We start from the raw sequence: 45,178 nt of genomic DNA on the forward strand, positions 1-45,178 counted from the left end.
GCACGGCTGGCCTTCTGGTCCTCGCCGTCCGGGGCGGACACGTCCGGCGGCGTCTCGCCCGGCGGTGTGCTCCAGGCGGCGGGCCTGCTGTTCTTCGCCTTCGCCGGGTACGCGCGCATCGCCACCCTCGGCGAGGAGGTGCGCGATCCGGCCCGCACCATCCCCCGGGCGATCCCCCTGGCGCTGGGCATCACCCTGGTCGTCTACGCCGCCGTCGCGGTCGCGCTGCTCGGTGTGCTGGGCGGCGACGCGCTGGGCCGGGCGACCGCGCCGCTGGCCGACGCGGTGCGCGCGGCGGGCGTACCGGAGCTGGTCCCGGTCGTCACCGCCGGGGCGGCGGTGGCGGCGCTGGGCTCGCTGCTGGCCCTGATCCTCGGCGTTTCGCGCACCACCCTGGCGATGGCCCGCGACCGGCACCTGCCGTCCGCGCTGGCCGCCGTGCATCCGCGCTCCGGCGTGCCGCACCGCGCCGAGCTCGCCGTCGGCGCGGTGGTGGCGGTGGTGGCCGCCACGGCGGATCTGCGCGGCGCGATCGGCTTCTCCTCCTTCGGCGTCCTGGCCTACTACGCGGTCGCCAACGCCTCCGCCTGGACCCTCGGCCCCGGCGAGGGGCGCCCGCCGCGGATCGTGCCGGCGGTGGGGCTGACCGGGTGCGTGGTGCTGGCCTTCGCCCTGCCGCTCGCCTCGGTGCTCCTGGGCGCGGCGGTGCTGGCGGCCGGTGCCGCCTCGTACGGGGTGCGCCGCGCGGTCGCCGCCCGCCGGGCGTAGGTGCCCGGGCCCTGGTGCTCGGTGCCCCGGCGTCCGGCGTCGTCCGGCCGGACCTGATCGACTCGCCGGGACGCCGGGCATCGGGAAGATTGGAGGGGTGCACGGCGACGGGCGGCAGGACACGGGCGGGGGCAGGACCCGTGCCCGTGTCATCCCCGTCGTCGGCCGCCCGCCCTGGTTGCTGCCCCTGCTGCTGGTCCTGATGGGGCTGGCGGTCAATCTGCTGACCCCTCCCGAGGTGTTCCTGAGCGCGCCGTTCATCGCGGCGTGCCTGGTCGCCGCGGCCCTGTGGACGTTCGGCGGCACGGCGGCCATGGTGGCCGCCTCGACGGCCGTGGTCCTCGCCCTGCTGGTGCGGGCCGGACTGCCCCCGGCGGAGAGCACGGCGCGGCTGGTCACCAACACCACCGTCGGAGTGCTGGCCCTCGTCCTCAGCCGCGTGCTGCACCACAGCGACATCAGCGTGGCATCGGCCCACCGGGTCGCCGAGGCCGTCCAGCTCGCGGTGCTGCCCGTGCCGCCCGGCCGGGTCGGCGACCTCGGGATCGCCGTCCGCTACGAGGCCGCGCAGGCGCACGCCCGCATCGGCGGCGACCTGTACGGCGTGGAGCGGACGCCGTACGGGCTGCGGCTGCTGGTGGGCGACGTGCGCGGCAAGGGGACGGGCGCCGTCGGCACGGCCACCGTCGTGCTCGGCGCCTTCCGGGAGGCGGCCGAGACCGAGGAGGACCTGGCGGCGGTCGCCGACCGCATCGAGCACGCCCTGATCCGGGAGGCCGGGCAGCGCGAGACGGGGGCGGGCCGGTCGGAGGAGTTCGTCACGGCCGTGCTCGCCGAGATCCCGGCCGGGGAAGCGGGGAGCCTGCGGATCGTCAACCGGGGCCATCCGCCGCCGGTGCTGCTGACCGGGGAGGGGGAGGTGCGGCTGCTGGAGCCGGACACGGAGGCGTACGCGCTGCCGCTGGGGCTGGGGGACCTGGCGGGGGCTTCCGGGAGCGGGCGGACCGGACCGGTGCCCTTCCCGCCCGGCTCCCTGCTGCTGCTCCACACCGACGGCCTGACGGAGGCGCGGAACGCGGCGGACGCCTTCTACGACCCGGTGGAGGGGCTGCGCGGCCGGCACTTCCCCGGGCCGGCCCCCCTGCTCGACCACCTCCTCGCGGACGTCGACGCGCACACCCGCGGGCACCGGTCCGACGACATGGCGCTGCTGGCGGTCATGCGCGACCCCGGGCCCCCGGAGCCTCCGGCCGGCGGTGACCGTCCGTAGCCGCCATGCGCCCCTCCGCATAACATCTGAGGCAACGTCAGATGGTGTGGCGTGCGTCTCATGCGCCGATCCGGCGGTCGACTCGCCCGAATTGGCCCGTCAATGCCCCGATAGTCCTCCGTCAAGAAAGCCCCATATCCAAAGAGGGGACTTGGAATCCGGAGCGCACCTCTATTAACGTTCGATAACGCAGCGCGGTCGTCACTGTCGCCGAAGAGGGCGGCACCGTGCGCCGTCGCCGAATCCCGTACGCGCGGCCCCGCCAACAGCGAGGACGCGCGCAGGGAACCGGGGAACCACCAATTGGGGTGAATCGGGGCCATGCGGCATGCCCGTATGGATCCGTAGGAGACCTTCCTGCTCCGAACCCGTCAGCTAACCCGGTAGGCGAGAAGGAAGGAAAGGAGAGCGCCCCAGTGGCGTCCAGCAGCCCGGCCCCCGAGGTCTCGTACGACCCGCACACCGCCGCTTTCACCCCTTTCGGCCCGGAAAGCGACGGCGACCGGCCGGTGTGGAACCCGACCGAGGAATCCGTCCGTCCGGTCCGCGGCCGGCACCGCGTCGCCAAGCAGCGCAACGGCATGGCCCGCAGCGGAGCGGTCCTCGGCGTCGGCGTGATCGCCGCCGTCGGCGCGGGCGGCATAGCCACCGCCAAGGACAAGTCCCCGGTCGCCATCTCCCTGCCGGACGTGGACCTCGGCGCCGTGGCCGAGGGCCTCCCCGTCGTCGGCGGCATGGTCTCCGGCGGCGACGACAACGGCCCCGCCCCGCAGGGGGAGGCCACCAGCCCCTTCGGCGGCACCGTCACCCAGGCCGGCCTGGACACCTCCGACGCCACCACGACCGTCGTGACGGCGGACGCCGGCGAGGCGCTGCGGGCGCGCATCCTCCAGCAGGCCGACCAGCAGCAGACCGGCGCCGCCCAGGCCGCGCTCGAGAAGGCCGCCGCCCAGGCGGCGGACGAGGCGGCCGACGAGGCCGCGGAACAGGCCGCCGCGGAGGAGGCCGAGCGCAAGCGCAAGGCCGCCGAGGAGGCGGCGCGCAAGGCCGAGGCCGAGCGCCTGGCCAAGCTCGCGGCCAGCTACACCCTCCCCCTCGCCTCGTACCAGCTCACCTCCACCTACGGCCAGTCCGGCTCGATGTGGGCCAACAACCACACCGGCCTGGACTTCGCGGCCCCCACCGGCACCCCGGTCAAGGCGGTGCACAGCGGCGAGATCGTCGAGGCGGGCTGGGCGGGCTCCTACGGCTACCGCATCATCCTCAAGCTCGACGACGGCACGGAGATCTGGTACTGCCACCTGTCCTCCATGACCGTCACCACCGGCAAGGTGACCACCGGCGACGTCATCGGCCGCGTCGGCTCCACCGGCAACTCCACCGGAGCGCACCTCCACCTGGAGGTCCGTCCCGGCGGCGGCGACCCGATCGACCCGCTGACCTGGCTGCGGAGCAAGGGCCAGTCCATCTGACGGCGGTCCGGCCGACGGCCCGCGGGCCCCGCCCGCGCTCTCGCACGCCGGCTCCCACACCCCGGCGGCCCTGGTGGCTCATCCCCCCCCGACACCAGGGCTGCCGGCCTTCCCCGCCCGCACGCGCCCACCGCGCCTGCGGCGCCCGCCACGCCTGTCACGCCTGCCGTGCCGCCGCAGCCCGCTCCGCCGGCTCCCCGGGGCGCTCGGTGGAGAACAGCAGCCGGTAGCGCGCCACGTCGTTGCTCACCATCCCGGGGAAGTTCCGCACCCGGTCCCACAGCGGGGACGGCGAGCCGATGCCCCTGCCCGGCGCCTCCAGCGCGTCGATGTGCGCCTGCTCGCTCTCCCACTCCGCATAGTTGACCACGCGCGTGCCGTCCGTGCTCAGATGGAAGTGGGCCGAGATGCCGCCGGGCGGCAGGCCCCCGCCGGCGCCGTCGTCCTCGATCGCCGCGGCCACGGTGTCCACCCATGCCCGCTGCCGCGCCTCGTCCGGCCCCTCGAACCCGACCTCCACGACCACCACGCACCCCGGCTCGGGCCGCTTTCCGTCCCGCCCCCGTCCGTCCCGCTCCTGCGGCAGGCTGCGGTAGCGCCGGGTGCGCGTCAGCCGCAGCCGCTCGATCCCCGGCACCGCGTCGTCGATCTCGTCGTTGCGCTCCTGCCGGTGGGTGCGCACGAACTCCTCGTACGCCTCCTCGCCCGTCCACTGGGAGTAGTGCAGCAGCGTCCGGCCGTCGGCCCCCGCGTAGACGCTGTACGACAGCATGCCCGGCGTCGGCCACTCCCGCTTCCCCCAGGTGGCTGCGATGGCGTCCGCGGCGGCCCGCTGCCGCTCGGGCGTGCCGACGTCCCAGACGCTGATGAGGACGGTTCGGGCCTCGGGGCGGGTGGGGTCGGGATATACGGGTGTCATGGACATGGGTGCCTCCTCGTCGGTCACAGGGCGTGCCCTCGTGTCACGTAACCACCCTCACAGTTGAAGTCGCCTTCAAGTCAAGGCGTATGGGGATCGTCCGCGGCGGCCCGGTAGCGGTCGGCGAGGGTGCGCAGCAGGTCGCGCAGCTCGGGCGGGTCGAGCACGGTGAACGGCAGGTCCAGGGTGCCCAGGAACGCGGCGAGGTTGTGGAGGGAGTCGCCCCCGGTCTCCAGCACGCACCCGCCCCCGCCGTCGTCGGTCAGCAGCCCGGCCGTCGGCACGATCCGCTCGCCCGCCTCCGCCGGGGACGCGTGCAGCCGTACGCGGGCCTGGTGCCGCCACGCCGCCGAGCCCGTCCCGCGCAGCACATGCTCGACGGCGCCGCCGCCCGGCGGCTCCCGGGGCGTGAAGCGGGGACCGTTCGGGGTGCGGAGGCGGACGCGGTCGGCGCGGAAACTGCGCCAGTCGCCGCGGCCGTCGTCCCAGGCCAGCAGATACCAGCGGCGCCCGGTGTGGACCAGGCGGTGCGGCTCGACGGTGCGCACGCTCTGCGTTCCGTCGTGGGCGAGGTAGTCGAAGCGCAGCCGCTCCCGGTCGCGTACGGCGGCGGCGATCGCGGTCAGCACCCCGGGGTCCACGGTCGGCCCGTGCCGGCCGCCCACCGAGACCGTGGCGGCGCGCAGCGCGTCGAGCCGGTGGCGCAGCCGGGAGGGCAGGAGCTGCCGCAGCTTGGTGAGGGCGCGCAGCGAGGCCTCCTCGATGCCGGTCACCGAGCCGGCCGCGGCGGCGTGCAGACCGACGGCCACGGCGACGGCCTCCTCGTCGTCCAGCAGCAGCGGCGGCAGCGCCGCACCGGCGCCGAGCCGGTAGCCGCCGGCCGTACCGGTGGTGGAGTGGATCCGGTAGCCGAGGGCGCGCAGCCGGCCGATGTCGTTGCGGACGGTCCGGGGCGTCACCGAGAGCCGTTCGGCCAGCTCGGCGCCGGACCAGTCGGGACGGGACTGGAGCAGCGAGAGCAGGCGGAGCAGCCGTGCGGAGGTCTCCAGCATTCCCTCATTCTGCCGTCCACTTGAGGAAAGAAGTGTTCCTCAAGCCTTCCTAACGTCGTCCCCATGAAGCAGCAGACCACCGAGAACCCCGCAAGCGCCGGGAGCACCGCACCCGCCGGGGCGACCGTGCCCGGCGCCCCCGCCGCCGTCCACCCGTTCCGCATCGAGGTCCCCGACGCCGAGCTGGCGGACCTGAGGGAGCGACTGGCCCGTACGCGCTGGCCCGCCGAGTCGCCCGAGCCCGGCTGGGGCAGGGGAGTGCCCCTGGCGTACCTGAGGGAACTGGCCGAGTACTGGCGCACCGCCTACGACTGGCGCGCACAGGAGGCCCGGCTGAACGCCGTCCCGCAGTTCACCACCACCGTCGACGGGCAGACCCTCCACTTCCTCCACCGGCGCTCGCCCGAACCGGGCGCCCTGCCGCTGCTGCTGTGCCACGGCTGGCCCGGATCGCCGGTGGACTTCCTCCTGGTCGCCGACGCCCTGGCCGACCCCCGTGCCCACGGCGGCGACCCGGCGGACGCCTTCCACGTGATCGCCCCGTCCACCCCCGGCTTCGGCTTCTCCACCCCCGTCGCCGGGCCGGGCTGGGGCGTGATGCGCACGGCCGCCGCCTTCGCCGAGCTGATGCGGCGCCTCGGCCACGACCGCTACGGCGTCCACGGCTTCGATGTCGGCGGCGGCATCGCGGGCACCCTGCGGCGGACGGTTCCCGGGCACGTCGCCGGCCTGCACCTCGCCATGGCGGGCACGGACGACATGGTGCCGGTGCTCTCGGCGGCGGGGACGGTGGGCGTGCGGCCCGGACCCGCCTTCGCGGAGGACGGGATGGGCTCGTACCGGATCCAGTCCACCCGCCCGCAGACCCTGGGCTACGGCCTCACCGACTCGCCGGTCGCCCAACTGGCCTGGATCACGGAGAAGTTCCACGAGTGGACCGACCCGGCCGCCGAACTTCCCGAGGACGCCGTCGACCGCGACCTGCTCCTGACGAAGGTGACGCTGTACTGGCTCGGCCGCCTGGGCGCCTCCACGGCCCACTTCACCTACGAGACGCGCCGCGAGCTGGAGCACCTCGCCCGGAACCGCCCGGCGGGCGGGCCGGGCACCGGTGTCCCCGCCGACGTCCCCGCCGACGTACCCATCGGCGTCGCGGAGTTCGCCTCCTCGGGCACCGGCCTCCGCCCCCTGGCCGACCCCGACGGCGCCGCCGCCCACTGGAGCCGCTTCGCCGGGGGCGGCCACTTCCCCGCCCTGGAGCGGCCCGGCCTCCTCACCGGCGATCTGCGCGCCTTTTTCCGCCCGCTGCGCTGACGTTCGAACGGGTGGCTAGCCTCGACCCCGACGGACGCGGCGGGGATGCGGGGGCGGGATCGGCGATGGGTGCGAGGACGGACGGCACGGCCGAGGCGACGGAGGCGGGCTCCTCCCCGCGTTTCACCAGGGCGGTCTGGTGGTTCGTGTTCCACACGGCGTGCGCCACCGCCGCTGTGGCCCTGGCCTACCTCGCCCCGGCAGCGCCGCTGAACCGGTGGCTGCGGGGCCCGGCGACCCTGACCGCCTGCCTCCTGATCCCGCTGGCGGCCCTGCTGGTGCCCGTGCTCGAACCGCGCTCCGTCCCGTGGAACCGGCGCAAGGCCGCCTGGCAGCTCGCCTTCCCCGTCCTCACCGGCGCCGTGCTGGGCGTCACCGCCGGGCAGGCCGGGCACGACGACGGGCTGCGGGAGCGGGGGCGGTGGACGCAGGCCGTGGTCGTGGAGAAGAGGAACGGGAAGACCGACCGGTGCGTCCTGCGCGACCTCTCCGGCCGGGAGATCTCCCCCTACCTGACACAGGGCGACGGCTGCGAAAGGCATGTGGCGGAGGGCGACGTCCTGCGCGTGCGCCACGACCCCGAGGGCGCGGCCGATCCCACCACGGACGAGGACGCCCCGTCGTACGACGGCGTCCTGGTGGGGGCCGCGCTGGTGCACGTGCTGATGGGCACTTGGGGCAGCGCGCGCATGCCGCGCCTGAACCCGGCGGAACCGGCGAACCCGGGGACCGGCGGCCGGTCCGCCCGCACCGGCCGCCGGCCGTGAACGGCCGACCGTTCACGGCCGGACTCGAACGGTCACCGGATCAGGCCGGCAGCCGCTCCTCGATCGCGGCGACGACCTCCGGCGCCTCCGGCTCGGTGCGCGGGCGGAACCGGGCGGCGGGGGTGCCGTCAGCCGCGATGAGGAACTTCTCGAAGTTCCACTGCACGTCCCCGGCCTGCCCCCCGGCGTCGGCCAGCTTCGTCAGCTCGGCGTAGAGCGGGTGCCTGCCGTCCCCGTTGACGTCGGTCTTCTCCAGCATCGGGAAGGTGACGCCGTAGGTGGCCGAGCAGAACGTCCCGATCTCCTCGGCGGTGCCGGGCTCCTGGCCCATGAACTGGTTGCACGGCACGCCGACCACGGTGAACCCGCGGTCGGCGTACTTCTTCTGCAGCCGCTCCAGGCCCTCGTACTGCGGGGTCAGCCCGCACTTGGACGCGACATTGACGACCAGCAGCACCTTGCCCCGGTGCTCGCCGAGGGTGGTGGGCTCGCCGGCCAGGGTGCGCAGGGGGATGTCGTAGAGGCTCATGCGCCCTGTCTAGCAGAGTTCGCGCCCGCGCCCGCCGTGAGCCTTGACACCCTCCAGGAACGTTTCCCACGCCCCCGCCGGAAACCTCAGCACGGGCCCGTCCGCCCCCTTGCCGTCCCGCACGGCCACGCTCCCCGGCCCGTACGCCGCCTCCAGGCACGTCGAGCACGGTCCACAGGTGCGGAGGCTCGTCGCGGGCGAGAACCGCCCGTCGCCTCACTGGCACCGACCAGTACACGCAGTCTTGCCGTTCTTGGCGGGTCGGCGACCGGCTCATCGCCGACCTTCTCCGCTGGCAGGCGGAGCAGGGGCGGGACCCGGACGACTTCCGCGACCACGCCCGGATGAGCTACGAGGCAGAGGCGGGTGTCGCGCAGTTACCCGAGCCCCGCTCCGGCTGCGGCGACGCCTTGCCCGCCGGCACGATGGCTGTATGCCTGCTCCTTCCTCTCCGAGTGTCTCGGCCCGGATGAGCCGCCAAGCCAACCGCGACACGAGCCCGGAGGTAGCGGTTCGCCGCCTGCTGTACGCCGCCGGATATCGCTACCGGCTGCACCGGAAGGTTCCGGGTATGCCACGCCGGACCATCGACATCGCTTTCCCCGGTACCAAGGTGGCGGTCTTCCTGGACGGCTGTTTCTGGCACGGGTGTCCCGAGCACGCCACCCAACCCAAGGCGAACAAGGAGTGGTGGCGTCAGAAGCTCGATCGGAACATCAGCCGCGACCTGGAGACAACGGAACGGCTCTCGGAAGAAGGGTGGGTGGTGCTGCGTTTCTGGGAGCACGAGTCCCCTGACGCAGTGGCCGGTCGGGTTGCCCAGGTGGTGACGGAGCGCCGAGTACGTTCCCGAACGATGTCCGGTGTCCGCGATCTTTGACCGATCCCACGCGTGTGCTGCTTCTTCCGGCTACGGTCGTTGCCGGCCGGACAGGAGCGCACACGGGGGGACGTTCACTTGACCTCAGCTCGCCTGACGTCGCTGGAGATCTGCGCGGGAGCCGGGGGGCTGACGATGGGGCTCGACGCCGCCGGATTCGATCCGGTCGCCCTGGTCGAGAAGAACCAGTACGCATGCGACACCCTGAGGACCAACCGCCTCGGTTGGCGAGTCCTGGAGATGGACCTGCGGGACTTCGTCGCACAGGAGCATCCGTACACCTACGACGTCGATCTGCTGGCGGCCGGGCTTCCACGGGTCAAGTCCCCGGCTGCGGTCAGACGCGCCGAGGACCTCTACGAGAGGGAGTTGCTGGAGGCGGCCGTATGGCTGGTCGCCGAGGTACGGCCGCGTGCGGTGTTGATCGAGAACGTTCCCGCCCTGGTGAGCGACGATGCGTTCACCGACATTCGCGAGTTCGTCCGGCTCGAACTGGAGCACCTCGGATACGCGCTGCACTGGCGGACGATCAACGCCCGCGACTTCGGGATCGCTCAGGATCGGAAGATGGGCCTGCTGGTCGCGCTCCAGCCCGAGTCGGCAGGGCGCTTCCGGTGGCCGGAGCCACTGCGCACGCCCCCTCCGACAGTAGGGGCCGTGTTGTGGAAGTCCATGGCGGCACGTGGGTGGCCCGGAGCTGCGGCCTGGGCGGCTCGGGCCGATCGTCCCGCCCCCGCGATCGTCGGCGGCTCGGAGCGCCGAGGTGGTGCCGATCTCGGCCCCACCGGCACCAAGAAGGCATGGGCACGCATGGGGGTCAACGGCGGAGGTATCGGGGACGAGGTCCCCGGCGCCGATTACCAGTGGGATCCGAACGGGGACGTGAGGAACCTGCCGAAGCTCACCGTCGAGCAAGTCGCGCTCCTCCAGGGCTTTCCACCTCACTGGAGGCTGCAGGGTGGCAAGACCGCCCGATACAGGCAGCTCGGGCACGCGACGCCACCTCCGGTGGCCCGTGCCCTGGGAGAGCGAATGGCGACGGCCCTGCGGCCGCACGGAGGAGACCTCTCATGAGCCGATGTACGTGTGGGACCGCTGTGGGGGGTGGCCCTGAGCAGCAGCTATTCTGTCCGACCGACATCGGCAACCCTCTGGCGGGTAATGCGGGGCGACTGTGTCCGAAACGCCCCGATCGTCACTCTCGCCGCCTTCGAAAGCCAGGAGATCACGTGCCAGCCCACCGAATCGTGGATCTGTTCGCAGGGCCGGGAGGGCTGGATGTCGCAGCACGCTGGTTGGGGGTGCCGGTGACGGGAGTCGAGCTGGATCCGAACGCTTGCGCCACCAGAGAAGCAGCCGGGCTGGCCACCAAGCAGGGCGATGTGTGCGATTTTGACCCCTCGCACTTTCCTGATGCCACCGTTCTGGCGGGCGGGCCGCCCTGTCAGACCTACACCGTCGCCGGTAACGGAGACGGGCGTCGAGCTTTTCGCCGAATTCCCGGATTCGATAAGATCATGGCCAGTGGCGGCGTTGAGAATCTCACTGCAGAACTTTCCAGGGTGGCGGCAGACCGGCGAACCTTGCTAGTCCTCGAGCCCTTGCGGTGGGCTTTGGCTGCGCTGGAGAGCGGGCAGCCTTATGAGGCGATCGTGTTGGAACAAGTGCAGACCGTCCTGCCTGTCTGGAAGGCAGTGGGAGCCGTCTTGCGCGAAAAGGGCTACTCTGTTGATTGCGGAATTCTGCGTTCTGAACAGTTCGGTGTGCCGCAAACACGACGCCGTGCTGTCCTGATCGCTCGTCTTGATGGTCCAGCGCGCCTGCCGGAGGCGACTCACCGATGGTATCGAAAGGGTGTCGGTAGAGAGGAAGGGGACCGGAGTCTGCGTCCATGGGTGTCCATGGGGGACGTGCTTGAGCGGCCGAAACCGTTCGAGGTCATCTCCAACTATGGCTCCGGTGGAGATCCCAAGGCTCGTGGTCGCCGTACGCACGATCAGCCGGCCTTCACGGTCACCGGAAAAATCAGCCGTAATCGGGTGATTGCGCCCGGATGTCCTGATTCGCGGTTCTCCCACTCCGAGGCGGGGCAACTGCAAAGTTTCCCATCGGGTTACCAATGGCGCGGCAGCGACATCGCCCAACAGATTGGCAACGCAGTCCCGCCTGTACTCGCAGTCCATATTCTTTCTGCTGCTCTTGGGATGAAGAAGGAGGTTTTGGACGGGGCGCTCAAGAAGGCTGCTCTGCAAGGCGCGACAATAATTTGCTCGGAAGGAACCTCTTCGGAGTCTGCGAGTGAAACCCAGGTTCCTGTCAGAGATCCTATGGCGGAAGTGGCCTACTCGGCTGGCTGATTTGCTTCGTGTGTCGGCTGTTTTCTGTGGATGGCTGAGTGCGCGTCGGTAATCTATTCAAATAGATCTTTTTCGCTCCCTCGGGATTCCTTGCCGCGCACCGGAGCACCCATGAAGAGCTTCTCGAACTGCTCGGCCAGTGTGTTCACCGAGTCGCGCGGGATCTCGCCGTCGTCAGGGCCGTCCGGCAGGGAGTCCCGCGAGACCGGCGGAGCCATGTCCCCCTCGCTGATCCAGTGGCGCAGAGCCTCCGTATCCGGACCGTCGTCCGGGGCCAGTACGTCGTACATCAGCGTGCTGCCGGCGGTGTTGATGGCGGTGGCCAGTGCGTTGACCTCGCGGCCTGTAGTGACGGCGCCCTGCTCGATGAGTCGGGTCACCGCTCGGGCGGTGGGCCGATGGTCGATGACGTCGAGTCGCAGCACCGTGTTGAGAACATCCTGGTTGCGACATGCGGTGACGACAGGCCGGTAGTCCTCGCCGTCCCGGAACAGCTCGGCCGCCCACCACAGACGCGCGAACGACTGCTTGTAGTGCGGACCGCAGAAGCGGTCGGCCGTGACCGCCGCTTTTCTGTCGCCTCTGCTCCGCGGAAGGTGACGCCAGACCACGTAATCGGGAGCGACCACCAGTGCGACGAAGTTCCACAGGGCGGTTTCCGCGGCCTCCGCACGTGTCAGCCGGAGTGTGGCGTGCAGTCGCGGAGCGAGCCAGGCGTCGGCATGGGTGCGGTCATCTGCGTGCAGGCGCATCGCATCCTCGAGAAGTTCCCGCAGGGAGCGGGTGCTCCACCGTGAGCCGGGCTTGTCGACGGGCTCGGAAGCACGGGACAGAGCCACCAGAGGTGGGTCCTCCTGGCCGGTGAGCACACCTCGGGTGAGATTCTTGGTCGCCAGGGCATCGCGGAGAAGACCAAGGCGCTCGGGAAGGTCGTCGATGTCACGGGTCATCAGGAAGTCCCCTCGTCGGATCGGTCGAGTACACGAATGGCGGTGCCCAGGTTCCTGGCGACTCTCGCCCTACGGGAAGCCGCGTACTGGATGCGGGACTGAAGCTCGCTCCATCCGACGCTTTCCGCGCGCCGCGAGTGGATCTCCCACAGGGCGTCAGCCGCGGACACATCGGGCAATACATCGGGCAGCATGGTGCGCAGCACCGAGTCCCGCCAACCGGAGGGCCACTGGGGTGTGCCGTCCTCGTCCGTCTCCAGATCGCTCACCGCAGCATGGAACATCGCTGTCCAGGTATCGGTGGCGATCTGCGCGGCGAGCACATCGCGTACGGCCCTCTCCAACGAACTGCCTTTGGAGTCGAGGAGTTCGACGACGCCCTCGAATCCGGTGTTGAGGTGCACGGTGGGCATCTCGCCTGAGGTCTCCACCAGCCAGGGCGCGTCCTTGAACGGGCGGAGCCAGTCCTCCTCGCCATCGCGGAAATCGGTCTCGTTGAACCTGATCTCCCGCTGGCGCACGGGAGTACGAGCAACCAGGTCGACGATCCAGTCGCCCTCGGAACTCCCGATGACACGGCCGGCCACGCCATCCACTGTGGCGACAACGTTCACCGACAACTCCGCCCTGTTGCGGTAGGAGTCGCGGACCAGTGTGATGCTGCCGACCCAACTACCGCCGGACGAACGACGCAGGTGCCTCACGGTACGGGCATTGGTGGCGCCTTCGGTGAGGACGGCGACGCAGGTGGCGTCCTCCCACCGGCTCGAGCCCAGCTCGGTGTCCGGGAGTTCGGCCCGCAGTTCCAGACGGGCCTCGTCCCAGGCTCGTCGCTCGGCCTGATGGACGGCGACTACCCGCTCCTGCTGAGAGATCATCTCCAGCGGCAGTTCCCGCCCGTCCAGCTTGGCAGCTGTGACCTTGAACGTCACCTCGCCGACGAGAGTCGCGTACGGCACCAGGGCCTTCATGCCGTCTCCCCCCTTGCCTTCTGAAGATCGATGATCAGGCGTGCCATGCCGGCGGCCACGGGGTGGCTCCCGATGTCGGTGACGCCGCTGAACGAGGCGGTGCGTACGCCGGGCTCGAAGCGAAGGTGTCCGTTCTCCACGCGGCAGTTCTCTCCGGCGATCAGCTCGGACCACCGCACGGTGGGCTTGCCACCGGAGCGGACGTCGAATTTCGCCACTGGGGTCATCAGCCATGGATCTTCACGCCGGGGCAGTTTCACCTCGACCTGAACCCGCCAGGCACCGGACGCGGTCAGCTCACCGTCGACATTGCGGACCGTCGGATGGCCGTCCGCGCGCCTACTGGGACTACCGCCTCCGTCGAGCCTCAGCAGTTCGCGCAGTACGGCCGGGCCGCCTCGGGACTTCTCCTCCCGTCGGGCCACCAACTGCCTGACAGCAATGTTCATATCGCGACGGAAGTCGAGGATTCGTTGGCGTGCCCCACGCGCGTATCGGGAGGCCAGCTCTTCCGTTTTGGTCCAGTCGTTGTGCTCAGGAGGCTCGGAGGCACGCAGGAAAGCCTCCGCAAGGTCGGCGCCGTCCGTGACGCTGCCCGTGGCACGGCCTGCGAGCAGGACGGCCTGAAAGGGGTTGGTCCCCAGCGGCAGATCCGGAACACGGCGGGCGCTGATGGTCATGCGGCTGCCGCGCATGCACACCAGATGATTGGGCTTGCCGTCCTTGTCGTCGGCGGGGGTCACCAGCAGCACAGCGCGGTGTGTTGTCGCGGCGCCTTTCTCTCCCCGCAGGGGTGGCACGGTGAGTGGCACGTGGGTGAGGGCGACCTGGTCGAGGCCGGCGAGTCGGTCGACAGTCCTGCCGTCCAGGTACGCCTTCAGAGCACGTGAGCGTGCGGGTTCGTAGGTGTGAGGGTCGACCCGTTCTTCCTTGATCAACACCTGTCCGTTGCGAAGGGTGGTGACCGAGGCATCCAGGAGGGCGGCGGAGGAGTCGCCGTGGGTCATGGCCGCCCAGAAGTTCTCGGCCAGTGAGCGGACGAGCTTCTCGTGCATTTCCTGGACGGTCTCCGCGTCGCCGGCCGCGTCGTGCGCACCGACAACGAGGAAGGACGTACCCGGATCGGAACCGGCCCGGGTGAGGTGCAGCCGGTCGACGGTTGCCTCGTCCGCCCACCAGGAGCGGGCCACACCCTCGTACTCGGGTTCGGTGTCCTCCTCGCCCAGCCAGGCCGGACCCGCGAACGGTTCGCCGTTCACCTCGCGCCAGGGCAGGTCCAGCCGGCCGATCACCCGTCGCTCGGTGCGGCCTTCATGGGGCTCGGAGAGAGTGCTGTTGACCAGGACGAGACCGAGTCTGCTCGTCGCCCACAACGTGACCTTGCCCAGGCCGTAGGAACCGCTCGCATGTCTCTTGGTCTTGTGGCTGTCCAGTTGGCGCCGCACCACGGCGGCGAACCTTCCGTCCGCGTACTCGGGCCCTGTGAGGCCGGACGCGTTGTAGTCGTCGACCCGCAACAGAAGAAGGGTGTCCGTCTCGCGAAGCTCCCGCAGTCCCTCCGCGATCGTCCGACCGACCTTCTGCTCCTGGGCGGCTGCCGCCTCGTAGTGAGGCAGCAGTTCTTCCCAGCGCAGGGCCGCCAGGAAGTTCCGCAGGTGCTCTCCACTCAGCTCGTGCAGGACGTACCGGACACGGACGGGGTCGGATTCGAGGTGACGCTCGTCGAGGCTGTTCTGGGTGGCCTCACGGGCGAGCACGGAGACATCGGCGTCGAAGGCGAAGGCTGCGGCGTTCCCGAACTCTCGACCGCCGTCTGCGTGCGCAGGGCGGTGGTACCAGACGACGGGACGTTCGGACGGGGCGTCCGCGGTACGCAGGTGCACGGTCGCCTCGTCCGTGCCGAGGACCTCCGCGATCGCTCGCTTCTTCTCCTCACGTGGTTCGGCTCGACCGGTGATCCAGGCCGACACACCGGCGCGGGTGATGCCGAGTGCCTCGGCCAGCTCGGCCTGAGTCATGCCACGACGCCGTAGCTGGCGCGACAGCCACACGCCGAAGTTCTCGGTCTGCCTGTCCTTCGCTTCCACCGGTCCTCCTTCGCGGGTACCAGCAGCATACAAGGCAAATTTGACGCGTCGACCAAGGAGATAATTTTGTTTGCCAACCCTGTCCTGAGCCTCCTCTATGCGAGGCAGGGGCTGGTGGCTGAAGTAGTGGCAGCGGCGGTGCTGCGCTGGCAGGAGGGCGATGCGGAAGCCTGGGGGAGGTGGGCGGGCAATTCGGGCGAATCGAATCTTTGTGGAAGATGGTCTGCGTTTATGTCCTCTTGCTGCCGTGGCGCACCTTTGGGGCGCTGCGGTTGGATATGTGGTTAGCAGGGTTCATGCAGGCCACCGCAGGCTCTGGAGGATCAAGAGGCTTTTGACGCAAGGGAGTTGAGGAGAAGGCGTGGAGTGGATAGGGTTTCTCTGGCCTCCCGTGGAGGCGGTGGGAGTTTCGGGGAGAAACTTCCCGTGCAAGGGGACAAGTGTGCCTCCAACACCCCTGGGGCGGACACCTGTATTGGCGCGCCAAAACTGTTGCGCTATTCCCTGATGGTCGAGATGGAAGATCGTTGACTTCCGCTTCTGCAGCATCCCGGTATTCCTTGTCAAATGACTTGCCCGGCGTGTGAAGGTCGCGGTAGAACGGTGACGAAAAATCCGAACAGGATCCCCAGGAGATATATGCACAAGGATTACCTCGAAGGCTTCAGGCTCGCGGTTGCGATGTTCGCCTCCAAGGATGTCGCTCCGATTGAGATGATCGCGGCCGCGTGCGGAGTCTCGGAGTCCACGGTCAGGAGTTGGGAGCGGCAGTATCGCCTCGCGCATGAGGGGCGTTCGGTGTCGAGGCATGGTCGGCGTTGTCGGGCAAGGCGGGTGGAGGGAAGGCATCCTGCCCGATACTGCAGGACGTCCCGGTCCCGGAACTGCCGTCACCGGCGCTGCCAGGGCGGCGGGAAGGCGTGACCGGCGGCTAGCTGTTTGAGGGGAGATCCTCGAAGGGGGAGCACTCAAGCGCCGAAGGTGGGCCTGCTCCGGTTCAGGTGGGGCACAGCAGGGCTCGCGAAACTCTTGGTGTCAGGAATCGTCATTCGGGTTCGGGATGTTTTGAGAGCGGGGTTTCACTTCTTCGGCGGGTGGGGCGTCACCTGAGCGCCAGGTGACGCCCCACCCGCCGGGGGCCGGCGGCTGCAAACGGAGCCGCCGGCCCCGAAACCAATCAACTCTCTGCCCCGGCGTCGCGGGTGTGCGGAAGTCAGGAGCACGCGACTTTCCGAGACCTGGAGTTCGGGGCGCGGTTGCTCCGTGGTCAAGGCGTCGACAACATAAAGATCAGATCAATATTTACCTGACATCGGGTCAGGAAGGGCCCATAAGGATAAATTTGGGGGTCCCCCACGCTGCCCTCGCTCGTTCACCATCGCATCAGGAGCCAGCAGCACGATGAGCAGTGCCATGTCCGACGCCACGGACGTCATCGAGACTGTCCTTGCCCAGTCCCGTCGCATTCTCGAGGTGTACCGAGCCGATCCCGGCCACGTGCAGGAGCATGCGAACAACGAACGCCGCATCACTCAGGGTGGGTACGGGGAGCGGCAGATCTATGAGTTGGTGCAGAACGGGGCCGACGAGAACCAGGAGTACGCCGGCGGAGGACGCATCCACGTCCTGCTCACCGATACACACCTGTACTGCGCCAACACCGGGAACCCGGTGTCACCCGGAGGCGCCGACACCATCCTGCGGATGGCTGTGTCCCGGAAGAGGGGCGGACAGATCGGCCGCTTCGGAGTCGGCGTGAAGTCGGTGCTCAGCGTCACCGACACTCCGCGTTTCTACAGCACCTCGGGTTGCTTCGGTTTCGACAAGGCATGGTCCGCCGCACGTATTCGAGAGGTGGTGCCCCAGCTCTCGGAGAGGGACGAGACTCCGGTGCTGCGTATGGCACAGCCTCTCGACCTGGCCGCCGACCGGGCACAGGATCCTGTTCTCGACGAACTGATGGAGTGGGCGTCCACGACGGTCGTGTTGCCGTTGCACCCCGGGGCAGATCGCCGTCTGGGGAATGACCTGCGCAACTTTCCGGCGCACTTCATGCTGTTCTCCTCCCACGTGGCCTCGGTCGTTCTGGAGGACCGACGAAGCAACAACCGGATGCAGCGCGTGCTGCGGCAGCGGACACACGACACCGAGCACCGGGTCATCGAGGAGAACAACGGCAAGCTGGTACGCAACGAACGGTGGGATGTCTTCCACGTCGACCACCAACCGTCCATCGAGGCTCAGAAGACAGCAGGCGAGTTGCATGAGCGTCCGGTGATTCGGCTCTCCTGGGCCGTTCCCGGCAAGGGGGTTGAGGCACGCAAGAAGAGAGGCAGCTTCTGGGCCTTCTTCCCCACCCACTACGACACCACGCTCACCGGGATCCTCAACGCGCCCTGGAAGACGCCCGAAGACCGACAGAACCTGACCAAGAGCGACTTCAACGCCGAACTCGTCCGAGTGGCCGCCGAACTGATCGTCGCCTCGTTGCCCCGACTGGTGGAGGAAGAGGACCCGGGCTCCTACCTGACCCTGCTCACAGCACGCGGACGCGAGGCGTCCCAGTGGGGTGACGAGCTGCTCAGCAAGGAGGTGCTGCGGGTCGCCGCGCAGGAGCCGTCACTGCCCGATCGACGTGGTGTTCTGCGCAAACCCAGGGACCTCCGTCTCCATCCCGAGGGCCTTCGGGAGGAGTGGCTGAAGCTCTGGGCCGAGCATTCCGGCAGTCCCATCAACTGGTGCCACCATTCCGTGGAGAGCCGGGAACGCCGCTCCCGGGTGCGCGACATCATGGAGATCGCCGGGGTGCGCCCCGCCTCTGTCGTCGAGTGGCTGGAGGCATTGGTCGCGGACCGTACCCCAGTGGCTTCGGCGCTCGCCCTGCGCATCGTCGCCGAGATGGAGGCTGTCGGTTCCGAATGCGCAGCCGAAGCGGTCGGCGCGCGTGTTCTGCTCACCGAGCGCGGTGATCTGGTGGCGCCGGCGCGCGGCAAGATCTACCGCCGCAGCGCGGTCGACGGTGGCGGGCTGCGCGACGACATGGTGTACGTGCACCCGGACGTTGTTGTGGACGATCGGGCGCGACACGCGCTGGAGGCGCTGGGCATCCCGGAGGCGGACGCCGAGGGGCGTCTCAAGGCCGTTCTGGACCTCGGTTTCGGGCGCTATGGCAACGCCGAGTGGGAAGATTTCTGGCAGCTGACACGGCAGGCAGGCGGAGGCCGTGCTGCTGTGGTGATCAAAGCCAAGATCGAGAAGCCCGGCCGGGCCATCAAGGTCCGCACGGCCGACGGCGTGTTCCGACCGATCCGTGACGCCTTCCTCGGCGGCCCGGTGGTGCCGGCCGACGGGACCAGGGACCGTGAGCTGCTCATCGATCCCGCCTTCCACCGTGCCGACATCGCGTTGCTGCGGGATCTGGGTGCCACCGATCGACCCGTCCCCGACTACGACCCGCGCGAAGACGACTGGTTCGAGGAGTACCGCGACAGGATTTACAAGGCGTACCTCCGGAGCTTGCCGAGCGAGGCACGCCGTCCCAACTACAAGACCGTCAAGGTGGACGGTGCCAACCCGGCCGGCCCTCTGCACCTGTTGCCCAGGTTGTCCAGGGAGGGGTGCGCCGCGTTCGTCCAGCATCTGCCCCGCCACGGCTTGGTGCACAACTGGACTCTGCAGGTGGGGACAAACCGCAACACTCAGGAGTCGGTGCGATCCCCGATCGTGTGGATGTTGCGGCAGGAAGGAGTGGTGCCCACCTCGCTCGGTATCCGCAAACCGAGTGAGTGCGTCAGCCCGGAACTCCGGGTGGATCGCAAGTTGCTGCCCGTGGCCGATGTCGACATGGAGACGGCTCGTGCTCTCCGCCTGATCACGGCCTTCGACTCGGTACCGCAGGCTCTGTGGGCGGAACTCATCATCCGCGCTCTCAGGAGCGAGGACGCCAGTTTCGTCGGCAGTGCCTATGCCTTGCTGACCCGTTTTGACGTCGAGGAGGTTCCCTGGCCGGAGGACACCCTCACCCGCTGCCAGGTGGGGGAGGAGTGGACCACCCGTCCCGACGAGGAGATCGCGGTCACCGCAGACCCCGAGCAGTACCGCATTCTTCAGCGGGAGAAGGTACCGGCCATGCTGGTGCCCACTGCCGAGGACGCGGAGCGGATGGTCGACGAGTGGCCGCTGCGGGCTCCGTCCGAACTGCTCCAGGAGGAACTCACCTTCGTCGAGCTGGGTACTCCTGCACAGCTCACCGACCTCTATCCGCGGCTGCGGCAACGGCTTCCGCACGGTGTCGACTGGCAGCTGGTGCACTGCTCCGATCTGGCCAAGGTGGTACGTACACCGGAGGGGCGGAGGGAGGAGCCGCTCACCGAGGCCCGGGAGGGCGACACCGTTCTGCTGTGCGGGCCGGACGGCGAGCTGGACGTGCTGTGCGCTGTGGACCGGGTCCTGGAGCTGCGACTGGGCGAGCCCGGCTGTCGAGCTCTGCTGCAACAGCAGGAGAAGGACAAGGAAGGGGAGCGCTTCCTCAAGGTGCGCCGGGAGCCCGACCCCGCACGCAAGCTGCTGCTGGCGCTGGGCGCCGAAAGGCTCCGGGAGGAACTCCCCCCCGGACTGCTGATCGCGGACGAGGAGCTGAACGGCGAGGCGCCGGACGACCTGCGAATCGCTCAGCTGGTCATCGCCACGCATGGCGAGGAGGTGCTGCGCCAGCTCGCCCCGGCCCTGGTGAAGGCGGGCTTCGACGCACCTCAGAAGAACTGGGCAGGTGGGCATGCTGCCCGGACTTTTGTGAAGACCTATGGGTTCCCGGCCGAGTGGGCCGGAGACCAGGAGACGGGGCAGGCGCCGCCGCCGTTCGAGACCGTGGCAGGCCCGCGCAAGCCGCTGCCACTGCATCCGTACCAGATGCGGCTGGTCGCCAACATGTACCAGCACTTGGTGCGGACGGACGAGAAGCGGGCCATGCTGCAGATTCCCACCGGTGCGGGCAAGACGCGCATCGCGGTGGAGGCGGCCGTCCAGGCGATCGCCGACGGTGTTGTGACGGGGCCGGTCCTGTGGGTCGCACAGAGTGCGGAACTCTGCGAACAGGCCATTGAGACGTGGAAATTCGTCTGGTCCCAGACGGGGCCCGACCAGAGCCTGCGTATCAGTCGAATGTGGGGCGGCATGGCGGCGGAGCCGGCTCCCGGCGGTCCGCAGGTCGTGGTGGCGATCGACGACACTCTCTCCCGCCACATAGCCACCGAGCAGTACGCCTGGCTGCGAGAGGCCTACGTGGTCATCGTCGACGAGGCCCACTTCGCCGTGCCCAAGACCTATACAAGGATCCTGGACGCGCTCGGCATCGATCAGTATCGGACCTCGCGGCACCTCGTCGGGCTCACCGCCACTGCTTTCCGCGGTAGCAGTGAGGAGGAGACCAGGCGGTTGGCGGCCCGGTTCGGACACAAGCGACTGGACCACGGCGTCTTCGAAGGGGACGACCCCTACCCGCACCTCCAGGAACTCGGGGTGCTCTCCCAGGTGGAGCAGCGTGTGCTTCCCGGCGGTAAGTACACCCTCTCTCCGGAGCAGGTCGCACAGGTCACCAACAGCAACAGCATGACGCTGCCCGCCGCCGTGACCGCACGGCTGGCACAGGACGTCAACCGTACGAAGCGCATCATCGAGGAGATCGAACGGCTGCCGCAGCACTGGCCTGTACTGGTCTTCGCCACTTCGGTCGAGCACGCCCATGTGCTGTCCGCGCTGCTCAACGAGAGCGGCATCGCCGCCGCGTCCGTGGACTCCAAGACACCCACCGGTATCCGGAACCGGCGCATCGACGCCTTCCGCAAGGGGAAGATCCAGGTTCTCACCAACTACAACGTGCTCACCCAGGGCTTTGATGCCCCGGCGGTCCGAGCCGTGGTCGTGGCTCGGCCCACCTTCAGCCCGAACACCTACATCCAGATGATCGGACGCGGCCTGCGCGGTCCTCTGAACGGTGGCAAGGAGAGCTGCCTGATTCTCAACGTCAAGGACAACATCGAGAACTTCGGCAGGGATCTCGCCTACACCGAGTTCGAGTACCTGTGGAAGGGGAGCGCATGACCGCCGGCCCATATCTGGACAGTCCTCCGCTGACCGATGAACAGCGTGCGGTCGTGGAGCAGCCCGCGGACGCCATGGTGCTGGTCACCGCCGGGGCGGGGGCCGGAAAAACGCACACGCTGGTGCGCCGCGTCGAGGCCTTGGTGGCCGACGAGGGGTTGACCACTGGCGATGTCCTGGTGCTCACCTTCTCTCGTGCTGCGGTGCGCGAGCTGCGGGAGCGACTGTCGCGGCACGGTGACCGGTCTCGGCATGTCCGGGTGACGACCTTCGACTCATGGGCCCTGGAAATCCTCAACGAGGTCGCGGCCGACATCGACTGGAGGACACGCTCCTTCGACGAGCGGATTCGAGAGGCCACGAAGGTGGTGGCCGACGAAGGACAGGCTCCGGAGTGGCTCGACGAGCTGCGGCACGTCGTGATCGACGAGGTTCAGGATCTGGTCGGTGACCGGCGTGAGCTGATCGAGGTGTTGCTGGAGTCCTACGATTGCGGCTTCACCATCGTCGGCGACCCGGCCCAGGCGATTTACAGCTATCAGGTCACCGACCCGGACGAGCGCCTGATCGAGACCAACCGCTTCTTCGACTGGCTTCGCAGCACCTTCGTGGACGACCTGATCGAACTCTCGCTCACCCGAAACTTCCGGGCGTCCACCGACGAGGCACGCTCGGCGCTGTCCTTCGAGGGCGTGATGCGTGGATGCGCGACTCTCGCCGAGGCGGAGCGGGCCTACGAGGAGCTGCGGCTGGAGCTTGCGGCACGAATGGATTTCGGTGATATTGGTGTGCCCTTCATCAGGGACTCCCTGTGTGTCACCGACACCACCACGGCCGTGCTGTGTCGCACGAACGGAGAGGTGTTGCTGGTCTCCGAGTGGCTGCACGGTGCGGGTGTCCCACACCAGGTGCGTCGCGCGGCTCAGGACCGTGCGGTCCCGGCGTGGCTGGGCGAGCTGATGCATGTCGCTCCGGGAGTTCTGACCTTGACCAAGCAGCGTTTCGACGAACTGCATCCGTCGCTCGTCGGCGCCGGCGGGGAGGCGGAGCGCGAACGTGCGTGGCGCCTGCTGTGCGTCAGCACCCGTGAACGAACGGGACGCTCCGTCGACCTGTCGCGCCTACGTGATGCCATCTCCGTCGGAAGACTGCCGGACGAACTGACCGCCCAGCCTGCGCACCCTTTGGTGATCTCCACCTTTCACCGCGCCAAGGGGCTGGAGTTCGACCGTGTCCTGGTGGTGGACCCCGGGCAGATCAGTGTGGAGGAGGGAGACCTGCCCGTTGACGTGGCCGATCGCGCACGTGCGCTGTACGTGGCCATGACCCGAGCCCGCAGGGAGCTGTACCGGCTGGATCTTCCGCGGGACGTCCTTCCATATCGCGGGGGATTCCGGCTGGTCCGCAAGGACCGCCGGACAGACAGGTGGGCGCGCTTCGGGTATCAACACTGGAGGCGTTCGGGGCTGGAGCTCCTGGGGGGAGACATCCACCCCCACCACCCGGCAGGCAGCTACCAGATCAATGGCGACCCGGTATCGCTGCAGGAACATCTCCGTTCTCGAACCGCTCCGGGTGATCCGGCGGTGCTGGAACGGATCGATGACGCGCCCGAGGACCACGACGAGCGAATCAGCCCCGGCTACGCGTTGCTCCACAAGGGCCGTGCGATCGGCGTGGCTTCGGAGAAGTTCCGCCGTGACCTCTACCGGCACATGCAGCAGTCCAGGACCTACCAACCCCGGAGCTGGCCCCGTCGCGTCATGGACCTGCGCATTGACACAGTGGAGACAGTCGTGGGCGAGCGAGGAGTCTCCGTCCAAGCAGGTCTCGGCGAGCTGGGTGTGTGGCTCACCCCTCGCCCGGCCGGCCTCGGCCGCTTCCAGTACGACCGCGCGGAAACGGAAGAAGATTGAGAACGACGATGCCCGATCTCAAGGAACACTACCGCTTCCGTGCCGAGCTGGTGGAACGACTCAGGGCCGACCTTCTCGGGCCGACCGGTGAGCAGGCCGACTCCACGGAACTGCTGGACGACTGGCCTGTAACGACCTACTCCACCGGCGTGCTTTTTCCCCGTACCGAGGACGAGGAACTGGCCCGTGAGGACGCGGAGGAGGGCGGCTACGATGATGACGCGGACTCCACACTCGCCGTCGACGAGGTGCCGGACACCGGAGTCAACCTGGCGAGCGTCCAGCGCCCCTCGGCCACCGGGATCACCTTCGCCGTGGATCCCTCACGCAGCCGCTCCATAATGATCACTCCCACTGCCGCCGTGTACGATCCGGTGGACGGCCAGGGGCGCCCCACCGTGCCGGAGCGTGCGGAGCGACGATCAGTGGAGGCACAGGATCTCCAGTGGCGTCGCCGTCCGCTCGAGCTGCCCGTCGTCACAGTCGACGTCACGGAAACCCATCAGGAGCCGATCACGCTTGCTCCGGGCCTGGAGCTGCGGGTGCGGGTTCGCCGGCCGAGCGGCCCGCGGGGCACCGTGAGTATTACGGCGACCCTGGTGAACACCCATCTGGTGGGCAAGGCCGATATTCGGGACACTCGTTGTTTCTTCCAGGCCGGGCTGCGCGTTGACGTTCCCGGTGGTGCGCCAGCCCTGGTGGAACGTCCAACAGAGGGAGGCGTGGACGAGGAGATTCGACTCAACCGACTTCTTCACCGCCATGCCCCCTCCTTCGCGACCGGCCACGGCTGTGCCGCCGACTGGGACTGGACACCGCCGGCCGTCGGTGAGTTCCCCGAGGGAGGTGAGCCTGCCGGGGTGGCCTCCGTCCGTACGGAATTCGTTCCGACGTACGAGGTACTGCTCACCGATTCCAATCCGGACATCGACGTACGCCGTCTCGGGATGCAGACACTGGCCGAGGCGGCACCGGAACAGGTCGTGGAATGGCTCCGCGAACTGGTCGACGCCTACGGGCGCTGGATCGGTGAACGAGAAGCCGAAGTCGAGGAGTTGCGCGACGGTCCGTACGGAAGCACCGAGTATCTCGAACTCGCCGGCAAGCAGATGCGGTTGTGCCGCGCAGCCCAGAAACGCATGGAGACGGGCATCCGACTGCTGGAGCGCGACGAGCGTGCCATGGAGGCATTCCGAACGGCCAACAAGGCCATGGCACGGCAACTCGGTCGCAGCCTGTGGATCAGGGACGGCCGCGAAGGGCAGCCACAGCCGCAGGGAACCTGGCGCCCGTTCCAGATCGGTTTCCTGCTGCTCTGCCTGACTGGGATCGTCGACCCGGAGCACGAGGACCGCGGCATCGTGGACCTGCTGTGGTTCCCCACCGGTGGTGGCAAGACCGAGGCATACCTCGGTCTGATCGCCTTCACCGTGTTCCACCGGCGGTTGCTCCGCGGCAAGGCGGGCGGTGGTGTCACGGTCTTCATGCGCTACACACTCAGGCTGCTCACCCTGCAACAGTTCGAGCGTGCCGCCAGGCTGATGTGCGCCATGGACCGGGTTCGCGCGGAGGATCCCGATCGGTTCGGGCACGAACCGATCTCTGTCGGCATGTGGGTGGGACGGGCGGCCACCCCGAACAATCTGGAGGAGGCCAGGACCGCTCTGCGGAAGATGCGCAAGGGCGAGATGCTGCAGGAGCAGAACCCGGTGCAACTCCGTGACTGCCCCTGGTGCGGCACGGCATTGAGGGCGGAGGACTACACGGTCGATGTGGACCGTGGTCACATGTCGATCAACTGCCCGGGCGAGGGCTGCGACTACGGTGACGGGTTGCCGGTGCATGTGGTGGACTCCGAGCTCTACAGGGTGCGCCCCACACTGGTTATCGCCACGGTCGACAAGTTCGCGCGGGTGGCGTGGCGGGACGACGTATCCGCCCTGTTCAACCGGAACACCGATGCGCACGGCACGCCCCCACCCGAGCTGATCGTCCAGGACGAACTGCACCTCATCTCCGGACCTCTCGGCACGCTCACCGGCCTGTACGAGGCGGCGATCGACATCGCGGCAGAACGCCCCAAGGTGATCGCGTCCACGGCCACCATCCGCCGTGCGGGGGATCAGGGCAAGGCCCTTTTCGACCGAGAGGTGGCGCAGTTCCCGCCGGCAGGTCTCGATGCCCGTGACTCCTGGTTCGCGGTCCAGGCGCCCGCCGAGCGCAAGGCATCGCGCCGCTATGTCGGGCTGCTCACGCCGGGCATCTCCCAGGCGACCCTGCTGATTCGCGCCTATGCCTCACTACTGCACCACGCCGGCCGGATCGAGGGCGATGACGCGGTCCGGGACGCCTACTGGACCCTGGTCGGCTACTTCAACAGCCTCCGTCTGCTCGCGGCAGCCGAACTGCAGGTGCACGCCGATGTCAATGAGAGACTGAAGACGCATGCACAACGGGACGGCAGCGGGACGCCTCGTGAAGTCGTTCCGAAAGAGCTGACGAGCCGTGTCCCCTCCAGCGAGATTCCTGACCGGCTGGGTGAACTGGCACACACCCTCGGTTCCGGCGCGGCGGTGGACGTCGTGCTCGCCACCAACATGATCTCGGTGGGTGTCGACATCGATCGGCTGGGGTTGATGGCTGTCCTGGGGCAGCCGCAGACGACAGCCGAATACATCCAGGCCACCAGCCGTGTGGGGCGACAGCACCCCGGACTGGTGGTCACCCTGTTCAACTCCGCCCGGTCCCGTGATCTGTCGCACTACGAGGACTTCGTCCCGTACCACTCGGCTCTCTACAAGCAGGTGGAGTCGACCAGCGTCACCCCCTACTCCGCCCGCGCCCGTGACCGGGCCCTGCACGCGGTCTTCGTCGGGCTGGCCCGGCTGGTGCTGCCGATCGCCCGTCCCAACAGGGCCGCGGCCAATGTGCGTGCCTTCGAGCAGGACCTGCACGACCTGCGCACCGTCCTGGTGGCCCGGGTGCGCGGAATCGAGAAGGAGGAAACCGACGCAACCGACACGGAGCTGAGGGAGTTCATCAGCCACTGGAGTCGGCTCGCCGAGGAGAACGACAGGTTGCTGTACGAGGCGCCCTACACCTACAGCCCGAACCCGGACCGCGGCCCCGATACCGCGCTGCTCCGCACCCACTCCGATCTCGATCTCGAGGAGGCCCGCGACACGCTGTGGAGCCTCCGTGACGTCGATGTCGAGTCCGACCTCTACCTGGAGACCTGACATGGCACGTCGATCCTCGGCCGGTGCCTCCGGCGCCACAGCGCGACAGGAGAAGGTCCGCAGGTCACCGCTGGGCTCGGTGCGACGTGCCCAGCAGATCACCACATACGGCGTCGGAGCGATGATCGCCGTCGGCGACCAGTCGTTCATCGTCAGCGGACTGGACACCTGGGACACCAGGGACGCCGACGTCCTGTCCGAGCCACGTCTGCAGCAGCGTCTCGGGGTGAACGGCTTCCGGCTGCCCCCCGCGGCTCCGGCGCCGACCGGGAAAGGTGTGAAGGTACGTCGCTTTCCCGAGACCTACTCCTGCCCGAAGTGCTGTGCGCTCAAGCCGTTCCGGGACTTCGGCGGTCGACGCAACGACAATGTGTGCGGCGACTGCGAGGTTCCCCTCGTGCCGTCCCGCTTCGTCGTCGCGTGTGCCCACGGCCATCTCGACGAGTTCCCGTACTGGCGATGGCTGCACGCCCGGCGTGGTGAGGAACGCAGGGCTGGCCGCGGTTGTGATCCGGCGAAGGCCCGGTTGACTCTCCACAGCGAGGGGCGGACGGCCAGTCTGCGCGGCATTGTGATCAAGTGCGACTGCGGTGAGAACGGATCGCTGGAGGGCGCCTTCAGCCGGGATGCCATGGCCGCGTTGGGGATCACCTGCCGAGGCGGTCGCCCCTGGTTCGGCAGGAGCGCACGCGAGGCGAATTGTGCCGGCCCCCTTCGAGTGCTGCAGCGTGGTTCGTCCGCGGCCTGGTTCCCCAACGTGGCCTCCGCACTGTCCATCCCGCCGTGGCACCGCAAACTGATGCAGCTGGTTGAACGACACAAGCGGCATCTGATCAACAAGAGCGATGAGCGCATTGAGGAGTATGCCCGCGACGAGGGATGGCTCGACAAGGGGCGCTACGGCGTCGAGGAAGTGGTCGGGGCGGTACGCACACTGGAGAATGCCGGCGAGCAACCGCAGGAGGATCCCGAGGAGAACACCGAGTTCGAGGCCGCGGGCAGGATCCGGCAGGAGGAGTACCGACAGCTGTGCAGGGAGACCCCGGAAAACCCGGAGAACCAGCACTTCGTCTGCCTCCCCCCGGAGAACGCGAGTGAACTGGGGGTGCCAGGAATTGACCAGATCATGTTGGTCAAGCGGCTCCGTGAGGTACGGGCACTCCACAGCTTTACCCGCATCGAACCCCTTACGCGCATCAGGGAGGATCGGGAACGCGCGGTCAAGCTCGCGTTGGACGAGGACATTGACTGGCTTCCCGCCATCGAGGTCATCGGTGAGGGAGTTTTTCTCACCCTGGACCACAAGAAGCTGTCGGCCTGGGAATCACTTACCGGTCCCGAATCTCCCGAGGCTCGCGCACAGCGGCTGCGCCGCAACCATGAGAGCCATCTCCGTAGGCATGTCGGGGATCGAAACATCCCTGTTCACTCCTCGCTGACCTCGCGATTCGTCCTTCTCCACACTCTGGCGCACGCGCTGATCAATGAGTGGAGCCTGGACTGCGGCTATCCTGCATCCGCAATCCGCGAGCGTCTCTACGTCAACGAGGACATGGCCGGTGTGCTCCTCTACACTGCCACCAGTGATTCGGCGGGAAGCCTCGGGGGAATCGTCGCCCAAGGTGATCCGGGAAAATTGTCGAATTCGCTGAAGTCGGCGCTCGAGCGGATTTCGTGGTGTTCGGCGGACCCCCTTTGCGTGGAATCCGACGCCAGTGGAGTTAATAGTCTCAACCTCGCCGCCTGTCATGCGTGTGTTCTGTTGCCGGAGACAAGCTGCGAGATGAACAACATCTTTCTCGACCGCGCTCTCCTGATAGGCACGCCCGACGAGAAGGTGCCCGGTTTCTTCTCCTGAACGGGCATGCGGTCGTTCTCAGTACCGGTCTTGGTCTCCCGGTCTCAGGATCCGGGAGGCCAAGACCGGGCCGTCGGGCCCGCGGAGGCGGCGGTGGGGAACCGACCGCACCCGATCGTCGACCGGGTCAGGGGAGGCGGCGGAAGAGGAGGTCGCGGACGACGTGGCCCTTGTCCAGGCCCTGCCGCTCGAAGCGGGTCAGCGGCCGGAAGTCCGGGCGCGGCGCGAAGCCGCCGTCCGGCTGGGTGTTCTCCAGGGCCGGGCAGCCGGTGAGGACCTGGAGCATCTGCTCGGCGTACGGCTCCCAGTCGGTGGCGCAGTGCAGCAGCCCGCCCGGCCTCAGCCGGGAGGCGGCCAGCTCCACGAACTCCGGCTGGATGATGCGGCGCTTGTGGTGGCGCTTCTTGGGCCACGGGTCCGGGAAGAAGACGCGGATCCCGGCGAGGGAGCGGGGGGCGAGCATCTCGCGCAGCAGGATGATCGCGTCGCCGTTGGCGACCCGGACGTTGGACAGCCCCTGCCGTTCGGCCTGCCCCAGCAGGTTGCCCTGGCCGGGGGTGTGGACGTCGGCGGCGAGGATGCCGGTGGCGGGGTCGTCGGCGGCCATCCGCACGGTGGCCTCGCCCATGCCGAAACCGATCTCCAGGACCACGGGCGAGCCGGGCGGGAGGGTGTCGAAGAGCTCGTCGAGGTCGAGGCGGCGGTCGCCGTCGATCTCCACGCCCCACTTCGGCCACAGCCGCAGCAGGGCGTCACGCTGGGCGGCGGTGACGCGGCTGCGGCGCGGCTGGAAGCTGCGGATGCGGCGCTCGTGGCGGTCCCCGGCGGGGTTGGCGGAGGGGCCGGCGCCGTCGGGGAACATGGCGCTCTGCGCGCTCCGCGTGCCCTGTGCGCCCTGGACGCTCTGCGTGTTCCGGGCGGGGGCCGCGAGCGCTCCGCGCGCTCCGGGATGCGTTTCGGGTGCTTCTGCCACTTCGGTGGGCTGGGGGGTTTTCTCGGACACAGTGCGTACGAGTCTACGGCCGCCGGTCGCGGACCCGGCGGCCGCGGAGGGCCGGCCCGGGGGAGGATCCCACCGCGGCCCGGGGATGGGTGGGGGCGAAACGGTGTGGGATCGTGTGCCCCCCCACGGTCGGCACCGAGGAGGCGGACGGGATGGCGGACGGAACGGCGGACGGCGCGGCACGGCCGGACGGCGGGGGCGGGATCGACAGCTCCCGGCCCCACTCGGCCCGGATCTGGAACTACCTGGCGGGCGGCAAGGACTACTACGAGGTCGACGCGGACGCCGCCGAGAAGGTCCTGGCGGCCTTCCCCGGCATGCGCGACATCACCCGCACCTCGCGCGCCTTCATCGGGCGCGTGGTGACGCACCTGGCCGGACAGGAGGGGATCCGGCAGTACCTGGACATCGGCACCGGCCTGCCGACCAGGGACAACACCCACGAGGTCGCCCAGCGCACCGCCCCCGGGTCCCGGATCGTCTACGTCGACAACGACCCCCTGGTCCTGGTGCACGCCCGCGCCCTGCTCACCAGCTCCCCCGAGGGCGCGTGCGACTACATCGACGCCGACGTCCGCGACCCCGACCGCATCCTGGCCGAGGCCGCGCGGACGCTGGACTTCTCGCGCCCGGTCGGGCTGATGCTCATGGGCATCCTGGGCCTGGTCCCCGACTACGACGAGGCCCGCGCGGTGGTGCGGCGGCTGGTCGAAGCCCTGCCGCCGGGCAGTTTCCTCGGCCTGAACGACGGCTCCACCGCCGACCCGGTCTACGTCCAGGCCATCGAGAACCACAACGCCCGGGGCACCGCCACCCCCTACACCCCGCGCAGCCCCGAGCGGATCGAGGGCTTCTTCGAGGGGCTGGAGCTGCTGGAGCCCGGCGTCGTCTCGTGTTCGCGTTGGCGGCCGGAGGGCGAGCCCGGGCCGGAGACGGCCGTGTACGGCGGGCTCGCGCGCAAGCCGTAGGGCCGCCGCGGCCCCGGACGGCCGCGGTCCCGGACGGCCGCGGTCCCGGACAGCAGGGCCGTCGCCCGGTGGGCCTCAGCGGGTGGCGTCCAGCGCCGCCAGCGCCCGCCGCGCCACTTCGCGGCCGATCGGCAGGGACGCCGTCGCCGCCGGGGAGGGCGCGTTGAGGACGTGGACGGTGTGCGGGGCCTCGGTGATCAGGAAGTCGTCGACCAGCGTGCCGTCCCGCCCGACCGCCTGGGCCCGCACCCCGGCCGGGGCGGGGCGCAGATCGGAGGCCTCCACCTCCGGCAGCAGCCGGCGCACCGCCGCGGTGAAGGCCGTCTTCGACAGCGAGCGGCGCAGCTCCCCGGCCCCGTAGCGCCAGTGGCGGCGGGCGATGTGCCAGAAGCCGGGCCAGCCCAGCGTCCCGGCCAGGTCGCGGGCGTCGGCGGTGCGCCGGCGGTAGCCCTCGCGGGCCAGGGCTGGCACGGCGTTGGGGCCGATGTGGACCGAGCCGTCGATGCCGCGCGTGAGGTGGACGCCCAGGAACGGGAACGCCGGATCCGGCACCGGGTAGACCAGGCCCCGCACCAGGGTGCCGCGCTCCGGGGCCAGCTCGTGGTACTCCCCGCGGAACGGCACGATCCGCACCGGCGGCGCATCGCCCGCCAGACGGGCCACCCGGTCGCAGTGCAGCCCCGCGCAGTTGACCATGGCGCGGGCCCGCACCACCGCGCCCGCGGCCGTACGGACGGCCACGCCCACACCCGGGCGGCGGTCCACGGCGGTGACCTCGGCGCCGTGGCGCACCTCGGCGCCGGCCGCCTCCACCAGGCGGGCCAGCTCGGCGGCGACCGCGCTGTAGTCGCAGACGCCGGTGGTGGCCACGTGGATGGCCGCCAGGCCGTTCACGTGCGGCTCGTACTCGGCGATCTGTGCCGGGCCCAGCTCGCGCACCGGGATGCCGTTCTCCCGGCCGCGCTGCACCAGCGCGTGCAGCCGGGGCAGCTCCGCGCGCTCGGTGGCGACGATCAGCTTCCCCGTCACCCGGTGCGCGATGCCGTGCTCGGCGCAGAACTTGACCATCTCCGTCGCGCCCCGTACCGCGAAGCGGGCCTTGAGCGAACCGGGGCGGTAGTAGACGCCGCTGTGGATCACCCCGCTGTTGCGGCCGGTCTGGTGCCGGGCCGGGCCGGCCTCCTTCTCCAGCACCACCACCCGCGTACCGGGCCGGGCGCGTGTGAGCGCGTACGCCGTCGACAGGCCGACGATCCCGCCGCCGACCACCAGCACGTCGCAGTCGTACGCCGCCCGCCGGGCGGCCGGCGCGCGGCCGGACGGGGAAGGGGAGGGGGAGGAGGCGGCCGAGGAGACAGTGGACACGTCCTCCATCATGGCCCGGACCGCCGGCGGACAACCGTCCGGCCGCGCGCCGGAGACGTGAACGGATCACGGGGGAGGCCCGTCAGGCCCGCCCCCGGGCGCACCGCCCGCACCCGACGTACCGGGCGTACGGCGCCCGCCGGGCCTCCCCGGCCCCGCGAGCGCGGCGGGCGGAGCGGGTGCGGTGAGCGCGGCGGGGCGGGCCTCCGCGTCACGCCGGCGCGGCGAGCAGCGGGCGGGCCCGCTCCCGCAGCTCCGCCACACGCGGCTCGTCGCCGTACGGCTCCAGCCGGTGCAGCAGGTCCCGCACGTACTCGGTCGTCCGCGCCGAGGAGATCCGCCCGGCGACCTCCACCGCCCGCGTGCCCGCGGCGCAGGCCGCGTCCAGATTGCCCGACTCCAGCTCCGCGACCGCCGACACCACCAGCCGCAGGCCGTGCGAGCGGACGAACTCCTCCGTCGGCCGCGACAGCGCCTGCTCGGTGAAGCGGCGCACCTGGCGCGGGGCCTTCAGATCGCGGTAGCACTCGGCGGCGTCGGCGGCGAGGCGGTCGTAGGAGTAGAAGTCGAGCCAGGACGGGTCCGGGTCGCCGTCGCGGGAACGCTCCAGCCAGCCCTCGGCCGCCGCCAGCGAGGTGCCGCAGGCCCCCGAGTCGCCGGCCTTGGCCAGGGCGCGGGCCTCGACCAGGTGGAAGAAGCTCATCGTGCGGGCCGTGGCCAGGCCGCGGTTGCGCTCCAGCGCCGCCTGCGCCAGGTCCACGCCCTCGTCGGCGAAGCCGCGGTACGTCGCCTGCAGCGACATCGACGCCAGCACGTACCCGCCCAGCGGCACGTCCGCCGCCGCCCGGGCCAGCCGCAGCGCCTGGATGTAGTAGCGCTGCGCGGCCTCCTGCTGACCGGTGTCGAAGGCCATCCACCCGGCCAGGCGCGTCAGTTCGGCGGTGGCGCCGAACAGCGAGCGCCCCACCTCGTCGCTGTAGGAACCCAGCAGCAGCGGGGTGGCGTCCACCCGCAGGCACTCGGGCACCATCGACGAACGCCAGTCGCCGCCGCCGTACTTGGAGTCCCAGCGCCGGGCCTCCTGCGCGGCCTCCCGCAGCTTGGCCACATCGCTGTGGCCCACGCGCAGGGACGTGGGGACGGGCGGGTACGGGCGCTGCTCGTCGGCGGGGCCGGGCACCGGGCCCGCGTCCGCGATCCCGGGCCCGGCCGGGGCGATCCCGGCGGTCCCGGTCAGGGCCGACGCGTCCCGCGCCACCGAGCTGTCGGCGGGCTTGATGAGCCAGCGCGAGGTGGGCACGGCGTAGGCGCTCACCGAGAACGAGCCCGCCAGCGACTGCCACACGCTCCCGCTCCCGCCGCGCCGCCCGGCCGGATCCAGCCGGTACAGCTCGGTGGCCGACCGCACGGCCGCGCCGACGTCGCGGGGGAAGGCCAGACCGACCTCCGGGGCCGGATCGGCGTCCGCCAGGCCGATCTCGTGCAGCGGGACGGGACGCCCCAGCTTGCTGCCGATCGCGGCGGCGATCAGATGGGGGGCCACGCCCTGCGGCACCATGCCCTTGGACACCCAGCGGGCGACCGACGTCTTGTCGTAGCGGAGTGTCAGTCCTCTCTGTGCGCCGAGGTCGTTGACCCGGCGGGCGAGCCCGGCGTTGCTGATTCCGGCGAGGGCGAGGACGGCACCGAGTTTCTCGTTCGGCCCGCGTGGCTCCCTGGACATGCGCACCCCTGACACACACCGACGGCCACCCCGTGCCGCGCACACGGGGCATTCGTCAACCCAGCGTAGTTCGCCGCATCCCTACCGTTAAGGGCCGTCTTCCGGGATGGCGGGATTCGTGCAGGCTCCCCGGAGCGCGGACCGGCGGCGCGCGAACGGCGTGCGGGGCACCGACGGACGCTCCGGGCCACGCCGCGCATGCTCCCCTGGCGTGTGCTCCGGGTGTGTGCCGATGCGCCTGCCCGTGCGCTCTGTGCGGCCCGCGGGGGAGGCGTTTCCATGGGTGCTGCGTGGGTCGGCCCACCGCACTGGTACCGGTGGGCTGGGGGAATGCCGTCGTCCCATTCCCCGCGGACGGCGGTCCGGTCCGGGAGGCGACGAAGCCTCCCGGACCGCCGGCGAGGCGCCGGCGACAAGCCGACGAGATGCCGTCGATGATTCATTAGGCATATCTCACGGCAAATATTTGGCCGAATGACGCCGCTCCCGGCGGAGTCGTCCGGCGGGCCGGTACGGTGCCGGGGTCCGGCGCCGACTTCCGTGTGTCCGCGTCCCCCTGCGCCTCCCGTACGCCCATCCCGTGGCAGCATGGTCCGCAGCGACGGCGGTTGACGGCTGCCGACGGTGACCCGCCACCGATCGGCCGCCGCCGACGGCGAGTTACCGAGTCACGGGGCCATGCGGAGGCGACGATGCGGTGGTTGGTGGGATGGGCCGCAGACCACGCCTCCGGCGCGGGCGGCGCGGCCAGACCGGGGCAGACGATCCAGCCGGTGGGCGCGCGGCAGTTGTGGGACGGCCCCGACCCGCTGTGGGCGGTCGGCGACTGGCGGCCCGACGAGGTGCGCATGGTCGAGGCCGACGGCGGTGGCAGACTCGCGGTGCTGGGCTCCTGCGGCGCCTCCGACGAACAACTGCGCATCGGACTGTTCGCCGCCCGCGGCGGCGCCCTGCGCCATCTGACCGCCTGGCCCGGCAGCTACACCGCCGTCGTACGCGTCGGCCGCCGCGTCACCGTCACCACCGACCTCGCCGGCGCCCGGCCCGTCTTCCACACCCCGTGGGCGGGCGGCACCGCCTACGCCACCGCCGCGCTGCCGCTGGCCGACCTGATCGAGGCGCAGCTCGATGTCGGACACCTCGCCGCCCTGCTCGCCTGCCCCGACGCGCCCGAGGCCCTCGGCGACGGCACGCCGTACGCGGGGGTCCGCCGCGTACCGCCCGGCCACGCGCTGGTCATGCGCGACGGCCGCAGCCGCGAGACCGTCAGCTACGAACCCGCCGTGCCCACCGTCGTCGCCGCGCCCCCCGTGGACGCGGAGGCGGCGGTCGCCGGGGTGCGCGAGGCTCTGGTGGAGGCGGTACGGGTGCGGCTGGCCGCCCCGCGCCACGCGCCCGTGCCCGACCTCGGCAGCCTCGACCCCGGGCCGATCCCCGGCATGGGACCGGCCCAGCGGCGCGCGGACCGCCCGGGCGGCGGGCGGGCCAGGGGCCCCGCGCCCGGCATAGGCGCCGACCTGTCGGGCGGCAGCGCGTCGGCGACGCTCGCGCTGCTGGCCGCCGGGCTGCCCGGCGTCCCGGGCACGGTGTACGGCACACCGGGGACGTCGGCGGGCGAGCGGCTGCTCGCCGTCACCTTCAACGACCTCACACTGGATCCGCTCTCGGGGCGCGAGGCCGAACTGGAACGCGCCCGCAGCATCGCGGAGAACCCCCGGCTGCACCACGTCGTCGTCGCCGCGGGCGAGGAGGCCCTGCCGTACGCGGGCCCCGACGGCGGCCCGCTCGCCGACGGGCCGCTGACCGACGAACCGGGCCCCTCGCTGGTCGTCGCCGAGCGGCACCGGCGGCGCCTGGCGGCGGGCAGCGCGGACCACCTGTCCGGATACGGCGCCCGCGAGGTGCTCGACGCGCACCCGGCACGGCTGGCGGACCTGCTGCTGGACCGGCGCCGCCGCCATCTGCTGCGGCCGGTCACGGCGCTGGCGAAGGCGGAGGGCGCGACCGGGCGCTCGGTGCTCGTGCCGCTCACCGTCTACCGCGCGGCACGGAGGCTGGCCCGTACGCCGTACCGGGACGGTGTGCTGGAGACGGCGCGGCGACTGCGGGAGCGGGACGTCACCGGGAGCGGGGCGGGTGCGGGCGCCGGGGCGTGGGGAACGCGCGGCGCGTGGGGCGCGGGTCGTGCGGGCGGCGCGGGCGGTGCGGCTCACGAGTCCGGGGCCGGGGTGCTCGACGCCTCGCTGTCCGCCCTCGCCTGGTGCCGCCCGGGGCCGGCCGCACGCTGGCTGACGGGAGAGGTGCTGGCCGAAGTATCGATTCGGCTGGAGCAGGCGGCCCTCCGCCCGCTGCCCGGGGAGCCCGGCACGCGCCCGGGGGAGCGGCGGGCGCGGGCGGCGCTCGCCCGGCTGGCGGCCGACCACCGGATACTCGAACAGGCCGCGGAGGTCCGCAGCCAGCGGCTGCACGCGCCCTTCCTGGACAACCAGGTCGTACGCGCCTGCCGCGCCCTGCCCGAGGCGCTGCGCGTACAGCCGGGGGCGCGGGCGGCGGTGCTGCGCGCCGTCCTGGCGGGGGCGGGCGTCCACGAACTGCCGCCCGGCTGGGGCACCCCCTCCCGTGCCACCCACACGGCGGCTGCGCGAACCGGGCTGCGGTCCCGCGTCGGCGACCTCATCGACCTCTTCGACGCGCCCCTGCTGGCCGACGCGGGACTGGTGGAGGCCCGGGTCGTCCGCAAGGCCCTGAGGGCCGCGGCCGAGGGTGAATCGCTGCCGCTGGACGGGCTGGCGGAACTGGTCTCCACCGAGGTCTGGCTGCGCCGGCTGCTGGCCCGCCGGGGCAGCTGCTGGACGGGCACGGCCACCGAGCGCCGGCGCGCGGTGGCCGGAGGAGTGCCGCAGCGCCCCAGTCTGTGAGACGGGCCGGGGCCGGTCCGGGCCGGACCCGTGCCGGGTCTGCGGGCCGCGCCTCCGCACGCCGTACCCCCGCGGGCCGGGCCGCTTCGCGGGCACCGGCCGCGGGACGGATCAGCGGCAGCCGAACCGGGCCTGGATCCAGTCCGCCATGACCGCCGAGTCCAGCACGCCGTTCGGTTCGACCACCAGCCGGAGCGTCCGCACCCCGGCCAGGGACACATGGACCGGCACCGGCTCCTCGCCCCGCCGGACGACGCCCGACTCCCACAGCCGGACCCCGTCGCCGTAGACGGAGAACCGGACCGCGCCCCGCAGCGCCGTCAGGTCGTCCACCCCGGCGAGCGCGTCGAACGAGGTGCAGGCGCCGTCCAGGTCGACCGTCACGGAGGAGCGGGCGGACACCGTCACCCCGTAGCCCCTGTCCCGGCCGTTGACGCGCAGCTCCGAGCGCTGCCACAGCCAGCTGCTCCCCTCCCGTACGTAGGGGCCGTCCGAACCGCCTCCACGAGGCAGCCGGTCGAGCCGGTGGACGGTGGCCGCGGACGGCCGGGGCGTCGGTTCGGGCACCGGTCCGGACGTCGGACCGGCCGCCGGTCCGTCCGTCCCGCCGGGCACCGGCCCGGAACCGGGCGAGGACGTCCCGGACCCCGGACCGGCCCCGGGGCCTGCCCCGGGCACCGGCGCGGACCCCGCCGCGGACGGGGAACCGGGCTCCGGCTCCGGCCCCGGCTCCGCGAGGTTCCCCGGCGGGTCCGCCTCCCGGCCCGGGACACCCTCCCCGCCGGCCGCCGCCTCCCGCGGCGACACGGTCTGCGCCCTCGAAAGGCCCGTCCCCGCCCCCGCCTCGGCTCCCGTCTCCGCCCCGCCGGGCGCACCGGCCGCCGACGGCCGTGCTCCCGGCCCCTGGTACGGACCCCGCGGCCGCTGGCCGTCGGTCACCAGCGCCAGCGTCAGCGCGGTGGCCACGGCGGCGGCCATCACCCCCGCCGTGACGCCCGCCCTCGCGGTCGATCCCAGGCCGTCGAACACCGTGGCGCCGCCACCGGCCGTACCGTCCAAGCCTCCGGACGAGGCGGCCGGGCCCACCGCTCCGGCCGGGCCCACCAACGGGTACGCCTCCGCGGCGCCCCCCTCCTCCGCACCGCCCCGCATCCCGTACGCCTGTGCCGCATACGCCTGCGCCGAACCCACCACCGGATACGGCGAGTACACATCCGCACCCCAGCCCACGACCGCCAACGGCAGCACCAGCCGGAGCCGTTCGCAGACGTCCCTGGCACCCAGCGCCGCCGACCGGCAGTCGGCGCACCGCTCCAGATGCCGGCGCAGCCCCCGGTCCGCCCGCGCCCGCAGCCCTCCGCGCACATACGTACCCAGCCGGTCGGCACGGCGCGCGCAGTCGCCGCCCGTCGCCCGCGCCCCGGCGGTGTGCACCGTGAGGTAGGACTGCTGCAATCCCTCCTTCGCCCGCTGCGCCAGCGTCACCACCGCGTCCTCCGCCATACCCAGCAGAGGCGCGACCTCCCGCGGCGCATCCTCTTCGATCACGGTGTGCCACAGCACCACCTGCCACCGCTCGGGCAGATCGCGGAAGGCACGCACCGCGGTGGACCGCTCGGCCCTGCGCATGGCCCGCACGTGCGCGTCCGCCCCGAAGGGCTCGCCACCGCCCGGCGACTCGGCCGCCGCCGCGAAGACCGCGAAGTCCTCGACGAGCAGATCCCAGCCGCTCGTCCCCGTCCAGGCCGCCGCCACGTCCCGGACCGCCGCCAGCAGATGGGTGCGCACCGCCGTGTCCGGCCCCGCGCCACCGCGTACGGCCAGCAGCGTTCGCGCGAAGACCTCGTCCGTCAGGTCGTTCGCGGTCGCCGCGTCGCGGCAGCAGTGGCGTACGTAGCGGCGCACCGCGTCGGCGTGCCGCCGGTACAGCTCCTCATACGCCCCGGTGTCCCCGCCGCGCATCCGCGACACCAGCTCCGCGTCGCCGGGCACGGCGTCCGCCGGCCCGCCCGCTCCGTCCACGTCCCGCGAACCGCGAGGCCCCTCCCGCCCGTCAACATCCAAAGCGAGAACCCCCGTACACACAGTCGCCACCGAACACCGGCAAAGCGTGCCACGGCGAGGGCCGCGCGTTCCCGGCCGTGCGCCTCAATCACCCGTCCGGGGTGGGAAACCGCAAAACGGTGCGCACGCGGTGTTCTTACGGGGTATAGGGGCCGAGCGGCGGCGACGCGAATCTGGCCGAAAAGCGACGCTCCACCGCCGCACCGCCCGCGTCCGATCACCGCACGACCCCGTCCGGTGTCCGGCGTCAGGCCTGCCGAAAGAGTCCACCGGCAGCGTCTGCCGACGGGATCTGCCGATGAGACCCGCTGATGGGACCTGCCGACAGGAAACCGCAGGCCGCGGGCCGGAGCCCCGGGTCCCCGCCTCAGGCCCCCACGGGCTTCGCGTGCCGCGGTCTGAGCCCCTCCAGCAGGATGTCGAGCAGCCGCGCCGAGGCCGCGGCCTGCTGCACCGCGTTCGGCAGGGACGGTGCCGCCGTGGCTATCACCAGCAGCACGTCCGCGACCGTCACATCGGACCGCAGCTCACCGGCCGCCTGCGCCCGCTCCACCAACCGCCCGACGACATCGAGCAGTTCGGAGACGCCCGCATCCTCCTCGGTACTCCCGGCGTTCCCGGCGTTCCCCCGCTCCCTGCCGTCCACCAGCCGCAGCCCGGGCTGTCCGTGCCCACCGCCCCGCAGCGTATGCGTTCCCCCCGGGACGGTGCCCGCGCCCTCCGGCTCGTCGGCGAACGACCCGACCCGCAGTATCCGAGGCGGCAGCAGCCGCCCGGCACCCGAATCCACCGAGGCGCGCAGGAAACGGGAGAGCGCCGACCACGGCTCCTCCTCCTGCCCCAGCGCGGCCCGGGCCTGCTCGGTCAGTCGCGCCGTCTCCTCCTGCGCTATACGCCGGACCAGTACGTCCTTGCTGGGAAAGCGCCGGTAGACCGTGCCGACCCCGACCCGTGCCCGGCGCGCGACGTCCTCCATCGGAGCGCCGTAGCCCAGCTCGCCGAAGACCTCGCGGGCGGCGCGCAGCACATGCTCCAGATTGCGCTGGGCGTCGACCCGCAGCGGAGCCGTACGTCCGCTCCCCCTGACGCTCCCGCCGCCGGCCGTGCGCGCGGCCCCACGGCCTCCGCCCGCCCCGTTCACCGGACCCGCCCCGCCGTCCGCGGAGGAGTCGGCGACGACGGCGGTCGACCAACGAGAGCCCTGAATGCCCTGAATATGCATGTTGTGTTCCCCCGGTTGTATGGCAGCCTCCCCCCGGAGGCCCCCCGCCCTGTGCCGCCGGGACACGGTCATGACTCCGCCCGGCGTGCTACGAACATAGTTGAGCCCCGGTCACGAGAGAAGGGGGATGTTCCGCCACCTCCGCCCCCCGATCGGAGTACGCCGCCCAGCACCCCTCCCCACCCCCTCCCGGACCCCCCTCGCACCCCCGCTGACCTGCGCCGCACTCCCGCCCACAGCGAACCGGCGAGCCCCGGACCCGATCCATCCGCCGGTCATACGTTTCCCGGGACCTGTGGACAAACGTCCGCCCGCGGGTGCGTCATGGACAGGTGACGAAGGAACCCGCGCGCATTCTCGTGGTCGGCGGCGGCTACGTCGGCATGTACACCGCCCTGCGCCTCCAGCGACGCCTGAAGCACGAACTGAGACGCGCGCGGGAGGGCGGCGGGGGTGTACAGGTCGTCGTGCTCGCCCCCGATCCCTACATGACCTACCAGCCGTTCCTGCCCGAAGCGGCCGCCGGCTCCATCTCCCCGCGCCACGTCGTCGTCCCCCTGCGCCGCGTGCTGCCCCACTGCAGGGTCGTCATCGGCGAGGCGAAGTCCATCGACCACGCCCGGCGCACCGCCACCGTCGAGACCCTCGCCACCGAGCACGCCGGCACCGGCCCCGTCGAGGTGCCCTACGACGAACTCGTCCTCGCCCCCGGCTCGGTCTCCCGCGCCCTCCCCGTCCCCGGCCTCGCCGACCACGGCATCGGTTTCAAGACCGTCGAGGAGGCCATCGGCCTGCGCAACCACGTCCTCGAACAGCTCGACATCGCCTCCTCCACCCGCGACCCCGCCGTCCGCGACGCAGCCCTCACCTTCGTCTTCGTCGGCGGCGGCTACGCGGGCGTCGAGGCGCTGGCCGAACTGGAGGACATGGCCCGCTACGCCTGCCGCTACTACCACAACATCCGCCCCCGGGACATGAAGTGGATCCTCGTCGAGGCGACCGGCCGCATCCTCCCCGAGGTCGGCGAGGCCATGGGCCGCTACGCCGTGCGCGAACTGCGCGGCCGCAACATCGACGTACGCCTGGAGACCCGCCTCGACTCCTGCGAGGACCGCGTCGCCCAGCTCAGCGACGGATCCCGCCACCCCTGCCGCACCCTCGTGTGGACCGCGGGCGTCAAACCCCACCCCCTGCTGGAGAGGACCGACCTCCCCCGCGACGGACGCGGCCGGCTGCGCTGCACCGCCACCCTGCGCGTCGAGGGCACCGAGCACGCCTGGTCGGCGGGCGACGCCGCCGCCGTCCCGGATCTGGCGGCGGCGGGACCGTCCCGGTCCCGGGACCCGGAGGGAGGGCCGGTCCCGGAATGCGCCCCCAACGCCCAGCACGCGGTACGCCAGGCACGCCTCCTGGCCGACAACCTGGTGGCGTCGCTGCGCGGCCGGGAGCCGGCGCGGTACGAGCACTCCTACGCGGGCTCCGTCGCCTCGCTCGGCCTGCACAAGGGTGTCGCCCATGTGTACGGCCGCAGGCTCAAGGGCTACCCTGCCTGGTTCCTGCACCGCGCGTACCACCTGAGCCGGGTGCCGACGGTCAACCGCAAGGCGCGCATCCTCGCGGAGTGGACGCTCGCCGGCCTGTTCAAGCGTGAGATCGTCTCGCTCGGCTCGCTGGAGCACCCGCGCGCGGAGTTCGAACTCGCCGCGGGCACCGGCCGCCACCCCGAGGGACCCTGACACCCGCCGGTGCCGTCGGTCACACTGGACGTGTGACCATGGGTGGGCCCGCGTCAGCTGAGAGTCACCGGCGGGCGCGGCCGACGCGACGGGCCCGCCGGCACGGCGGGTACGGGCATCCGCACGTACCCGCACGCACACACCAGACACGAGAACATCGGAATCGGATCGGACCGCACGCAGTGAACTTCACGCGCTGGAGCGCCCGGCTGCCCGGCACGCAGCGGCAACGACGCCTCGCCGCCAGGGCCGTACGGCGCCCGCCCGAGGCACCGGCCCCCTCCGGGGCCGTCCCGGCCGCCCGGGACGAGCACGGCGAGTCGTCCGCTCCGGACGCCGAGGGAGCGAGACGGGGGGCGGGACAGGGAGCGGGACACAGCCTCGACGCCCTGCCCGCGCAGGACCTGTCCGCGCAGGGCCTGCTGGACCAGGTCCCCGCCCTGGTCGCCCTCGTCCACGGTCCCGACCACCGCATCGCTTTCGTCAACGACGCCTACGCCGCGGTCTTCGGCCCACGCGCGCCCGGCGCCCCCGCCCGCGAGGCCCTGCCGGAGCTGGCCGAGCTGGGCCTCCTGCCGCTGATGGACCAGGTCCTGCGCAGCGGCAGGCCCCGCACGGTCAAGTCCCGCCGGGTGGAGGGCCGGACGGGAAGACGAGGGGACGGGAACCCCGGAGCCGTCGGCGGCGGTACGCGCCCGGGGTACTACACCTTCACCTGCACCCCCGTCGAGCTGAAGGGCCCCGGGGCGCGGCGCGGCGTCCTCGTCTTCGCCGCCGAGGTGACCGACCAGGTCGAGGTGGCCGAACGGCTGCGCGTCAGCGAGCGCCGGCAGCGCGAGGCGGCCGTCACCCTCCAGCGCAGCCTGCTCCCGCAGCAACTGGAGCAGCCCGACGACCTGCGGGTGGCCGCCACCTACCGCCCGGGCGGCACCGACGCGGCGGTCGGCGGCGACTGGTACGACGTCATCACCCTGGGCGCGGGCCGCACCGCCCTGGTCATCGGCGACGTGATGGGCCGCGGGGTGCGGGCGGCCGCCGTCATGGGGCAGCTCCGCACGGCCGTGCGCGCGTACGCCCGGCTGGACCTGCCGCCCCACGAGGTGCTCCAGCTCCTCGACGGACTCGCCGCCGAGATCGACCCGAACCAGATCGCCACCTGCGTCTACGCCGTCCACGACCCCAACGAGGGCCGCCTGGTGTACGCCTCCGCCGGCCATCTGCCGATCCTCGTCAGGGACCCGGACGGCACGGTCCACCGCGCCGACGAGTCCACCGGCCCGCCGCTGGGCACGGGCGGCTGGCTGCACACCTCCGCCTCCGTCCCCTTCGGCGAGGGCTCGGCCGCCGTGCTCTACACCGACGGCCTGGTCGAGCGGCGCGACGCCGACATCGACCAGGGCATCGAGGTGCTGGAGGAGGCCTTCGCCGGAGCCACCGGCAGCCCCCAGGTCGTCTGCGACCGGCTCCTGCGGGCCCTGGGCATCACCGCCGAGCACGACGACGACGTCGCGCTCCTGGCCCTCCAGCACCCGGTCCGCACCGGCCACGACGCGGAGCTGTTCCACAACGCCGCGCTCGATCTCCTGGGAGGGGTCGAGGCCGCCCCGCGCGCCCGCGCCTTCGCCTCGGGGGTCCTGACGAGCTGGCGGTTCCCCCGGGGCCTGCACGATCTGGGTGTGCTGGCCGCCAGCGAGCTGGTCGCCAACTCCCTCCAGCACGGCACCCCGCCGATGTGCCTGCGGCTGCGCCGCACCGACCGCCGCCTGATCGTCGAGGTGACCGACGGCGACGACCACCTCCCGCGCCGCCGCCGTGCCGAACCGGCGGACGAGAGCGGCCGGGGCATCTCCATCGTCGCCACCATCGCCTCCGCCTGGGGGTCGCGCCGCACACCGGGCGGCGGGAAGGCGGTGTGGTGCGAGTTCGCGCTTCCCCCGGAGGCGGTCCCGCGCTAGCCGGACCGGACCGTACGGGCCGGCTCGGCGGACCGTGCCGCCGGAACGGGCCGGTCCTCCTCGACGGGCCGGACCGGCATCGAGGCGGCGACCACCAGGGACGCCCTCAGCGGGTTGTCCTGCTCGGCGGTCAGCCTGCGGCCCAGCAGCAGGGCCAGCACGGTGACGCCGAGCGAGCACAGCACCAGCATCACGATGTACGGCCCGTGCAGCGTGGCCCCCATCGGCCCGCCCACCGCCGGACCGATCGCCAGCGCCAACTGCTTCACCAGGGCGAAGGCCGAGTTGTACCGCCCGACCATCCGGGCCGGAGCCAGGTCCGCCACCAGCGGCGCCACGGTCGGCGACAGCATGGCCTCGCCCAGCCCGAACAGCGCGTATGTGGAGATGATCGCCGCGACGGCCAGCGCATGGCGGTCGGCCACCAGTCCGGACACCCCGGCCGCCAGCCACGCCACCGTCCAGATCAGCCCGACCAGCGCGATCACCCGGCTGCGCCGCCGCCGCTCCACCAGCCTGAGCACGACGAACTGCGCCAGCACGATCACGGCGGTGTTCGCGGCGAGCGCGACTCCCAGCGTCGCCGGGGAGATCCGCGAGGCCTCGACCGCGTACGCCGACAGCCCGGACTCGAACTGCCCGTAGCAGGCGAAGAACATCACGAAGCCGAGCGCGGACAGCGTCACCATCGCCCGGTCGGACAGCAGCGCCCGCAGGCCGCCCCGGGTCGCGGTGCCGCCCTCGCCGCCGTGGGAGGGGCACTCGACGCGCGGGCCGTCCGGCAGCCGTACGGTCGCCACGATCGCGCCCAGGACCAGGTACATCGCCGACTCGATCCCGAACAGCAGCAGGAACGACGACGGCCGGTCGGTGTCCACGACCAGACCGCCCAGCAGTCCGCCGACGCCGAGTCCGAGGTTGTTGAGGAAGAACTGCGTGGCGAAGGCGCGCGAGCGTGTCGCGGTGGTGGAGGACCACACGATCATCGTGGCGAGCGCGGGCTGGATCACGGAGAGGCCCGCGCCGAAGACGGCGGCGGACACGTACATCGCCACCGTGCCTTCGGAGAGGGCGATGCCGAGTGAGCCGGCCGAGGCCAGGACCGTTCCCGCGACGGCGACGGGCAGCGGGCCGCGCCGGTCGATCACCCGTCCGGTGAAGGGCAGCACCACCAGCGCGGCCACGGCGAAGAGCGCGAGCACCGTCCCCGCGGCGGCCGCGCCCAGATTCCGCACCTGGGCCACGTAGATGAACATGAACGGGACGGTGAAGCCGTTGCCGAACGCGCTCAGCGCGTTCCCCGTCTGGATCCGGCGCAGCGCCGCGCCCGTCGCGGTGGTCACACTCACCTGCCTCTGAGTCCGGTGCCGCTGGGACACGCATGGGATGGAACGCATGGGTGGAGGAAGAAGCCGAAAGAAGACTTCGAAGCTAAAGTTCGATGCTAAAGAGTACATAGCGAAAGACTTCGAAGCGAACGAGTTCATGCCATACTCCGGTCCCATGCCTGACCAGCCCCCGCGGGACCCGGACCGCGGCCCCACGCTCGACGAGCAGATCGCCATCTACCAGCGCGAGTACGGCGAGCTGGACCCCCAGGTGGAGAAGATCGTCAACGCGCTCAGCCGCCTCGACCGGCGGATGAGCGTCGCCTACGGGCGCCAGCTAGCCGTCCTCGGCCTCAACCACGCCGAGTGGGAGGTGCTGAAGGAACTGGTGATGGCGGGCAGGCCCTACCGCCTGGGCCCGGGGGCCCTGGCCAAGCGACTGGGACTC

31 protein-coding genes and 1 riboswitch (2 of these 32 only partly in view) are annotated in these 45,178 nt (G+C 71.2%); of the genes, 18 read left to right on the plus strand and 13 right to left on the minus strand.

Annotation, left to right across the window (positions count from 1 at the left end):
- From QPK52_RS14165 to QPK52_RS14175, 3 genes are all read left to right on the plus strand, one after another.
- Positions 1–768, plus strand: the 3' portion of a protein-coding gene (locus QPK52_RS14165; protein ID WP_410537843.1) for an APC family permease. It extends 600 nt beyond the left edge of the window; the window shows 768 of its 1,368 coding nt (coding positions 601–1,368); the start codon falls outside the window, past its left edge; its stop codon occupies positions 766–768.
- 97 nt (positions 769–865) lie between these two features.
- Complete coding sequence (locus QPK52_RS14170) at positions 866–2,038, plus strand: PP2C family protein-serine/threonine phosphatase (RefSeq protein ID WP_410537844.1); 1,173 nt, start codon at positions 866–868, stop codon at positions 2,036–2,038.
- A 226-nt stretch (positions 2,039–2,264) separates the two neighbouring features.
- Positions 2,265–2,443, plus strand: a riboswitch (cyclic di-AMP (ydaO/yuaA leader).
- Positions 2,444–2,454: 11 nt separating this feature from the next.
- Positions 2,455–3,510, plus strand: a complete 1,056-nt coding sequence (locus tag QPK52_RS14175; protein WP_410537845.1) for a M23 family metallopeptidase — start codon at positions 2,455–2,457, stop codon at positions 3,508–3,510.
- A 157-nt stretch (positions 3,511–3,667) separates the two neighbouring features.
- Here QPK52_RS14175 and QPK52_RS14180 read toward each other — a convergent pair whose 3' ends face one another.
- Both QPK52_RS14180 and QPK52_RS14185 read right to left on the minus strand, forming a co-directional pair.
- Positions 3,668–4,429: an antibiotic biosynthesis monooxygenase gene (locus QPK52_RS14180; protein WP_410537846.1), complete on the minus strand. Its 762-nt coding sequence runs from the start codon at positions 4,427–4,429 to the stop codon at positions 3,668–3,670.
- Positions 4,430–4,509: 80 nt separating this feature from the next.
- On the minus strand, positions 4,510–5,481 hold the full coding sequence (locus tag QPK52_RS14185) for a helix-turn-helix transcriptional regulator (RefSeq protein ID WP_410537847.1): 972 nt from the start codon (positions 5,479–5,481) through the stop codon (positions 4,510–4,512).
- A gap of 63 nt (positions 5,482–5,544) precedes the next feature.
- On the opposite strand from QPK52_RS14185, the gene QPK52_RS14190 reads away from it, so the two are divergent.
- Entirely contained in the window at positions 5,545–6,795 is a 1,251-nt protein-coding gene (locus tag QPK52_RS14190) for an epoxide hydrolase family protein (RefSeq protein ID WP_410537848.1), read from the plus strand.
- Between the two features lie 65 nt (positions 6,796–6,860).
- Positions 6,861–7,562, plus strand: coding sequence for a hypothetical protein (locus QPK52_RS14195; RefSeq protein WP_410537849.1), 702 nt, complete (start codon positions 6,861–6,863; stop codon positions 7,560–7,562).
- Between the two features lie 40 nt (positions 7,563–7,602).
- On the opposite strand, the gene QPK52_RS14200 is transcribed toward QPK52_RS14195, so the two are convergent.
- Positions 7,603–8,091, minus strand: coding sequence for a glutathione peroxidase (locus QPK52_RS14200; protein WP_410537850.1), 489 nt, complete (start codon positions 8,089–8,091; stop codon positions 7,603–7,605).
- Between the two features lie 9 nt (positions 8,092–8,100).
- Positions 8,101–8,247, minus strand: a complete 147-nt coding sequence (locus tag QPK52_RS14205) for a DUF397 domain-containing protein (RefSeq protein ID WP_410540329.1) — start codon at positions 8,245–8,247, stop codon at positions 8,101–8,103.
- Between the two features lie 277 nt (positions 8,248–8,524).
- On the opposite strand from QPK52_RS14205, the gene QPK52_RS14210 reads away from it, so the two are divergent.
- The 3 genes from QPK52_RS14210 (at position 8,525) to QPK52_RS14220 (ending at position 11,328) form a co-directional block, all read left to right on the plus strand.
- A complete protein-coding gene (locus QPK52_RS14210) occupies positions 8,525–8,971 on the plus strand; it encodes a very short patch repair endonuclease (RefSeq protein WP_410537851.1) in 447 nt (148 codons plus the stop codon).
- A gap of 78 nt (positions 8,972–9,049) precedes the next feature.
- Entirely contained in the window at positions 9,050–10,045 is a 996-nt protein-coding gene (locus tag QPK52_RS14215; protein ID WP_410537852.1) for a DNA cytosine methyltransferase, read from the plus strand.
- Positions 10,046–10,200: 155 nt separating this feature from the next.
- On the plus strand, positions 10,201–11,328 hold the full coding sequence (locus tag QPK52_RS14220) for a DNA cytosine methyltransferase (protein WP_410537853.1): 1,128 nt from the start codon (positions 10,201–10,203) through the stop codon (positions 11,326–11,328).
- A 53-nt stretch (positions 11,329–11,381) separates the two neighbouring features.
- Here the strand turns inward: QPK52_RS14220 and QPK52_RS14225 are convergent, their stop codons facing one another.
- The 3 genes from QPK52_RS14225 to QPK52_RS14235 are packed head-to-tail and all read right to left on the minus strand — an operon-like array spanning position 11,382 to position 15,336.
- Positions 11,382–12,278 carry a DUF6339 family protein gene (locus QPK52_RS14225; RefSeq protein WP_410537854.1) on the minus strand — a complete coding sequence of 299 codons (897 nt, stop codon included), beginning with the start codon at positions 12,276–12,278 and terminating at the stop codon, positions 11,382–11,384.
- Positions 12,278–13,249: a hypothetical protein gene (locus QPK52_RS14230; RefSeq protein WP_410537855.1), complete on the minus strand. Its 972-nt coding sequence runs from the start codon at positions 13,247–13,249 to the stop codon at positions 12,278–12,280. Before QPK52_RS14230 ends, QPK52_RS14225 begins: the two co-directional genes overlap by 1 nt.
- Positions 13,246–15,336, minus strand: coding sequence for a helix-turn-helix domain-containing protein (locus QPK52_RS14235; RefSeq protein ID WP_410537856.1), 2,091 nt, complete (start codon positions 15,334–15,336; stop codon positions 13,246–13,248). Before QPK52_RS14235 ends, QPK52_RS14230 begins: the two co-directional genes overlap by 4 nt.
- Before the next feature lie 639 nt (positions 15,337–15,975).
- Between QPK52_RS14235 and QPK52_RS14240 the strand changes: the two genes are divergently transcribed.
- From QPK52_RS14240 to drmB, 5 genes are all read left to right on the plus strand, one after another.
- Entirely contained in the window at positions 15,976–16,260 is a 285-nt protein-coding gene (locus QPK52_RS14240) for a helix-turn-helix domain-containing protein (protein ID WP_410537857.1), read from the plus strand.
- Between the two features lie 477 nt (positions 16,261–16,737).
- Complete coding sequence (locus QPK52_RS14245) at positions 16,738–21,435, plus strand: DEAD/DEAH box helicase (protein ID WP_410537858.1); 4,698 nt, start codon at positions 16,738–16,740, stop codon at positions 21,433–21,435.
- A complete protein-coding gene (locus QPK52_RS14250; RefSeq protein ID WP_410537859.1) occupies positions 21,432–23,351 on the plus strand; it encodes a UvrD-helicase domain-containing protein in 1,920 nt (639 codons plus the stop codon). Before QPK52_RS14245 ends, QPK52_RS14250 begins: the two co-directional genes overlap by 4 nt.
- 8 nt (positions 23,352–23,359) lie before the next feature.
- Positions 23,360–26,590 carry a helicase-related protein gene (locus QPK52_RS14255; RefSeq protein ID WP_410537860.1) on the plus strand — a complete coding sequence of 1,077 codons (3,231 nt, stop codon included), beginning with the start codon at positions 23,360–23,362 and terminating at the stop codon, positions 26,588–26,590.
- Position 26,591: 1 nt separating this feature from the next.
- Complete coding sequence (drmB, locus tag QPK52_RS14260) at positions 26,592–28,448, plus strand: DrmB family protein (RefSeq protein WP_410537861.1); 1,857 nt, start codon at positions 26,592–26,594, stop codon at positions 28,446–28,448.
- Positions 28,449–28,575: 127 nt separating this feature from the next.
- Here drmB and trmB read toward each other — a convergent pair whose 3' ends face one another.
- On the minus strand, positions 28,576–29,538 hold the full coding sequence (gene trmB, locus QPK52_RS14265; protein WP_410540331.1) for a tRNA (guanosine(46)-N7)-methyltransferase TrmB: 963 nt from the start codon (positions 29,536–29,538) through the stop codon (positions 28,576–28,578).
- Between the two features lie 65 nt (positions 29,539–29,603).
- Here trmB and QPK52_RS14270 point away from each other — a divergent pair, with 65 nt between their 5' ends.
- Positions 29,604–30,419, plus strand: a complete 816-nt coding sequence (locus QPK52_RS14270) for an SAM-dependent methyltransferase (protein ID WP_410537862.1) — start codon at positions 29,604–29,606, stop codon at positions 30,417–30,419.
- Positions 30,420–30,494: 75 nt separating this feature from the next.
- On the opposite strand, the gene lhgO is transcribed toward QPK52_RS14270, so the two are convergent.
- Both lhgO and QPK52_RS14280 read right to left on the minus strand, forming a co-directional pair.
- Entirely contained in the window at positions 30,495–31,694 is a 1,200-nt protein-coding gene (gene lhgO, locus QPK52_RS14275; RefSeq protein WP_410540332.1) for an L-2-hydroxyglutarate oxidase, read from the minus strand.
- A 301-nt stretch (positions 31,695–31,995) separates the two neighbouring features.
- Positions 31,996–33,507 (minus strand): hypothetical protein, encoded by a 1,512-nt coding sequence (locus QPK52_RS14280; protein ID WP_410537863.1) that lies wholly within the window; start codon positions 33,505–33,507, stop codon positions 31,996–31,998.
- A 692-nt stretch (positions 33,508–34,199) separates the two neighbouring features.
- Between QPK52_RS14280 and QPK52_RS14285 the strand changes: the two genes are divergently transcribed.
- Positions 34,200–36,425 (plus strand): asparagine synthase-related protein, encoded by a 2,226-nt coding sequence (locus QPK52_RS14285; RefSeq protein WP_410537864.1) that lies wholly within the window; start codon positions 34,200–34,202, stop codon positions 36,423–36,425.
- Between the two features lie 111 nt (positions 36,426–36,536).
- Here the strand turns inward: QPK52_RS14285 and QPK52_RS14290 are convergent, their stop codons facing one another.
- Both QPK52_RS14290 and QPK52_RS14295 read right to left on the minus strand, forming a co-directional pair.
- On the minus strand, positions 36,537–38,447 hold the full coding sequence (locus QPK52_RS14290) for an NPCBM/NEW2 domain-containing protein (RefSeq protein ID WP_410537865.1): 1,911 nt from the start codon (positions 38,445–38,447) through the stop codon (positions 36,537–36,539).
- Between the two features lie 409 nt (positions 38,448–38,856).
- A complete protein-coding gene (locus tag QPK52_RS14295; protein WP_410537866.1) occupies positions 38,857–39,711 on the minus strand; it encodes a TetR/AcrR family transcriptional regulator in 855 nt (284 codons plus the stop codon).
- A gap of 383 nt (positions 39,712–40,094) precedes the next feature.
- Here QPK52_RS14295 and QPK52_RS14300 point away from each other — a divergent pair, with 383 nt between their 5' ends.
- Entirely contained in the window at positions 40,095–41,447 is a 1,353-nt protein-coding gene (locus QPK52_RS14300) for an NAD(P)/FAD-dependent oxidoreductase (protein ID WP_410540333.1), read from the plus strand.
- A gap of 182 nt (positions 41,448–41,629) precedes the next feature.
- Entirely contained in the window at positions 41,630–43,402 is a 1,773-nt protein-coding gene (locus tag QPK52_RS14305; protein ID WP_410537867.1) for a SpoIIE family protein phosphatase, read from the plus strand.
- On the opposite strand, the gene QPK52_RS14310 is transcribed toward QPK52_RS14305, so the two are convergent.
- A complete protein-coding gene (locus tag QPK52_RS14310; RefSeq protein WP_410537868.1) occupies positions 43,399–44,745 on the minus strand; it encodes an MFS transporter in 1,347 nt (448 codons plus the stop codon). The genes QPK52_RS14305 and QPK52_RS14310 overlap by 4 nt on opposite strands.
- A 160-nt stretch (positions 44,746–44,905) precedes the next feature.
- Here QPK52_RS14310 and QPK52_RS14315 point away from each other — a divergent pair, with 160 nt between their 5' ends.
- Positions 44,906–45,178 carry the start of a MarR family winged helix-turn-helix transcriptional regulator gene (locus QPK52_RS14315; RefSeq protein ID WP_410537869.1) on the plus strand. 285 nt of this gene lie beyond the right edge of the window, so only the first 273 of its 558 coding nucleotides appear in the window; it begins with the start codon at positions 44,906–44,908; its stop codon lies beyond the right edge, outside the window.

Origin of the sequence: Streptomyces sp. KL2, from assembly GCF_046529545.1 — a bacterium.
GTDB classification, from domain to species: domain Bacteria; phylum Actinomycetota; class Actinomycetes; order Streptomycetales; family Streptomycetaceae; genus Streptomyces; species Streptomyces radiopugnans.

Excerpts from the sequence above, each read along its gene's own strand:
- QPK52_RS14180 (WP_410537846.1), bottom strand. The coding sequence starts at position 4,429 with ATGACACCCGTATATCCCGACCCCACCCGCCCCGAGGCCCGAACCGTC.
- QPK52_RS14185 (WP_410537847.1), bottom strand. The coding sequence starts at position 5,481 with ATGCTGGAGACCTCCGCACGGCTGCTCCGCCTGCTCTCGCTGCTCCAG.
- QPK52_RS14190 (WP_410537848.1), top strand. The coding sequence starts at position 5,545 with ATGAAGCAGCAGACCACCGAGAACCCCGCAAGCGCCGGGAGCACCGCA.
- QPK52_RS14195 (WP_410537849.1), top strand. The coding sequence starts at position 6,861 with ATGGGTGCGAGGACGGACGGCACGGCCGAGGCGACGGAGGCGGGCTCC.
- QPK52_RS14200 (WP_410537850.1), bottom strand. The coding sequence starts at position 8,091 with ATGAGCCTCTACGACATCCCCCTGCGCACCCTGGCCGGCGAGCCCACC.
- QPK52_RS14210 (WP_410537851.1), top strand. The coding sequence starts at position 8,525 with ATGCCTGCTCCTTCCTCTCCGAGTGTCTCGGCCCGGATGAGCCGCCAA.
- QPK52_RS14225 (WP_410537854.1), bottom strand. The coding sequence starts at position 12,278 with ATGACCCGTGACATCGACGACCTTCCCGAGCGCCTTGGTCTTCTCCGC.
- QPK52_RS14230 (WP_410537855.1), bottom strand. The coding sequence starts at position 13,249 with ATGAAGGCCCTGGTGCCGTACGCGACTCTCGTCGGCGAGGTGACGTTC.
- QPK52_RS14240 (WP_410537857.1), top strand. The coding sequence starts at position 15,976 with ATGCACAAGGATTACCTCGAAGGCTTCAGGCTCGCGGTTGCGATGTTC.
- QPK52_RS14245 (WP_410537858.1), top strand. The coding sequence starts at position 16,738 with ATGAGCAGTGCCATGTCCGACGCCACGGACGTCATCGAGACTGTCCTT.
- QPK52_RS14250 (WP_410537859.1), top strand. The coding sequence starts at position 21,432 with ATGACCGCCGGCCCATATCTGGACAGTCCTCCGCTGACCGATGAACAG.
- QPK52_RS14255 (WP_410537860.1), top strand. The coding sequence starts at position 23,360 with ATGCCCGATCTCAAGGAACACTACCGCTTCCGTGCCGAGCTGGTGGAA.
- drmB (WP_410537861.1), top strand. The coding sequence starts at position 26,592 with ATGGCACGTCGATCCTCGGCCGGTGCCTCCGGCGCCACAGCGCGACAG.
- QPK52_RS14270 (WP_410537862.1), top strand. The coding sequence starts at position 29,604 with ATGGCGGACGGAACGGCGGACGGCGCGGCACGGCCGGACGGCGGGGGC.
- QPK52_RS14280 (WP_410537863.1), bottom strand. The coding sequence starts at position 33,507 with ATGTCCAGGGAGCCACGCGGGCCGAACGAGAAACTCGGTGCCGTCCTC.
- QPK52_RS14285 (WP_410537864.1), top strand. The coding sequence starts at position 34,200 with ATGCGGTGGTTGGTGGGATGGGCCGCAGACCACGCCTCCGGCGCGGGC.
- QPK52_RS14295 (WP_410537866.1), bottom strand. The coding sequence starts at position 39,711 with ATGCATATTCAGGGCATTCAGGGCTCTCGTTGGTCGACCGCCGTCGTC.
- QPK52_RS14300 (WP_410540333.1), top strand. The coding sequence starts at position 40,095 with ATGTACACCGCCCTGCGCCTCCAGCGACGCCTGAAGCACGAACTGAGA.